39 protein-coding genes and 1 pseudogene (1 of these 40 running past the window's edge) are annotated in these 41,140 nt (G+C 34.0%); 8 read left to right on the forward strand and 32 right to left on the reverse strand.

Annotation, left to right across the window (positions count from 1 at the left end; all coding sequences use genetic code 11):
• From C7Y47_RS10220 to C7Y47_RS10270, 11 genes are all read right to left on the reverse strand, one after another.
• Positions 1-857 carry the 5' portion of an ROK family protein gene (locus tag C7Y47_RS10220; RefSeq protein WP_142508688.1) on the reverse strand. It extends 19 nt beyond the left edge of the window, so the window shows 857 of its 876 coding nt (coding positions 1-857); its start codon is at positions 855-857; its stop codon lies off the left edge, out of view.
• Positions 858-986: 129 nt separating this feature from the next.
• Entirely contained in the window at positions 987-2,000 is a 1,014-nt protein-coding gene (locus C7Y47_RS10225; RefSeq protein ID WP_255505118.1) for an SIS domain-containing protein, read from the reverse strand.
• A gap of 11 nt (positions 2,001-2,011) precedes the next feature.
• Entirely contained in the window at positions 2,012-2,950 is a 939-nt protein-coding gene (pfkB, locus tag C7Y47_RS10230; RefSeq protein ID WP_142508689.1) for a 1-phosphofructokinase, read from the reverse strand.
• On the reverse strand, positions 2,947-3,789 hold the full coding sequence (locus C7Y47_RS10235; protein WP_142508690.1) for a class II fructose-bisphosphate aldolase: 843 nt from the start codon (positions 3,787-3,789) through the stop codon (positions 2,947-2,949). The genes pfkB and C7Y47_RS10235 overlap by 4 nt, the downstream gene beginning before the upstream one ends.
• A 556-nt stretch (positions 3,790-4,345) precedes the next feature.
• Complete coding sequence (locus C7Y47_RS10240; protein WP_142508691.1) at positions 4,346-5,077, reverse strand: GntR family transcriptional regulator; 732 nt, start codon at positions 5,075-5,077, stop codon at positions 4,346-4,348.
• A 69-nt stretch (positions 5,078-5,146) separates the two neighbouring features.
• Positions 5,147-6,325: an N-acetylglucosamine-6-phosphate deacetylase gene (nagA, locus tag C7Y47_RS10245; RefSeq protein ID WP_142508692.1), complete on the reverse strand. Its 1,179-nt coding sequence runs from the start codon at positions 6,323-6,325 to the stop codon at positions 5,147-5,149.
• The gene (locus C7Y47_RS10250) at positions 6,322-6,987 is read right to left on the reverse strand and encodes a YesL family protein (protein WP_142508693.1); all 666 of its coding nucleotides are present in this window, start codon (positions 6,985-6,987) and stop codon (positions 6,322-6,324) included. The genes nagA and C7Y47_RS10250 overlap by 4 nt, the downstream gene beginning before the upstream one ends.
• Positions 6,988-7,209: 222 nt before the next feature.
• Positions 7,210-8,823, reverse strand: a complete 1,614-nt coding sequence (locus tag C7Y47_RS10255) for an extracellular solute-binding protein (protein WP_142508733.1) — start codon at positions 8,821-8,823, stop codon at positions 7,210-7,212.
• A 24-nt stretch (positions 8,824-8,847) separates the two neighbouring features.
• A complete protein-coding gene (locus tag C7Y47_RS10260; protein ID WP_255505119.1) occupies positions 8,848-9,726 on the reverse strand; it encodes a carbohydrate ABC transporter permease in 879 nt (292 codons plus the stop codon).
• A gap of 13 nt (positions 9,727-9,739) precedes the next feature.
• Positions 9,740-10,732 carry an ABC transporter permease gene (locus tag C7Y47_RS10265; protein ID WP_142508695.1) on the reverse strand — a complete coding sequence of 331 codons (993 nt, stop codon included), beginning with the start codon at positions 10,730-10,732 and terminating at the stop codon, positions 9,740-9,742.
• Positions 10,733-10,750: 18 nt separating this feature from the next.
• On the reverse strand, positions 10,751-11,902 hold the full coding sequence (locus tag C7Y47_RS10270) for a Gfo/Idh/MocA family protein (RefSeq protein ID WP_142508696.1): 1,152 nt from the start codon (positions 11,900-11,902) through the stop codon (positions 10,751-10,753).
• Between the two features lie 541 nt (positions 11,903-12,443).
• On the opposite strand from C7Y47_RS10270, the gene C7Y47_RS10275 reads away from it, so the two are divergent.
• Positions 12,444-13,220, forward strand: coding sequence for an ABC transporter ATP-binding protein (locus C7Y47_RS10275; protein WP_142508697.1), 777 nt, complete (start codon positions 12,444-12,446; stop codon positions 13,218-13,220).
• 2 nt (positions 13,221-13,222) lie between these two features.
• A complete protein-coding gene (locus C7Y47_RS10280; protein ID WP_142508698.1) occupies positions 13,223-14,857 on the forward strand; it encodes a hypothetical protein in 1,635 nt (544 codons plus the stop codon).
• A gap of 23 nt (positions 14,858-14,880) precedes the next feature.
• On the opposite strand, the gene C7Y47_RS10285 is transcribed toward C7Y47_RS10280, so the two are convergent.
• The 12 genes from C7Y47_RS10285 to C7Y47_RS10340 all read right to left on the reverse strand — a co-directional run bounded on the left by C7Y47_RS10285 (position 14,881) and on the right by C7Y47_RS10340 (position 22,916).
• A complete protein-coding gene (locus tag C7Y47_RS10285; RefSeq protein ID WP_142508699.1) occupies positions 14,881-15,495 on the reverse strand; it encodes an ABC-2 transporter permease in 615 nt (204 codons plus the stop codon).
• 88 nt (positions 15,496-15,583) lie between these two features.
• Entirely contained in the window at positions 15,584-15,961 is a 378-nt protein-coding gene (locus C7Y47_RS10290) for a GntR family transcriptional regulator (RefSeq protein ID WP_132361203.1), read from the reverse strand.
• Between the two features lie 343 nt (positions 15,962-16,304).
• Complete coding sequence (locus C7Y47_RS10295; protein ID WP_142508700.1) at positions 16,305-16,919, reverse strand: ABC-2 transporter permease; 615 nt, start codon at positions 16,917-16,919, stop codon at positions 16,305-16,307.
• A 4-nt stretch (positions 16,920-16,923) separates the two neighbouring features.
• On the reverse strand, positions 16,924-17,781 hold the full coding sequence (locus C7Y47_RS10300) for an ABC transporter ATP-binding protein (RefSeq protein ID WP_142508701.1): 858 nt from the start codon (positions 17,779-17,781) through the stop codon (positions 16,924-16,926).
• A 240-nt stretch (positions 17,782-18,021) separates the two neighbouring features.
• The gene (locus C7Y47_RS10305) at positions 18,022-18,327 is read right to left on the reverse strand and encodes a monooxygenase (protein WP_142508702.1); all 306 of its coding nucleotides are present in this window, start codon (positions 18,325-18,327) and stop codon (positions 18,022-18,024) included.
• A 198-nt stretch (positions 18,328-18,525) separates the two neighbouring features.
• Positions 18,526-19,029, reverse strand: a complete 504-nt coding sequence (locus tag C7Y47_RS10310; protein ID WP_142508703.1) for a GNAT family N-acetyltransferase — start codon at positions 19,027-19,029, stop codon at positions 18,526-18,528.
• Between the two features lie 156 nt (positions 19,030-19,185).
• Entirely contained in the window at positions 19,186-19,386 is a 201-nt protein-coding gene (locus C7Y47_RS10315) for a helix-turn-helix domain-containing protein (protein WP_142508704.1), read from the reverse strand.
• 78 nt (positions 19,387-19,464) lie between these two features.
• Positions 19,465-19,929 carry a helix-turn-helix transcriptional regulator gene (locus C7Y47_RS10320; RefSeq protein ID WP_142508705.1) on the reverse strand — a complete coding sequence of 155 codons (465 nt, stop codon included), beginning with the start codon at positions 19,927-19,929 and terminating at the stop codon, positions 19,465-19,467.
• 307 nt (positions 19,930-20,236) lie between these two features.
• On the reverse strand, positions 20,237-20,812 hold the full coding sequence (locus C7Y47_RS10325) for a GNAT family N-acetyltransferase (protein WP_142508706.1): 576 nt from the start codon (positions 20,810-20,812) through the stop codon (positions 20,237-20,239).
• A gap of 155 nt (positions 20,813-20,967) precedes the next feature.
• Positions 20,968-21,249 (reverse strand): CD3324 family protein, encoded by a 282-nt coding sequence (locus tag C7Y47_RS10330; RefSeq protein WP_142508707.1) that lies wholly within the window; start codon positions 21,247-21,249, stop codon positions 20,968-20,970.
• A 189-nt stretch (positions 21,250-21,438) separates the two neighbouring features.
• On the reverse strand, positions 21,439-22,455 hold the full coding sequence (locus C7Y47_RS10335) for a DUF4179 domain-containing protein (RefSeq protein WP_142508708.1): 1,017 nt from the start codon (positions 22,453-22,455) through the stop codon (positions 21,439-21,441).
• A complete protein-coding gene (locus C7Y47_RS10340; RefSeq protein ID WP_142508709.1) occupies positions 22,452-22,916 on the reverse strand; it encodes an RNA polymerase sigma factor in 465 nt (154 codons plus the stop codon). Before C7Y47_RS10340 ends, C7Y47_RS10335 begins: the two co-directional genes overlap by 4 nt.
• Positions 22,917-23,326: 410 nt before the next feature.
• Between C7Y47_RS10340 and C7Y47_RS10345 the strand changes: the two genes are divergently transcribed.
• The gene (locus tag C7Y47_RS10345; protein WP_142508710.1) at positions 23,327-24,991 is read left to right on the forward strand and encodes a methyl-accepting chemotaxis protein; all 1,665 of its coding nucleotides are present in this window, start codon (positions 23,327-23,329) and stop codon (positions 24,989-24,991) included.
• Positions 24,992-25,039: 48 nt separating this feature from the next.
• Here C7Y47_RS10345 and C7Y47_RS10350 read toward each other — a convergent pair whose 3' ends face one another.
• A complete protein-coding gene (locus tag C7Y47_RS10350) occupies positions 25,040-26,812 on the reverse strand; it encodes an oleate hydratase (protein WP_142508711.1) in 1,773 nt (590 codons plus the stop codon).
• A gap of 655 nt (positions 26,813-27,467) precedes the next feature.
• On the opposite strand from C7Y47_RS10350, the gene C7Y47_RS10355 reads away from it, so the two are divergent.
• The 5 genes and pseudogenes from C7Y47_RS10355 (at position 27,468) to C7Y47_RS10375 (ending at position 32,896) form a co-directional block, all read left to right on the forward strand.
• Positions 27,468-28,523: a FecCD family ABC transporter permease gene (locus tag C7Y47_RS10355; RefSeq protein ID WP_142508712.1), complete on the forward strand. Its 1,056-nt coding sequence runs from the start codon at positions 27,468-27,470 to the stop codon at positions 28,521-28,523.
• Positions 28,520-29,536: a FecCD family ABC transporter permease gene (locus tag C7Y47_RS10360; protein WP_142508713.1), complete on the forward strand. Its 1,017-nt coding sequence runs from the start codon at positions 28,520-28,522 to the stop codon at positions 29,534-29,536. Before C7Y47_RS10355 ends, C7Y47_RS10360 begins: the two co-directional genes overlap by 4 nt.
• Positions 29,537-29,551: 15 nt before the next feature.
• Positions 29,552-30,364 carry an ABC transporter ATP-binding protein gene (locus C7Y47_RS10365; RefSeq protein WP_142508714.1) on the forward strand — a complete coding sequence of 271 codons (813 nt, stop codon included), beginning with the start codon at positions 29,552-29,554 and terminating at the stop codon, positions 30,362-30,364.
• Positions 30,365-30,506: 142 nt separating this feature from the next.
• Positions 30,507-31,448 (forward strand): ABC transporter substrate-binding protein, encoded by a 942-nt coding sequence (locus tag C7Y47_RS10370; protein ID WP_142508715.1) that lies wholly within the window; start codon positions 30,507-30,509, stop codon positions 31,446-31,448.
• Between the two features lie 203 nt (positions 31,449-31,651).
• Positions 31,652-32,896: pseudogene (locus C7Y47_RS10375) on the forward strand (IS3 family transposase).
• A 200-nt stretch (positions 32,897-33,096) separates the two neighbouring features.
• Here C7Y47_RS10375 and C7Y47_RS10380 read toward each other — a convergent pair.
• The 8 genes from C7Y47_RS10380 to C7Y47_RS24910 form a co-directional block, all read right to left on the reverse strand.
• Positions 33,097-33,981, reverse strand: a complete 885-nt coding sequence (locus tag C7Y47_RS10380) for a GNAT family N-acetyltransferase (RefSeq protein ID WP_142508716.1) — start codon at positions 33,979-33,981, stop codon at positions 33,097-33,099.
• Positions 33,982-33,997: 16 nt separating this feature from the next.
• Complete coding sequence (locus C7Y47_RS10385) at positions 33,998-34,771, reverse strand: ABC transporter permease (protein WP_142508717.1); 774 nt, start codon at positions 34,769-34,771, stop codon at positions 33,998-34,000.
• Positions 34,758-35,708 carry an ABC transporter ATP-binding protein gene (locus C7Y47_RS10390; RefSeq protein ID WP_142508718.1) on the reverse strand — a complete coding sequence of 317 codons (951 nt, stop codon included), beginning with the start codon at positions 35,706-35,708 and terminating at the stop codon, positions 34,758-34,760. Before C7Y47_RS10390 ends, C7Y47_RS10385 begins: the two co-directional genes overlap by 14 nt.
• Before the next feature lie 42 nt (positions 35,709-35,750).
• Positions 35,751-37,196, reverse strand: a complete 1,446-nt coding sequence (locus C7Y47_RS10395) for a hypothetical protein (RefSeq protein WP_142508719.1) — start codon at positions 37,194-37,196, stop codon at positions 35,751-35,753.
• A gap of 2 nt (positions 37,197-37,198) precedes the next feature.
• Positions 37,199-38,341, reverse strand: a complete 1,143-nt coding sequence (locus C7Y47_RS10400) for a hypothetical protein (RefSeq protein WP_142508720.1) — start codon at positions 38,339-38,341, stop codon at positions 37,199-37,201.
• A complete protein-coding gene (locus C7Y47_RS10405) occupies positions 38,338-39,525 on the reverse strand; it encodes an arginase family protein (RefSeq protein WP_142508721.1) in 1,188 nt (395 codons plus the stop codon). Before C7Y47_RS10405 ends, C7Y47_RS10400 begins: the two co-directional genes overlap by 4 nt.
• The gene (locus C7Y47_RS10410; RefSeq protein ID WP_142508722.1) at positions 39,512-40,729 is read right to left on the reverse strand and encodes a diaminopimelate decarboxylase family protein; all 1,218 of its coding nucleotides are present in this window, start codon (positions 40,727-40,729) and stop codon (positions 39,512-39,514) included. Before C7Y47_RS10410 ends, C7Y47_RS10405 begins: the two co-directional genes overlap by 14 nt.
• Positions 40,730-40,833: 104 nt before the next feature.
• Positions 40,834-40,971 carry a hypothetical protein gene (locus C7Y47_RS24910; RefSeq protein WP_185903452.1) on the reverse strand — a complete coding sequence of 46 codons (138 nt, stop codon included), beginning with the start codon at positions 40,969-40,971 and terminating at the stop codon, positions 40,834-40,836.
• Between the last annotated feature and the right edge of the window lie 169 nt (positions 40,972-41,140).

Below are 41,140 nucleotides of genomic sequence, written 5' to 3' on the forward strand. Positions count from 1 at the left end.
TAAAGACCCGCTTCACCTTTATGAATGCTGCTTTCAATGATTTGTTCTTTCCCTGCAAAAGGTGTCCCTACAAAACGCTGCTGAATCGCTTCTTTAATAGAATCAATGATTTTAGGATGATGATTAAAAAAGCCTCCTCCTAAAACGATACAATGTGGATCAAGCAGTAATATTATTTGCTGCAACTGTTTCTCTACCGATTGGACTAATGGCTCCAAAATCTTATCGACGATAGAATTCCCATTATAGTAAAGTTCCATCATATCCTTCAATACTATCTCAGAATCACCGAGTAGCTTTCTCCCTAATGTTTCAATTGCCGGGCCAGCAACACTCTCTTCTAGTGTAGTTCCGTCATTATCGACAATACTAAAGCCAATTTCACCAGCTAGTCCGGTTCCCCTTAAAAATTCACTATTAACAACCGTACAGCAAGAAATACCGGTGCTTAATGTAACATAAACCATTGTTTCTTTGGAGAACTTTCTAGCTCGGTATTCTCCCCATGTTGCTATATACACATCGTTGTCCATTTTAATATGAGCATGTGGAAACACTTCAGTTAAACGCATACAAATCGGAAAGTTCTCCCAAGGTATATTATTTTGATACACCGCGATACCTTGTTCAATATCAACGATACCAGGCACACCAATAGATACCTTAGAAATTTCTTTAAACGTAATTTCCTTTTCTGCACATAGCTTTGCAAAGCTATCAATCAAACAAGCAAATAAAGTTTCTCGATTTGTGTTATCACTAGCCACTTCTTTTGTGCTCAATAATTGCTGATTTATATCGAACAAAGCCGCGGCTAATTTTGTTCCACCTACGTCTGCTGCTAAAATGTAACTCATTTTTTCACCGCCAATTTTCTTATCCCGCATTAACTACCAGTAGTGTCCTTATTGATTCGGGACAACAGGATGTTCATTTCACAGTAACGTTTACCTCTTTATTATTCACTGAGTGAAGTGATTCATTTTTTAAAGGCTTACGACTTGCGTCAAATTACGTGGTTTATCTGGATCATAGCCTTTGTATATTGCACGTTGATATGCTAACAATTGGAAATATGGAACTACTTCAACAAGGCGATTCAAGTCATCTATTTCTTCTGAAAGTCTAATGATTAAATCTGCTTCCAAGTCTGCTAAAGCTATACCAATTACACCAACAAAACCACCAAGCTTTTGAATATCCTTTATTAATGCTTGATCGAAGTCCTTCGTTTCTTTTTGTGTAAATAAAATAATGACAGTCTCTTTATCTACAATAGAAATTGGACCGTGGCGGAATTCTAAATTCGAATAGCTTTCACATTCTGTTTGTGTCATTTCCTTTAGCTTTAATGTCGCTTCTTTAGCTAATCCGTTATAAGCACCTGACCCTAAAAAGATAAAACGTTTTTTCGTTAAATCCTCTGTCACTTGCTTTAACTGCTCGCCATTGCCTAATGCTATTTTAACAAGTGCAGGAATTTTTTCTAATTGGTTCATCCATTCAACACGTTGACTAATTTTTGCCGCATATAGTTGAAGAGCATATAACATATTAGAAAATGATTGCGTCATGACAACACTTTTCTCTGAAATATCGTTTAAGGCAATCACTTCATCTGCTACTTCAGCCATTGGTGTATCACCATTACACGTAACTGCCATTGTACGTATATTCTCTGCTCCGTTCAAATGCTCCAATGCCATAATAATTTCAGAAGTTGTTCCTGAGCGTGAAATACCGATAATATTATACTTTTTATTTGATAGAATGTGAGTATCCGTGTGTAAAAATAGCTCAGATGCTGGGACTGCTACTGCTACTTCTCCTGTTGCCGATTGGTAATAACGTGCAGCTGCGATTGCTAAATAATATGATGTCCCACATCCTGTGAAAAGAGCTATGTCTACAGCCTCTTCATTGAACGTAAGCGACTGAACAATCTCTTTTGTTTTACCTAATTGTTGAGCTTGTTTCATAATCTCATTATACGTGTGCATAAATAAAACCCCTATCTCTCTTTAATTTTAGTTATTTGTAGCTCTTTTATGAGACTTTGAACAGTCTCCTTTTGTACTTTCGCAATTTCTTTTTCACCTGCATTTGCAGAGCCACATGCAACGGCCCATTTATATGCCTCCGTACAGTCCACACCTTCTGAAAGCTTATAGACAAGGCCTCCTAAAAACGCATCACCGCTACCAACTGTATTTATAACATTAATTTTCGGTGCATTTACTTGGTAAACCCCTAAACGATTAACAAATAAAGCCCCTTTTTCGCCCAACGAAAAACATACATGCTCAATTCCTAAATCCTGTATTTTTTCACCAGCTTGAATGAAGTCGTCTTGCGCTTTAACCTGTTTCCCGATTAATTGAATAATTTCATCCTCATTAGGTTTAATGATAAAAGGTATTGCTTCAACGCCTTGCTTCAAAGCTTCTCCGCTCGTATCGAGAGCAACCCGAACACCTTTTTGTTTTAATAATCGAATAATCATTCCATAAGCAGCCATTGGTATACCTTTAGGTAGACTTCCTGAAAGCACGAAATATTCAGAACACTCCGCTTGAGCTTTAATCCATTTCAGCATTTCTTGCCATTCATGCTCGTAAATCATTGGTCCGTCTTCTAAAAGCTCGGTCATTTCCTTCGTTTGCTTATTTGAAACGGTTAGACAAATTCGACTTTCGCCCTCTATTTGAATAAACCCTGTTTGCATGTTTTCTTCCTTTAATAGTGCCTTTATTTTTTCCCCATTTAGTCCGCCAACGAAACCACCAATGACCACTTCACCACCGAGCGTTTGAATGACACGGGCGACATTAATGCCTTTTCCTCCACCTTGCTGCAGCTTCTGCAATACTCGATTTGTCTTACCAAGCATTAAAGCATTCATTTCATATACTTGATCAATGGCTGCATTTAAAGTTATCGTCGTAATCATTTTTGTAGCATCACAATCTTTTGCTCTACTAACTCAATTAATGCCTCTCGTGCAGGAAGAAAATACTTTCTTGGATCATTTTCTGTCGGATTTTCTATAAAGAAGGCTCTTAATTGCTCGGCAAATAAATCTTTTAGCTCTGTTGAAAAATTCACTTTCGCAATACCGTATTTTAAAGATTTACGTACGCTTTCTTCTGGTACACCTGATGCACCGTGCATAACTAATGGCACATTTGTAGCACGATGAATTTCCTGCAGTAGTTCGAATTGTAGCTGTGGTTCTTGTTTATACTTACCGTGTGCTGTGCCAAAAGCTGGCGCGAACGATTGGATACCTGTTTCTTTCACAAAGCGTTCAGCTAGTTTAGGATCAGTGAAAAAGGCCATTTTCTCGTCAACTGTTACATCATCTTCTACACCACCAATTGTTCCAAGCTCTGCTTCGACAGGCACATGAATTGCACTTGCAGCATCTACAACTCTTTTCACAAGATTAATATTTTCCTCAAAGGGTAACGTAGAACCATCAATCATCACCGACGTATAGCCCGCTCGTAAACATTCCATTACAACTTTATAGGACTCACCGTGATCCAAATGTAGGGCTACTGGTACTTTTGCTTGCTCAGCAGCTGTTTTAGCAAGCGCCATCATATAATGCATTTCTACATATTTATAAGTGCTTGAAGTGGTTTGTAAAATAACAGGTGCACCTACCTTCTCTGCTCCTGCAATAACTGCTTTAATAATTTCCAAATTATGCGCTCCGAACGCACCAATTGCATAATTATTTCTATAAGCGTCTTCTAACATTTCATTCGTCGTCACTAATGGCATAATCGAGTTCCTCCCTCAATGGGTTGTTGGTATAATTTATAGTATAAAAATTCTGATAACTGATGAAACATTATTAAAAGGCAATTATGTCAATGAGTTTAAGATGTCTATACAGTAGGAACTCACCGACAAAACAAATGGATGGATGGATTTCCGTTCTGACTGAGCACTTTCCAGAGGTGTCCGATTAGCAGTTTGGGCCAAAAGGGTGTTGGTTACGAAGCCGCTATCACAGGACACGATACTTTTTAGCCTTTGCTCCTTTATAAGTTTGTTGCAGGATCATCTCTGTGAATGCAAAGGAGTCGTTCAGTCTTGCACACCAATCAAACTTAGCATGATACTCATTTTTTAACGATAAACGGAACTCTTCACGGCTTGCGCGAAAGCAAAGTGTCAGAACCAACATAAGCAGCAAAAGCACTCGACCCTCAGCAAGTAGTCACCAGAAGCAGAAATCGCCCACACATTTAAAATGCCAACATGTACAAAGATTACTTTACCTTGGCCATTTTATTCTTTAACATTATGAAACTCATAGATCGTAACTATGAGTTTAGTTTAATTCTGTATAAAACCGGCAGCGATCGCCTCTTACTATTGAAATGCAAAATTCGACTGGCTTTCCTGAAGTTTCGAATGCAGTACGTTCTAGTAATAAAGCGGGTTTTCCTGCCTCCGTTTTCAACAAATGTGCCTCATCTTTACTAATAAGAACAGGCTCGAAAGCTTCTTTTGCCCTTACAACGATAATGTCAAAACGTTGTGCTAATAAGCTATACAAGGAAGAGGAACTAACCTCATGTAATATTTCACTATCCTTGATGATACTTTTTGGTAAAAATGATGATTCTAAAACAATCGGTTCATTATCTGCAAAACGTAAGCGCTTCATTTCAATGACTCGTTCATCTTCACCTAATTCAAGACTGTGTCTAACTTTTGTTGAAGGGAATACTTCCTGAATCTCAAGCACTTCATCTCTTGGATTTAAACCTTTTTCTTGAAGCACACGACTAAAACTATAAAAACCACCAAGCGATTGTTCAAACCTTGGCTTTGCAACAAAGGTTCCTTTCCCTTGAATACGGTATAGTTTTCCTTCTTGTACTAATTCTTCAATTGCTTTCTTTGCAGTATTTCGACTGACACGAAACATCTCCATCAATTGATTTTCAGAATCAATTTTATCCTCCGGCTTCCACTCTCCCGATTGAATCTTAGCAGATAATCTTTGTTTCAATTGATGATATAGCGGGATTACACTAGCTTGATCTAACGGTTTCATCTCTACTCATCCTTCTCCTAGGTTTTGTTATCAATATATCATCTAATCAAAAGGATGCCTATCGATATATCAATTCTTTTCAAAGGCTAGATTCCCTAAGCAAAAGGTTTTCTCTATTTCCCCCTCAGCATTAAGCCAAATAACATCTGCATCTTTCCCTACAGCAAGAGAGCCTTTACGATTGGAAACTCCTAAATGAATTGCTTGATTTAGAGAAACAAGACGAACTTGTTCGATTAGTGAAAGTGTCAGCCACTCTTCTATGTTTTTTCTTGCTGTATTCATAGTCAAAACACTTCCTGCTAAGGAGCCTGTTTTACGTTGAATACAGCGATTATCAAACACTTCTACTTCTTCGCCACCTAATGTATAAATACCGTCTGGCATGCCCTTTGCACGCATACCATCAGTAATGACAAGCATGCGATTCAAACCTTTCATTTTACGAACCATCAACAGCAAATCTTTATGAAAATGTATATTGTCTGGAATCAGTTCAACATAGACATCATCTTCTAATAGCACTGCCCCTACAACACCTGGATCGCGATGATGAATGCCTCTCATTCCATTAAATAGATGGGTTGCATGTGTAATACCAGCTCTTATGGCACCGATAGTCATATCATAAGTAGCATCGGAGTGACCAATAGATGCAATCACATCTTTACTTTTCAATGCCCGAAGTAATTCAAAATTCACATCTTCCTCTGGTGCAAATGTGACCAAGCGAATTAATTGATTTGACTTGTCATATAAATCATTAAATTGCCTAGCATTTGGTTTTAAGATTGATTCCTCTGGCTGCGCTCCCTTTTTTAAGCGATTAATAAATGGACCTTCCAGGTGAATTCCTAGCATTTCAGCTACCGCAGTAGGCTGTTCTTTGTTATAAAATGCAAGTGCTTCGATAGCAGCTTCAATTTCTGACATAGGACTTGTCGTCGTTGTTGCTAAAAAAGCGGTTACACCTTCGCTTGCTAAATATTTTGCGATTTGTGCATAATGAGCAGGGACGCCATCCATAAAGTCATGCCCTAAAGCACCATGTACATGTATATCAATCATCCCAGGGATAATATAGCCTTGTTGCTGACAATCAATAATATTGTCGGCAGAAGTCAACGGAGGGCAATTGTTCATTTCATCAATTGCTGCAATTTTCCCATCAACCATTTGTAAAAAACCATTCGTTAAAATGCCTTCTTCCATCACAATATTGGCATGAATGATCCATGTTTTGTTCATGAAGTCACCCCTTCATTGGGATAATGTTCTGCTTTTATTTGTGCTTCAGCTTCCGTTTTCTTTTTGAAAATATGCGATGACATCCAAGATAAAAATAAAGCTGTTAAACTAACGCCGAAAAACGGCAATAATCCTGGAATCCAACTAAAAATGCGATATAATATGGCCATCCCTACAATAGAGCCAATCATTTGAAGTGGATATGCTACGCTAAATAATATCGAAACAGCAAAGTAACGGATAGGTGGTAGCTCATAATGAGCGTATATTTGGAAAATATTCAATACCATAATGCAAAATAGACTACTAATCGTCACAAATAAGGTAAGCAATAGTAAACCTGTCACCCCATGAAACGATGAAATTATTTGGAAATTAATTGTTAAAAAGTAACCGATACTTAAAATGATAATGCCTATTTTATTCGATGAAATAAACTCTATTTTATATGTCTTCCAATATGTTTTGACAAGTAGTTTTAAATCGTCCTCCCCTTGCAATCTTTTACGTAATGTTGTAAACATAGCAACAGTTGCGGGAGTAATCCCGAATAAAACAAGTCCAAGTAAGGTTAAGCCAATCCACATTAACTGTAACACTGCCAACAATGTTATTAATTCAACTGTCCAGTATAATTTCCCTTTCCATCCTTCAAATTTCATTTACTTTGCCTCCCTACACTAGAAATCCATGCACGACTAAAGTCGCCGCTATGTCTCATTCTTATCTCATATTAACTGGCAGTAAGGCATCCGCATAAAAAAGAATGAGTACGTTGAAGCACAACTGCCAGTAAATGTTCGATTAGTTCGAGACAATAGGTTGTTGGTCACACAAGCGTTGTCATAGGAAGTAGCGTTTTAGCCCGTGTTCTTTGGTACACTTTATTTTTTTGTACGGTCATATGCTGCTTGGGCGACTTTCATATATTTCTCTAAGCCCATCTTCTCAATTGTTTTCTTATAGTCATCCCATTTGTCGAAGCTTGCCTTACCTGTAATAAAGCTTGCTGTCACCTCATCCACATATGTTTGAATGTCTGTTAAAATAGCTGACACTTGTTCATTTTCCTCTAATGTGAAGTTTAAGCCTGGAATAATGTCTTCATCTTTCAATGCATATGGCATTACTTGCTGAGCATTGTTAATTGAATTTTCTTTCGCTTCTGCCCCTTGGAAATACTTTTGTGTAACGATTCCAGGGTAGTAACCGCCTGGCCATGTTAAGTAGTCGCTTATTGCTTGGTCTAAGTTTTTACCATCAGGGTTATTGGTAATGTTATCTACATACTTTACATTACCAGCCGCATCTTCCTCGTAAGTTACACCTTTAAAGCCCATGAAGAACATTTTTGCTCCCTCATCACCATATAAATGGTCAATCCATCGTACCATTGCTTCAGGATTTTTTGCTTTATCGGTTACAACAAACATTCCTAAATTACCAAGACCGTTAGACATAGCCGTATATTGACGATCTCCATTAGGGCCTTCTAATACATGCGCACCTACATAACCATCTAATTTGAACAGTTCTTTCGGATCTACTTCACTTAGCATACCGAAAGTTCCTTTACCCGCTTCAGCAGCGAATTTTTGGGGCTCCGTTGTAAATACATCTTTATTGATTAAATCTTCACTATACAATTTATTTAAAAATTCAAGCAATTGTTTGTATTCTTCTGTTGTTGGAACGAAGCGGAATTCTTCAGTTCCTTCTTTAAAGTCTAAATTCGGATTCATCGTTCCTTGTTTGTTCAAGCCGAATGAACCCCTTAAATAATCAATAAATTGCTTAATTCCATAACCAGATCCCCAGCCTTGCTCGTCCTGTTGACCGTTACCGTTTGGATCGTTTTCTTTAAATGCTTTAAGCACTTTATATAAATCTTCTGTCGTTTCAGGTGATTTTAAGCCTAGTTTATCTAGCCATTGCTGGTTGATCCATGGTGCTCCTACACGAAGTGACTCAAACTTTGGATCATAGATTGTTGGGAAACCATAGATATTTCCATCTGCCATCGTAATCCCTTGCTTTACAGTCGGGTATTCTTCTAAAAGCTTTTTGAAATTCGGCGCATATTTATCAATATAATCATTTAATGGTATGAATACGCCTTGCTGACCATACTTCAGTAAATCAGTTCTTGAGAAAGCCGATGCAAAGAAGATTTCTGGATAGTTCCCTGCTGCTAAAAGTAAGTTCTTTTTATCTGCTAATACTTCGGTTTGAACGGTTGTCCAATTAATATGGATATTAGACATTTTTTCGTATTCTTTCCATAGCATTAAGCTATTCCAATCTTGTGAGGCAAAAAACTTAGCTGCAAAACCATCTACTTCAATTTTATCTTTAGCAATAGGCATCCCCGTAGCATTCACATTATCAGGGTTGCCGCTTGTACTTGCTTTATTTTCTTTATTATCTGAACAAGCTCCTAAAATACTAGCTGCTAACATCATAGTTGCCATCAAACTATATACACGTTTCTTTTTCATCGCCATTTAAATCGCTCCTTTTCTTTAACCTTTTAATGAACCAATCATGACACCTTTTACAAAATATCTTTGTAAGAACGGATAAAGCATTAGCATTGGTAGGTTGGCAATGATTAAAACAGCATATTTCAACCCTTCAACGCTAAGTTTTTGAGCTAGAAAGCTTTCTGAAGTTGCTTGAATCATATCATCGGCTTGTCCTTGAATTAAGATTTGTCTAAGTATAAGTTGGAGTGGAAACTTGCTTTGGTCTTGTAAATAAATTAAAGCTTGAAAATACGAGTTCCAATGTCCTACTGCATAGAATAAAACCATTACGGCCATAACAGGGAATGATAGCGGTAGGACAATACTCCATAAAATTCGAAAGTTTCCCGCTCCATCAATCGTAGCGGATTCCTCTAATTCATGAGGAATCGATTGGAAGAATGTTCGCATAATAATAATGTTCCATACAGCAACAGCATTCGGAATAATCATGACCCAAAATGTATTAATCATGCCTAAGTCACGAATTAATAAGTATGTTGGTATTAACCCTCCGCTGAAAAACATCGTGAATACCATAAATGCCATAATGAAACCTTTACCTTTCAAATCTCTACGTGAAAGAGGATAGGCAGCACAAATTGTCATCACAATATTCAATACCGTTCCGAAAAATGTGTACTTCAATGTATTGATAAATCCATTAATTATATCTGGATTTTGAAATACCTTTTTATATGCTTCAACAGTAAATTCCTTTGGCCATAACCACATATCACCCGAGATAACATACTGCGGATTACTTAATGAAGCACTTAATACAAAAAGCAATGGGTAAAGAACGATAATCGCAACAATTGCTAAAAAAATATAATTAAAGATTGTAAACGCTCGATCGCCTTTCGATTCTTTCAATTTCACCACTCCCTTACCATAGGCTTGTATCACTTACTTTTTTCGCTATTTGGTTTACCATAATGAGCAGGATAAAGTTAATGATAGAGTTGAATAAACCTACAGCCGCTGAAAAGCTATACTGCGCTTCTAAAATCCCACTTCGATAAACAAAGGTTGAAATGACGTCCGAAGTCGACATATTTAAATCATTTTGCAATAAAAATACTTTCTCAAATCCAATCGCCATAACTGATCCTACGTTCAAGATAAATAGGATAACAATTGTTGGCATAATCGCTGGGATGTTAATATGAATAATTCTCTGGAATTTTGAAGCCCCATCCATCATTGCTGCTTCATGCTGCGCTGGATCTACCGCCGATAAAGCTGCAATATAAATAATGGAACTCCACCCCATTGTTTGCCATACGTCTGATAGTACATAGATTGACTTAAACCATGCTGGCTCTGAAATGAAATCAATCGGCATACCACCAAACAACATGATAACTTGGTTAATCATCCCGTCTGACTTTAAGAAAAGTAATAACATACCGACAACGACTACTGTTGATAAAAAATGCGGTGCATAAATAATGGTCTGTACAAACTTTTTAAAGCGAAGACTTTTCACTTCATTTAACAGTAACGCAATAATAATCGGTACAGGGAAAGATACTAGTAGCGTAAATACACCAATACCAATTGTATTTTTAATTAATCTCCCAAAATAATAACTGTCAAAGAAGCGTTCAAAATGCTTAAAACCAACCCATGGACTACCGATAATCCCCTTTGTAGCGATAAAATCCTTAAAGGCAATTTGCAAACCGTACAACGGGTAATAATGGAAAATCAAAAAATAAAGGATCACAGGGACTAATAATAAATAAAGCTCCCAATTTTTTCTGATAGACTTCTTCCACTCTATCCAGTGATTCCTCTTTACTTTTGATTGCTTTTTGAACAAACGCTTTGTTTTAAATGGCTTTTCTTCAACGGTTGTTTCATCCAAAAGCGTCATACATACACCCCCTATTTATCAATGCTGTAGAATAGTAGATTCCTGTGAAATTTCAACAACTCCTCCCCCATTACGGAGCGATTCCGTTGCTGCACAGCCAACTGCTACGCTCATACGACCAGCAAATGGAGTTGTTAAAGGCTCTTTATTGTAAAGTATTAACTCTACGAAATCTTGCGCAATTTTAGGATCTGCTCCCCCATGGCTTCCTTCCTCGGGTTTCATTTCATAAACAACATCACTAAGCTCTTCCCAGGAATTAGATTTACGTGTCTTCAAATAAATTTTATTGTTCACATCATCATTTTCGATACGCCCTTTCGTACCGATAAATGTATAATTTCGTGAATAATCTGGGGTGAAGTGACATTGTAAATAGGAAGCTTTTATACCACCTTCTAATTCCATAATGAGCATGTTATTATCCTCAACATCTATTTCTTCTCGGAACGCACATTCCGTGAATGTATGTGGGACATATTCTGGACATGTTGTTTTCTGGTCACATGTTGGACATGTTAACGTATTTGGTTTATCTCCACCGTAATAATCTAAGCTACCAAATGCAGATACTTTCGTCGCATGTTTTCCAGAAATCCAATGAATCACATCTAAATCATGTGAGCCTTTTTGCAACAACAGGGATGTTGTATTTTTGGAATTACCGTGCCAATCATGATAATAGAAGTAACCGCCAAAGCCAACAAAGTGGCGGACCCATATGGCTTTTAATTCTCCAATAGCGCCCGAATCGATTAAGCCTTTCATTGTTTGATACATACTCATATATCGCATATTAAAACCGACCATTAGATGCTTCCCTGATTTTTTCCATATATCTAAAATTCGATCGCAGCCCTCCACTGTAATCGCTAAAGGTTTTTCAGCATATACGTGCTTTCCTGCTTCTAAACAAGTAATAATATGCTCTTCATGTAAATAATCCGGTGATAAGACGGCAATAGCATCAATATCGTCTCTTGTTAATAATTCCTTATAATCCTTCGTTAAAAATAAAGGTGTTTCAAATTTATCTTGAAATTTATCTAAACGTTCTTGAGAAATATCAGCTAAAGCAACAATTTCTGATTCCCCATCAGGCTTATGCCAGTATTGAGCTAAACCTCCTCTTAATCCCGCTCCGATTACGCCAATGCGTACTTTCTTCATTGATGTTCCCCCTCTAAAAATTCTGCATTTATTTGTATTAAGTAAACGTTTACATTTGATACTGATTTTACCAATCATCCACAACAACACAACTACATGACAACACGTTGTAGGTACAAGTTAGATCAAAATAGTATAGCGAATATTCCAAAAATTACGATGAAATAAATATATAATTCTAACCATAAATATGTCAATACCCCAAATTTTAGTCATAATCTCTTCTAGAAAAGTTGACTCATTCGAAAATGCAGAAAATTCAATACATTCATAAAAGCTCAACCTCTTAGTAAAAAAAGATATTATTCCTTCGCAATAAACTAAAATTCCCACCTTATAATGGTAATCCATAGATTATATAATATAGGAGCAGGAATATTACACCATTTATTATAGGTTACATAATAATAATGGATATTTTCTCTAAATCAATTACACTAAACATACGTTAAAGTGAAGCTTTAATATTGGAGGAGGTTTTCTTCATCCTCCATCGTGGCTCACCGCCCGTTAATGTAGGATTACAGAAAGGAGTTACAACATGGAAGAAATATTGACGATTACGAATTTGACGAAGAGTTATGGTAGTAAGGAAATATTAAAAGGGATCGACTTGCACGTCTCGCGAGGGGAAATAATTGGTTATATTGGCCCGAACGGTGCAGGTAAAAGTACCACTGTCAAAATCATTTTGGGGATCGAAGGTGATTACGGTGGAGAAATTAAGCTTTTCGGAGAGAATATCGGAAAAGACAGCATTGAATATAGACGGCGAATTGGCTATGTACCAGAAATAGCAGATGTGTACGATAATTTAACTGGTTACGAGTATTTAACCTTCATCGGCCAGCTTTATGGCCTTGAATTAGAAATCGCTGCGGATAAATCAAAATCCTTAATGGAATTGTTTGGTGTTGGTGAAGCGTATCATTCAAGGATATCTTCTTATTCAAAAGGGATGCGGCAAAAGCTATTAATTATCGCTAGCCTTATACATAATCCCGATTTGTTATTTTTAGATGAACCGATCAATGGATTAGATGCGAATAGTGTGATGATCTTTAAAGAAATTTTGCTTCAACTGGCTGCCCAAGGAAAAACTATATTTTATTCCTCTCATATTATGGATGTTGTCGAAAAAATCAGTAGTCGCATCATCCTGCTGAATGATGGGAAAATCGCTGCCGATGGGACATTTGCCCAACTTCAGGCAGACAATACCGAAGGAACTCTGGAAAAGATTTTCAACCAATTGACAGGCTTCCATGATCATCAGGAAATTGGTGAAAAATTCGTTTCTATTGTGCAAGAGGTATGATCATGAAAGATTTCAAAACTTTACAAGTGCTTGATAAGATACAATTTGTTTTTGTGAAAATGGGCGTCGATTACGAAATGATGAGAAAAATCCTCCATATTAAACTAACAATGGATGAACGTAAAGTACCGACAATATTTAACCAAGCATCAAATAAAAAAAACAAAGAGCAAAAGAATGGCTACATCAAATCTTTATGGATTTATGTTTTAATGGGACTTATGCTAGTTCCTTTTATGGGGTTTGGTCAAAACTATCTTTTCCAAATGAGTATTGCTTATGCAATGATTATTTTTATTATCATGACAACATTGATTTCTGATTTTTCTTCGGTACTTTTGGATGTACGGGACAGAAGTATCCTATCAACTAAGCCTATCTCTGCTAAAACGATCAATGCGGCCAAGTTTATGCATATTTTCATTTACTTGACGTATTTAACTATTGCATTCACTGCCATTCCCCTTATGGTGGGCCTATATAATCAAGGGATTGTATTCTTTATTTTAACTGTGCTCTTACTCGTTTTAATGAATATTTTTATTGTTGTATTAACTGCTATTTTATATATTGCTATTTTAAGATTCTTTGATGGAGAAAAGCTGAAAGATATCATCAATTATGTACAAATCGGCTTATCATTAATGTTGATGATTGGCTATCAAGTTCTTATTAGATCCTTTGAATTCGTTAATTATGATATGGCGCTAGCATTTCATTGGTGGAGTATTTTTCTAATCCCTATGTGGTTTGCCGCTCCTTATGAACTACTACTAAACGGTGACAACTCTTTATTTACAGTGGTGTTCAGTATGTTTGCTGTCGTCATGCCAATCATCTCGATATGGCTTTATCTAAAACTGATTCCAACTTTTGAACGGAATCTGCAAAAACTATTAAACACAAGCAAATCGAAAAAAGATAAGAACAATCGACTTAAGACTCTTTTGTTAACAATCATTTGTAGAACGAATGAAGAAAGAGCTTTCTACCGCTTTGCTTCCCTTATGATGAAACAGGAGCGAGAGTTTAAACTGAAAGTATATCCATCTTTAGGATTTTCTTTTGCCATTCCGTTTATTTTTATGTTTTCCTTTTCAAGGCACGAAGGTGTTGATTATGCCGTTAGCATGGGCTATTTAAATATTTATTTCAGCATGCTAATTATTCCTTCAGCTGTACTCATGCTTGGACATTCAGGAAAATATAAAGCAGCTTGGATCTATAAAGTCTTTCCAATCAAAGACTATACAAACTTGAAAAAAGGAAGCTTAAAAGCATTTTTGATGAAGTTGTACATTCCATTATATATTTTTCTAAGCATCATTTTCTGCTTCATTTTTGGTACGAGAATTATCTTAGATTTACTAATTGTTTTAGTAACAAGCTGCATGTACACCGCCATTTGTTACATCGGCATGGGAAGCAACATTCCTTTCACAAAGCCCTATAATGAAGTTGGCGATGCCCAAAGCTGGAAAACGCTTATATTGCTTATCCCATTAGGTGCTTTGGCGGGACTGCATTACTTCCTGACTTCTCATACTACTTATGGGGCAATCATTTACTTAATCGTGCTTGTCATCACGAATTTCGTTCTATGGAAGCTTGCCTTTAAGCTTACGAAAACGGCTTGAGCCTGAGCTCAAGCCGTTTTATTTTAAAAAGCTTTTCTCTCATATATACGAATAGATAGTAGCCATGACCCAATAAATAAAATAATAACCGTAATGCTAGCTACAACATACATTTGCGTTTCTTGTAAAGTCAAGAATTTTCGTGCTAATTCTCTTAATATATCATTTATAGGAACTAGTAAACTAATGGATAACATATAAATACCAAATAAAACACTTAAAGCAATCAATAAATATTGCGTTTTAAATTTATAGGAGAATGGAAACATGAGTGATATAACGACCATCACTAGACCAATAATAAGCAACATCTCTTTCCATATGAAAAGATTCCCTTTTCCATTTATGAGGAAATCCCCCACATAAATCATGAAAACAAATATTGTTGTAAATATCAGTGAACCTATATATTTTGAACTGACAATTTCCTTTCTCGTATATGGTAGAGAATTAAGCAAAATATTAGCATTGTCTTTTTCATCGTAAGCGAAAGCATTTAGTATAAATATTACACTATAAAGAAATCCCAAAAATAGTAGGGAGGGTACACCTGCCCATAAGTAGAGTATTATAGTAGCAATGTAAAATAAAATTAATTTCTTTTGTATTAAAACATCCTTAAGTATAAGGTTAATCATCCAATTACCATCCTTTTTCTTATATTACATACTATCTTTAAACTTAGGCTTAAATATATTCACCACACGAATTTAACAGCTGTCTCCATCACTCATCCTCTGAATACAATAGTGTGAGCATTTCTTTAAGCTCTGCTAAGCCAATATTCATTTCTTTAGCATTTTGGATGGCAATCAATAGATTTTCTTCGATTACCTTTACTTTTCTTTCTCTTATCATTTCCGTATTTTGCTCTGAAATGAACGAACCTTTCCCCACAATAGAATAAATAAATCCGTTTTTCTCTAGCTCTTCATAAGCGCGTTTTGTCGTAATAACGCTAATTTCTAAATCCTTTGCAAGCTGTCGCATAGACGGCAATGACTGCCCCTCTTGTAATTCACCTGATAAAATCAGCTTTTTGATTTGACTATAAATTTGCTCATAAATCGGTTCTTTTGAGCTGTTTGAAATAATAATTTGCATGCAAATACCTCTTCTTTATTTTTATGTGTCAGCACCGAAGACGTTGGTTATTCTGTTAGCATGAGCAATTTTTATTTCAGCATGCTAATGACTCGTCAGTTGTACTTATGTTTGGACATTCAGGGAAATATAAAGCCATTTAATGTCTTTCCCATAAAGATTACATTGTCTATAGTTTAGAGTATAATTTTCTGCCTCACGAAAATTACCTTAGATTTATTAAATATGTTAACATACTGTCATTTGTTATAGCGGTATCGGAAACCACGGTCGGCGATAGACATTATGTTTAAGCGTACTTAAACAGCTTGAGCCTACATTAACTGGCTCAAGCTGTTTTATTTCAAAAGACTTTTTTCGCATATATTCGAATAGATAGTAGCCACGATCCTACATATAAAATAATGATTGTAAAGATAGCTACAAAATACATTTGTGTTTCTTGTAAAGTCAGAAACTTTTGTATCAGTTCCCTTAATGTATCATTAAAACTAGGGAATAAATATTTAATGGTTACCAAATATATACCAAATAAAGTACCTGAAGCAATCATTAATGCTTGCGTTTTAAATTTATAACAAATTGGCAGTATGAATGATATAGCGACCATAACAAGACCGATAATTATCACTATATCTTTCAATAAAAACAATGTCTCTTTTCCGTTTAAGAGGAAATTACCTAAATACGTAATGAGTATAATTAGTGATGTATATATCAATGAACCTATATATCTCGAACTAACAATTTGCTTTCTCGTATATGGTAGCGAATTAAGTAAAATATTAGCATTATCTTTTTCATCGTAAGAAAAGGACATGGTAATAATCGCTAAACTATATAAGAATCCTATTTTCACTAGGGACACATTTATTAATAAATAAAGAATAATAGTAGCAATGTATAATACAATCATTTTCTTTTGTATTAAAATATCTTTAAATATAAGGTTAGACATGCAATCACCATCCTTTTTTCGTATAGTACATAATATCTTCAAGCGTTGGTTTTTCCACAATAACAGAATCCCCAAATATTTTTGCCACACGATTTTTATCCGCTGTTAATGCCTCAAAGCCTATGTTCGATTTTCGAATTGCCACAAACTCTCGTTCCGTTTCTTGATCCAATAAATTCAATGTCCCTTTGACAATAGCATATTCCTCTTCAATCTTATAAAACTCCTTCGTGAATATATGTTCACCGTTATGAACAAAGGTAATATAATCCGCAATTCGGTCTAAATCTGTTGTTATATGTGTCGAGAAGAAAATCGTTTTATCTTCATCTTGCATTAACTCATGTAGAATATTTAGTAGCTCCCTACGAAATATCGGATCGAGCCCAGCAGTTGGTTCATCCATAATAATTAATTCTGCATGATGAGCTAGCGCTATAGCTAACGAAGCTTTCATCTTCATTCCCTTTGAAAAGGTCTTCATATATTTGTTCAATGGTAGTTCAAACTGATCAACATAACGTTGAAAGGCGTCATCATCCCAGTTTTTATAGGCTGGTTTAATAATCCTTTTCATATCTTTTAACGTTACATTTTCATAAAAGACGTTTTCATCATAGACAAAACCAATACGTTCCTTTATGTCTTTTTCATGCTTCTTATAATCCATCCCAAACACTGAAACAGTACCACTATCTTGCTTTAGCAAGTTCATAATCAATTTGATTGTTGTAGACTTTCCTGCACCATTGCCCCCGATAAATCCAGTTACAAAGCCCTTTTTTACGTTAATAGAGAAATCTTTTATCTGAAATCCCTTAAAAGATTTATGAACATGCTGTAATTCAATGACATTTTCCATTCTTCACCCTCCGTATGCAATAATGTAAGCATTTCCTTGAGCTCTTAAAGGCAAATTCCTACATATTGTATATATACTCTATGTACAATATATACACAATAAACATATTTTGCAAGTAAAATTATGATTGAAAATAAAAAACGAAAACATGAGATTGTTAAATCACAAGCTCATGTTTGCTGTTTTTAATTATTTAGTTGATAATACTGCGAACTATGGCTCCCAATTAGCTTTAGCTAACTATTTAATTGGCGCATTATTAATTGTTGATAATACTTCATTTACCTCGAAGATCTTCCCACGAATATCGGTAATGCCAAAACTTATTAATCGTTCTGAATGCATAGTTAAATATTTCTCTGCTGCTGTTTTGGTTTCAAATAAATATATCCCACCAGCTTCTTTAGTCGCAGCATTCTCAGTCCAAACCTTCCAAATCATACCCGACTCTTCATTAATACTTTTTGCTAAATCAGTAAATCCCTCGGACATTTCTTCACCGAATGGCCCGTCCATTGTAAAATCAACTTGTAATAAATATTTCATGATTAAACTCCCCCTTTTATTTTTCCTATAACAATTAGTAATTTTTATGGTTCTTCATCATGATGTGTGGTGTGATTTCCGTTCCGAGGGCGCTTTTTAGCTGCCGCTTCGCCTCGTAATGATCCACAAAAGTATCGAATTGAAAAAAGTATCATGATTCGTTTAAACACTATCTTTTTAACTATCCCTCTGAAGGATTTAGCGTTCCAACATATAATCGATAAACTGCAGCTTTTTGCCATTCATTTCGAACTTATTATCACTTATACACACTTGTTTAAAACCATTCTTTTCAAGAACCCTTTGAGATGCAATATTATTTGTTGTTGTTTTTGCTTTAATCTTTTTGACGCGGATTTCTGTTTCTAATAGTAGTTTTAAGGCTCTAGCCGCTATTCCTTTGCCCCCATATTCTTGTCCCACTCTATAACCGACTTCTGCTATATCATTCGTTGTATCTATATCTACTAAATTAATTCTTCCAACAATACTGCCTGAGTTATCTTTTATTAAGTAGAATTTCGATTTATTTTCTTGTTGTTCTGTTAAAAGCTCCCTATGTCTTATTTTAAATGTCTCAAAATTATAATAGTCTTCTCCACGACCAGGTACCATTTGTTCAAAAAATAGTCTATTATTCTTTTCAAACTCAAACAATTCTTCTGCATCGCGTTCTTGTAAGCAAATAATTGAAATTTCCAAGCTAATTCATCCCCCTCATCCTTTATGCCTCAAATCCAAATTTGTAAGAAAAAAGCAAAAAACAAACTCTTTACGCTATCATACATAAGAGTTTGTTTTTAATCTATTGGAATCTTGAAATGAAGAAATGTATAACCATTCGAATAAAGAGAAAAATCAACCATCTAAATCTTTTAATCGTCTCCGAATAGTAGCTTCAGAAACGCGAAATATTCGTGCAATTTCCCGATTACTTTTTCCAGCATCCTTTAACTGCAGCAACTTCGATTCGTTTATAGCTACTTTTGGCCGTCCATTTGAATTTCCCCCACGCCATTCCTTATTTTTCTTTTTACTTCTCAAAAATTTCCCGAGCATTTCCTCACCTTCTCATGCGTCATAACTCTATATTATCAGTTTTATAGCCTCTTTATAAAAAAGAAAGTAGACCGATATCTACTCTCTTGATTGTTTAGGAAAAATATAAAAATAAAAAACGAAACCAATGATAATTGCGGGCGGTAAAGCAATTGCTATATTTTGCACAAATTCACTTGCAAGCAATTTGAAAATCTCAATAATATCCTTAGATAAAATGTTTTGATACTGTTCTGCACCTGCCAAACCTCTAATTATTAAGGTTACAGTAAAAATAATGATATAACTAATTAAGCTATATTTAATACTTAATTTTACTTTTTCTTTATCGTCGTTCTTTTCCTCTATTAATAATGTTTCCACGCTGATATCAAGAATCTCCGATATTTTCAGCATATTTCTCTTACTTGGATAACCATTTCCAAGTTCCCATTTGGATATAGACTTATCACTTACTTCCAAAATTTCAGCTAGTTCTTGTTGGGTGATTCCTTTTTCTTCTCGATATCTTTTTAGTTTTAAACTTAAAATATTTTTCTCCATTTTATTTCCCTCCCATTACCTTAATTTATGGTTATTATCACATATTGGTATTTCTATTTATAGGAATTTTAGAAAATAGAGAAAAATAGACCACTATATAAAAGTGCGACAAAACTTATTAAATAGGTTTTTGTCGCATTTTTATAAGTCCATATAATAATCCGTTTCATGGATATATTCTATATATATCACAAAGCTTAATCACCATCACTTTAGATCTTTGAGATTATTTTGATCCAATAGAAAGATACAGTCGGCTCTTTCTAGGCACTTTTTTATTGGAAGCCCTCTGCGATTACTATATAGCTTATATATGCTTCTTCGAAAACTCGGTATGCAACAAACTATAGATCAACATGTCTTTACATTCTCCTGTAATGCTATGGCATTCAAACTGTCTTAAGCAGCCTTCTTCCTTAAAGTTGAATTTCGACAATAACTTCTTTGAAGCTATATTTTCTTCTGTCACAATTGCCTGTATTCTTACTAGACCTAACTGATTAAATCCTATTGATAATACTTCTTTAATAGCTTCCGACATAATGCCACGATGCCAATACTCTTCAGATAATTCATAGCCAATTTCAGCTCGTTTACCTGCAAATTCACTTAAGAAAATGGTGCCAATAATTTCATCTGTTTCTTTGTTAGCAATCGCAAAACGAATAATCCAACCTTCGTCATAGCCTTTGTTCCAAAAATGAATTACCTCATAACTTCTTTCTAAAGTTTCTGGCCCATTCCAATCAAGATAACGATATACATTTTCATTTGAATAATAATTGAATAGTGCAGGAGCATCCTCCAACTTCAACTTTCTTACTATAATCCTTTCAGTTTGAACTGTTGGAAAAGGGGTTCCTAATAATTCAGAAAAGTTCATTTTCTTCTCTCCTTTTTTGAATGAATATCAAAATAAACTAAAGATGAAAATTCAAAAGAAGCTGATTAAATTATACCCTGCCTAGATTGCCTGAAAAAACCTCATATATATTTCATAAAAGAAAATAAGCCAATGCGGTCAAAAACCACACTGACTCATTCTATTCTTCTTCTTTTCTCTTTTAATACAATTCTTTGAATACTCTTTAAGGACAAATAATATTTTTCACCTAAAGTAGCCGTGTCCGCTCCCGATAGATAATCGTTATAAATATTAAAGTCTCTTTTATCCAATTCTTTTCTTGTCGCAGTATTGGACCCCCAGTCCTTTTTATGTTCTGCTCTCCGTGGTATATAAATATATTCACCATCAACATATTCTTGGATTAACTCTAACAACTCAGCTGGTAGAATATGCTTTGCTTTTTTATAGCTCATTTTTGCACTCCTAAACATAATATTTTTTAGGAAGAGCAAAGGCTATTTCATTTATTTTATATTGCAATAGCCTTTGCTATGCAAAAAAAGTATACCTTCTCATCAAACAATCCCCCCTTGTATTCCTGTAATTTTACCCATACTATACCATATAACCCAAAAAAGTTTTATAGATTCCTGTACGCTCTATTATTCTTTACTTATTAATTTTAATTTTTCATAGCCCTTTATATGTAAGCTTAGTTGTTTTTCCTTATTCCAAATACTATATGGGTATACTAAATTAACAACGGTTTTCCCATCTTTCAATTCTGTAGTAACGCCCCTTGCATAAAAGGACTTTCCTTTTTCATTTATTAATGCCCATTCAAAAAATTGATTTTCATCCTTGGAAAGATCTGCGTCGACCATTAAAGATACATGCATAGAGCCATTCGTAAGGGTTGCTGATTGTAATTGAATGCCCTCAACAGGTTTTTCCGCTACAAATGATTGCGTTACAACCTTTGTTGGTGTCAATGTAAATGGCCATTCCCCATCAATAGAGACAATCCCTTTCTTCTCTGTATAGAAATGAATTGTTTCAATTACTAATTGAGCGTTATCTAAGGAAGGCCATGCCATCTTTTTGGATTCTAATAAAAGTTCTACTATTATAGATTGATCGTTCTCTTTTAGCGTATTCATATATGGGCTCGCAGCAATGACTGTTGGCGCGAGAGGCTTTGTGTCTGACACGAGGGAGTCAATTTCTTTCCCAGCCGAATCATACATACGATATTCAATGTTCACGTTATAAATATCTTTTATATCCATATCTTTCGGTAAAATTTCCATTCCCAACCCTACTCGATAGGCATCAGCAAATGTATTTTTAAGTGTAACCGTAACATCTTGTGAACTTTGCGATATACCAATATATTGTACCTCCCCGTTTTGACTAGCAAGTTCAATCCCAGCGTCCTCGAACCCTAGAAACGCTTTTAGTTTGGCCATTGCTGTATCATTAGACAAAATCATACCCGAAGCGAGCACTGCACATGCAGCCGCAGCTGAAATAGGCTTCAACCAACGTTTTTTTGTCTTTTTCTTGGATTGAGAGCGAATCTCTGTATATGAACGATCAAAAGCTTTTTGCACAATATCCGGTATTTCTTGTTCTCTATTCATTTCCTCATGTAAACGGTCGTCTAATGATTTTTTCATAGTAATTGAACCCCCTCAACATAATAATTATTTTTCAAATATTGCTTTGCTCTAGAAATCCTCGACTTAATCGTCCCTTCTGATTCTTGAAGAAATTCGCTAATTTCCTTTGTCGTGAGTCCATTCACATAATAAAGCGTTAAAGCAATGCGATAGCTTTCATCTAGACTTTCTAATGCCTCATCAAGTTCAAGTGAAATTTGATCTTGGTGTCGTAGTTCATGCAATGTCGTCACATTTAGTGGTACAGTACGCTGACCCTGCTTCATAAAGCGATAGCAGTTATTTAAAAGAATGCGACAAAGCCATGTATGAAAATATTTTGCTTCTTTTAGAGAATCTATTTTTTCAAACGCAGTCAGTATTGTGTCCTGTAAAAGATCTGCAATGTCCTCATCTTTCAAACCAAGTCGTTTTGCTGTCTGATAAAGCGTTATTTCGTATTGATGGATTAATTGTATAAACGCTTCTCCATCTCCCTTCTTTGCTTTTTTTTACAAGAATCTCGGATTTCATATAATCACCTCTTTTTCTCTTTACATACCGTTAGAGCATTATGATTGATAGTTAGTTGCATCGATTTATTATTTTATTACACTAAAAAGCCGACGAAATAAAGGTCGGTTGCCGCCTGCTATTAATTTAAAACGATTAACACTGTTTACTCTCCCGAAATAGGTATTTCCGATCTGTTCAAGGTTTTATAAAGTTGTCGAAAAATTGAAGGACTATTAGCCCCTGTTTTGTCACAAACTAAGTAACAAGTCTCTCAATATATTATTGACATTCCTGCTTCATTCCATAATACTATACTTAAAATTTGAGTTTTTTTAGGCATAAAGTTCCGACAAAACTCAAAGGAGGAAACTATTTGAAAAACAGAAGCATTAAGCGACGATTATTGTTTTTTACATTAAGTTTGCTGTTATTGTCATCCGTAGTTAATTCCGTATTAGGTGTATGGATTGTTGGCAAAAATAGTAAAGAAGTTTTAATTGAAAAAGCTAATGAACAGGTCTATGAAATCGCCAAGCAAGCTGAAACTATATTAAATTCTGAGAACGATCCCATCCCATCTTTACAAGATTTTGTGGAGTCAAAAGCACAACAAGAGAATGTGACTTATGCTATTGTCATTGATAACAATGTAAAAGCTGTGGCGCATAGTGATAAAGGGAAATTAGGAAAAACATATGAGGATGCATACACAATCGATGGTGCTAAACACGGAAAAAAGCAATTTACGAGATGGTATGCTGAAGTTCAAGGTATTTGGACATACGACATCATGGAGCCTATATATAAAGATGGTGAACTTTATGGCGTAATTGACATTGGGGTGCCTGAAAGCGGCATTCAATCTATTACAAACTCTGTACTAGGCTATCAGATTGTTACAGGCATAGTGAGTTTTATCATTATAGGTACTTTAATGTGGTGGATTATTGGTCGCATTGTTGCTGCCATTAAGAATCTCGAAAAGGTTATTCATCAAACTGCAAGCTTAGACTTTACTGAAAATCCTGAGTTAGATAAGCTATTAAGTCATCAAGATGAAATTGGCCTTATGGCAAAAGGGATCTCTAGCATGCGCTCTGCATTAAAGAATGTTACCGTCAACATACATAACACTAGTTCCGAGTTATCAGATTCCTCTAACATTCTCATTCAAATCGCAGAAGATACGGTACGTACGACTGACGAAATTAGCTCAGCCATTAATGAAATGGCAAAAGCTACAGAAGAGCAGGCTCATGATACAGAAAAAAGTGCAGAACAATTAAATCAACTATCTGGAAATATTGATCGTGTTATTGAGCATACAGAGAAGATCGCTTCTATGACAGAAGATATAGGTCATTTAAGTAATCAAGGTGTAGAAACTGTCAACCAACTCTCTGTTTGGTCAGAGAAAAATCGCGAATCTTCACAACAGGTAAGTAACATCGTTCAAGAAGTAGATAAAACTTCATCTGATATATCAAGTATCGTTAATACAATTACAGATATCGCAACTCAAACAAATTTATTAGCTCTGAATGCATCCATTGAGTCCGCTCGCGTCGGTGAAGCCGGTAAAGGTTTCGCGGTTGTCGCTGATGAAATTCGAAAATTATCGGAACAGACATCTAATGCTACTGAGGATATTAAGAATAAAATCTCTGCCATTCAGGATATTTCTAAAAGTGCTGTGCAGGAAATTAGTACAAGTCTTAGTATTGTCGAACAAAATGCAAAAGCTACAAAGGATACTAGCGAAATCTTTCATACAATAAAGGTAGCTCTAGATCAAACGAGTGAAGTGGCACAAGGGGTGAAACATTTATCTCATGAGATGGATGAACGCAAGGAGCAAATCATTAGTGCCGTACAAAACATATCTGCTTCTGCAGTAGAAACCTCTGCTGGAACAGAACAAGTTTCCGCTTCCGCAAATGAACAACTTAAAAGCATTGAGACTGTCTCTGAAAAAGCTAAAGACCTAAATGCTATTTCCGATGCTTTAAGAGACGAAATGAAAAAATTCACTATTTAATATAAAAAAGCTGATTCAATTATGAATCAGCTTTTTTAGCACATATCTCTATATCAATTTACTTTCTTTCAGTAAATCATAGATGATTGTGTCTTTCGTTTTATGAATACCAAATTTACCTATTTGTTTTAACATAAATGGAGCATCTACATCTGTTAATTTTTTACCATCAAGTAAACGAGCAGTTGAAGATAATAAAGTACGAATGTCAAAAGTAGATGCAAATACTTCTGGAACGCCTCGATCAATATCTAATAATTGATAAACTGCTTCCATCGCTGTTCTCACTGAATACTCAGTTGTAAATACAGTGTCTCTTTCTGTTTCACTAAAGTTTCCAATGAAGGCTAGGTTAGCAGATCCATTAGGGACAACTAAAGGACGATCTCCCATTGCTCTAGGCATGAAGTAAGATGTTATATAAGGCATGTAACATGGAATTGTATTACAAGAATTTTGTGCTATATCCGGTATTTCGTCTACAGGCACACCCATATGGTATAACCACTCTTGTGCGATCTCAATTCCTGAACATTCCGTGATACTCTTTTTAATAAAATCACCTGGTTTATTAGATAGTAAACCATAAATCCAAACTACTAATTGGTCTTTTGGTTGACTTTTAAAATGCGGTTGTCGGTTCAGCGTATAACTTAGCATCCAATTAGAATCTGTAGCCGTTACAATACCACCTGTAACTACCTTGCCTGCATACGGATCTCTTTTACTAATTTTTTCAATATACGGAGCAACTCGATCATCCAAAGTAGTTAGTGTCGCTGAAACAAACCAACTTTCTTCTGGAAGGTTATCGCAGAATTTTTCTGGTTTACCAAAATCAGAATCTTGGGAAGCGATGTTTTTCCAAAGTGACCAACTTCCTCCTAAATCAGTACTTATAGGGGCTGGTGTATTATTGTCACCATAAGTTGTACTCTCCGTGATACTACCATTTGTTACAAACACTAATTCATTTTCTGTTAGCTCAATATTCTTTTTCACACCATTTTGTTTTAACACTAAAGTATGGGCTACTTTTTTATCGCCAACTTTATCAACTAAAACATTCTCTACAACCGTATTGAATTGGAAATCAACATTATGACCTTCCAAATATTTAATCATAGGAAGTACTAAAGATTCGTACTGATTATATTTTGTAAATTTCAAAGCAGATAAATCAGGTAGACCCCCAACATGATGAATGAAACGCATAATATAACGACGCATTTCCATTGCAGAATGCCATTTTTCAAAAGCAAACATCGTAGACCAATATAGCCAGAAATTCGATTCAAAGAACTCTTCAGAGAAAACATCTGTAATTTTTACATCCTCTAATTTCTCCTCAGGAGTAAAGAATAATTTAATCATTTCTTCAGATGCTTTATCAGATAATGTAAACTTGCCATCATCCTCAAGTCTTTGTCCTCTATTATCCATCAATCTACATTTTGAATAGTTAGGATCCTCTTTATTTAACCAATAAAATTCATCTAAAACAGAAGCGTTTTCTATTTCTAATGATGGGATTGAACGGAATAGATCCCATAGACATTCAAAATGATCTTCCATTTCTCGACCACCGCGAATAATAAAGCCTCTTGTCGGATTTAAAATACCATCAAGGCTACCACCTGAGATATCTAGTTCTTCGAGAATATGAATATTCTCTCCCTTCATTTGACCATCACGAATTAAAAAACATGCGGCTGAAAGTGAAGCTAACCCCGAACCAACAAGATACGCTGATTTCTCATCAACACCCTCTGGTTTTTTAGGACGTGCAAAAGCCTCATAATTACCATTACTGTAATACATAATACCGCCTCCATAAACTATTATCGTGATATAGCATACCATTATTTTGCACGATAATGGTAAAATGAGAGAGAAATTAACAAATAATTCAATTTTAAAGTTAAACTTTAAATATACTATACCCTATTATTTGACATAACAATTCATTGCATTTTTATAAATTATTCATCAATATCTTTATATCAAAGGGATTATGCAATACTTGAAAATTAGATTGCCCTTGTAGCGATAACCTATAAAGCACTTAGATTATTGTATGATTTCCTTCTATAAGATTAACTATAAAGCTGTAAAAGTATACAAACTTTTAAAGGTAGCCTCGCATAATTATTATAGTAAGAAAATAAAAAAGTTGATGATTCAACGGCCACATTTTCTATTCGAATTTATTATTATTTAAATAATTTAACTATCTACACTTCCCTCTTGAGATTCGCTTAATGTAAGCTCTTATAGCAAATTCAAATATGTAAAAATAAACAAAATTAATATATATTCAAAAATAATGTTTGACAATCTTTTAGGGTGCTATGTAGAATAGGACAAGTGATTATGAGAATCATTATCAATTAAGACAAAACATTATTTTTTTTATTGATGATTGAGAATGAATCTCATTTCAACGAATATATGTTGTTAGTTAGGATGGTAACGGATGGAAGCAAGCGCGAGGAACATAGAACAACAAGAAACGAATATGAAAAAGATTAAGAGCAGACCGCTTATTGCTTCTATTATTTTAATAGTAGGTACGATTTTATTAGCTTTAAGTATGGGCATGTCCATTTCATTTGGGGCTGCAGATATTAGCTTAAAAACTGTTTGGCAAGCTGTTTTTCAATTCGATGATTCACTTACACATCATAATGTCATTTGGGAGCTTCGTATTCCTAGAGCAATTGGAGGAGTAGTCGCTGGTACGTTTCTAGCAGTATCCGGAGCAATTATGCAAGGTATGACACGAAACCCTCTTGCCTCACCTTCTTTAATGGGTATTACAGATGGTGCGGTATTTGGAATTGCAATTACGTATGCATTTTTCCCTAATTCCCCATACATAATGTTTGTTCTTGCTTCTTTCATAGGTGCCGCGTTTGGCGCAAGTATTGTATATGGTGTAGGTGCTTCCTCACCCGGAGGGCTCACACCTGTGAAGTTAGCGTTAGCTGGTGCAGCGATTAGTGCACTGCTTGGGGCCATATCTTCTAGTATTGCACTTTATTTCAATCTTGCCCAAGAGATAAGCATGTGGAATGCAGGAGGCGTTTCAGGTGTGAAATGGGTAAGTATTGATATGTTGCTACCGATTGGGCTTGTTTGTCTTGTTATAGCAATTATAATGTCGAGATACATCACCATCTTAAGTTTCGGCGAAGAAATTGCGATTGGGCTTGGACAAAATACAACCTTAATTAAATTTATTGGAACTGTACTTGTGCTTGTTTTAACGGGTTCAGCAGTATCTATGGCAGGTTCTGTTGGATTTGTTGGACTTGTTATCCCACATATGACGCGTTTTCTTGTTGGATCTGATTATAGATGGGTCATTCCATGTTCAGCAGTATTAGGTGGTTTGTTAATAGAATGTGCAGATATGTTATCTCGTGTTATCAATCCTCCATTTGAAACGCCAATTGGTGCAATTACAGCTTTAATCGGTGTTCCATTCTTCCTTTACTTAGCTCGTAATGAAGGGAGGGGGAAAATATGAGGCAAAGTATCTTAACTAAAAAGAATATTTCAGTTTTAGCCATTTTAGCTTGCCTAATTGTGTCGGTATTCTTAATTAGCTTAAATACAGGAACGTTTAAAATACCACCAATAGATGTATTAAAATCGTTAATTGGGTTAGGGGCCGAAGATCAATCTGTCATTTTATTCGAGTTTCGTATGCCTCGAATGATTATCGCGATTTTAGTTGGCTCAGCGCTAGCGATATCAGGGGCTATCATGCAAGGTTTATCTAGAAATCCACTTGCTGACCCTGGAATTATTGGTATAAATGCTGGTGCTGGATTAACAGTTGTTGTTTTCGTCTATTTTTTCTTCGGGAAAGTTGAAACCGGTACGCTACTATCAGTATTCATTCTTCCGTTATTTGCGTTAGTTGGTGCTTTATTAGCAGCGGTTATTATTTATACACTTGCTTGGAAGAACGGCGTTTCATCCACTCGTTTAATTCTTGTAGGTATTGCAGTCGCAGCAGGATTTAGTGCTGTTAGTTTAATCTTCTCCATGAAAATGACTTCAAATGATTTTCGCTTTGCAACCATTTGGTTAGCAGGAAGTTTATGGGGAACAGATTGGAAGTTTGTATTAAGTGCACTTCCATGGATGCTCATATTTCTACCAATTGCATTTTGCAAGGCACATATATTGAATGTAATGAATTTAGGAGATGCAGCAGCGGTTGGCCTTGGTGTAAATGTAGAGAAGGAAAGACGTAAACTATTATTTATCGCCGTTTGTTTGGCCGGCGCATCGGTAGCTGTTGCTGGTGGTATTGGATTTATCGGATTAATGGCACCTCACCTCGCAAGGCGCCTTGTTGGAGGAAAACATCAAATTATGTTACCTACAGCAGCATTAATTGGTACTTTTTTATTACTATTTGCAGATTTAATTTCAAGAAGTGTACTAACAACTTCAGAAATACCAGTCGGTCTTGTTATTTCTATTATTGGTGCACCCTATTTTATATATTTACTTATGAAGACAAAGTAAAAGGAGTCTTTTTTGATGGTAACTTTAGCAGTTGATTCGGTATCCGTTGGCTACAATGAAGGATTAATAATAGATGGATTATCAGTGGCGATTCCCGAAGGAAAGATAACAACGATTATTGGACCTAATGGATGTGGGAAATCTACATTGTTAAAAACAGCTTCTCGTATTTTAAAGTCAAAACAAGGGACTGTTTATCTTGATGGAAAGGCAATTGACAAACAGTCAACAAAAGAAATTGCAAAGAAAATGGCGATTTTACCCCAGACAGCAGAAGTTCCGATGGGTCTTACTGTGTTTGAGCTTGTTTCATATGGTCGCTTTCCACACCAAAATGGATTTGGGACACTGAATGAAGAAGATTATCGCTACATCCATTGGGCACTTGAAGTGACAGGGATGACAGAGTTTGCAAACCGTTCAGCAGAAGCTTTATCAGGTGGCCAACGTCAACGAGTATGGATTGCAATGGCACTTGCTCAAGGAACGGACTTACTTGTATTAGATGAGCCGACAACTTACTTAGATATGGCTCACCAGTTAGAAATTTTAAAGCTTTTAAAAAAATTAAATCAAGAAGAAGGCCGTACAATCGTTATGGTCATTCATGATTTAAACCATGCTTCTCGTTTTTCTGATCATATGATTGCTTTAAAGGCTGGTAAACTGATTCACCAGGGAACTCCAGATGAAGTGATGACAAGTAAGACACTTCGAAATGTATTTGAAATTGAAGCACTAATCGTTTCATGCCCTGTAAACAGGAAGCCAATTTGTTTAACTTACGATTTAACAACGATTAATAATCTAGAGCAAATAAAAGCATAAAGGAAGGAACACTCCTCCTTTCTTCAAATAGATAGAGAAGGAGCATTCTAATGGGCGTTGAGCTTCTCATTTTAGCCTAAGAAGTTGAACACCCATTAGAATGAAATGGGTCACAAACAATTTATCCGGGAGGAACAAAATTATGAAGAAATTTAAACTAACGTTACTAACAATGGTATTAGTTGTTACATCTATACTATTTGCAGCTTGCTCTTCTGATAAAAAAGAAGAAGAAAAAACAGACGCTAAAACAGAAGAGCGTACAGTAGAGCATGCTAAGGGGGACATTAAAATCCCTGCTAATCCAAAAAAAATTGCTGACATTAGTGGTTCAACAGAAGAATTATTAATCTTTGGAATGAAACCAATCATTACTGCAAATACGTCTCAAGAAGAAATTGATCCACATATTGCAGATCAATTAAAAGATGTAAAACCAGTCGGCTCCGCTTGGGGTGACAACATTAACATCGAAGCAGTAGCTGCTGCAAAACCAGATTTAATTCTTATAAATGATCGTCAAGAAAAAATCTATGATCAACTATCTAAAATTGCACCGACTGTTATGTTAAAAACTCCATTAGATCAATGGCGTCCAAAGTTCGAGGAGTTAGGTAAAATCTTCGATAAAGAAAAAGAAACAGACGAATGGTTCAAACAGTATGACGAAAAAGCTAGCAAGTTACACGATAAAATCGTTGCTAAAACTGGTGATGCGAAGTTCATGAAAATGGCTGCATATCCAAATGCATTCCGTATATACGGTGACTATGGCTACGGTAGCGTACTCTTTAAAGATTTAAAATTACCAGCAGTTTCAGGTACACCATTGGATGAAGCATTAGTACAAGTACAAAAAGAAGCTTTAATTGACTACAATCCAGATTACCTATTCGTATTTACAACAGGCGACGGTTCTCAGCGCTTAAAAGAATTCCAAGAAGAGACAATTTGGAAAAACATGAATGCTGTGAAGAACAACCACGTATTTATTATTAAAAATGATGCGGTCAATAAAGGTTACTTCCCTCTTGGTAAAGAAATGATTTTAGATGAAATTGCTGAATTTGTTCTAGGGAAATAATAAATTTTTCCTTGAAGTAATTGCTGCTGGTGCTGCACTTTCGCGCCAAAAAAATGTGTTTGGATTTTGAATCGTTCCCGCAATTCATTCCTTTCAAAATCTGCAACATTAAAATGTACCCTATAAGATAGACACTAAAAAAAGTCTCTCTTACAGGGTACTTTTATTTATAATGAACATAACAACTAAATGGAGCAGAACTTATGTCAAAGAAACTATTTACTGATCAAGAACAAAAATTACTCAAGAAACATCCTTATGTAAAGGCTGTTAGTGAAAAAGGAATCACTTACACAGATGAATTTAGAGCAATTGCCATTGCAGAATATGAAAAAGGAAAATGTTCGCGTGAAATCTTTGATGATGCAGGATTTGATATCGACCTGGTAGGGATTCATCGAGCAAAATCAGCTTTGAAACGTTGGCGAGCAGCTTAAGAAAAAGGTATCTCAGGGTTTGAAGATACACGCAAATATCATTATGGACGGCCACTAGAACGCGAATTAAGTCTATAAGAAAGGACATGCTTGATTAGAAGCACAAATCGCCCTTCTTCGTGCACAAATGAACCCCTAAAAAAGATAGAATTAGGAGAAAGAGTGTTGAGAAAGAATTAACAGCGGAACAAAAATTTCAACTGATTCACACTGTTATCCAAAAATATAAATTACAGCGAATGGTACGTTATCTTTGCCAGATATTTGGTGTTTCTCGTTCAGGCTACTATCGCTACTTTATACAAGAGGCAAAATTGAAAAGACAAACACGCCATCAAGCAGATGAGAGAGTCAAAGAAGTCATTTTAAAAGCGACGTCCTAAAGGAGCCCGTCAAATTAAAATGACGCTAGAACAACAGTATCAAATCACCTATAACTTAAAACGTATTGGTCGTATTATGAAGAAGTTTCAAATCGTTTGCCCAATTCGAAAAGCCAATCCATATCGACGAATGGCTAAAGCAACAAAGGAACATCGGACATTACCGAACTTGCTAAACCGCCAATTTAAGCAAGGAATCGCTGGAAAAGTATTTTTAACAGACATCACCTATTTGAGTTTCGGAAAAGGTAAACGCGCATACTTTTATACAATTAAAGATGGAGAAACCAATGAAACTTTGACATATGAAGTATCTGATAAAATAACGCTAAATATCGCCCTGAATACACTAAGGAATTTGAAGAAGAATGGTATCAAACTAGCAGAAGATGCATTCATCCACTGGGACTAAATCAATCCATGTCACGTCGAGGCAATTGTTGGGATAACGCACTACAAGAATATTCTTTGAGCATTTTAAAGATGAAACAGATTTAAAATCATGTGAAACACTAGAAGATGTAATACGAGAAATCAAAAGTTATATGACCTATTACAATCATTATCTGGGTCAGTGGAACTTAAAAAGATGACGCCTGCGAGACATCATCTTCTTCAAGTTTCTTAGAGCCATTTTTCAAATGTCCTTTACAAAGGGTACACTTTACATCCATCAGAGGCTTTTTCTTCATTCACATTCAGTAGATGTTAGGTCACCCATTGAAAAAGTGACTCATTCGATTTCATCTCAAATTCTTAACGATGAGAGTGTCTTCTGCTGAATAAAGATAAAAGTGGATTCTATTTCCCTCATGGTCTCCCGCTGGATTATTTCATTTTATAATGAAATAATTTTTTTTCTACGACAAATCCTGCTGCTAAATATAAATTAATGGCCCTTAAATTGTTTTCTTGAACACAAAGAGTTAACTCCTTAATGTTTTTATAAGCAAATAACTTAGACATTGCGAACCTTAATAAGTTGGTACCAATCCCTCTTTTTCTATTATCATTAGTTACAGCAATGTATTCAATTGTTCCTTCTCCGAATTCTGGATTTGCTTCAAAATATACATATCCCTTTAAATGATTATCTTCAATCAAAATATACAGTTTATTATACTCATTTAAGCGTTGAGTCATTTCATTTGAATTATAATAAGTTTTAGGAAACGTTTGTTGGTGCAACATACTAAATACATCTTGAAATTCACTACTATATTCCACAAAATCATTACTTTGTTCTAAGAGAATTATATTATTTTTATATGCCTTCAAAACTAAGTGGGTTCCATGTTTATTTAACTGTAACTTTTCTATTAAATATATAGCTAATGTATTTTCACTACTAATGAAAAATTCAAACTCTTCAATATATGAAGAGGTTTTACCGAACAAATAATCCCATAAATTATCTATCATAATTTCCTTTTTATTAATAAACTCATCTCTAATAAAAGGTCCCCAAACTTCAGCAGTGCATTTCTCTGAATCGACGTCAAATCCTAGAGCAGCTATAATAGTTTCATTTTCATAGATAACTGCAAAACAATCCTCTATTTTTAAGTCTGAAAAATCATTTTTCAAGGTATTATAAATCTCTAAAGATTTATCGCCGCAATAACCGGTACATTGTTCAATTTTGTTGTTGTAGATAACTAAAAATTCCGATAATTCCTCATTGCTTCTTGGAGGTTCGGGGTTGAATTGCATAAAATCCACCTCTTAATTAATAATGTCCTAACAATGCTTTTTGTTTAGCAACTTTTTCTGCTTTATTAAATACATAAATCCCAATAGTAAAATAAATAGTAGAATTAATTATTAAAAATAAAAAATTCCCCACATTTAAGGAAGAAATAGACAGATCATTGATTGTAATCTCACGAATTAATTGTAAACCATACATAAAAGGAGCAAACTTTAAAAAAGGAACAGTAGTTAGGGGTATAAATGTCATTCCCATTATTACAAATTGGAATATTTGTATTATATGACCAGATTCTTTGAGAATAATTGTAATAGATGATACCATATATCCTACTCCTAGTACTCCTAATAAGGTAATCAATAGAATTGGGGTAATAGACAATAAATCTAAATTTAATCTCTGTTTTGCAGTTAGCATAGCTAAAAGTAATAATATGGAGATGGAAACCATACTTATTATCACTACACTCACCATTCTCGTCATAAAAATAAACCATAATTTATAGGGTGTAATTGTCAATTGTTCTAATGTCCCTCTCCCTGCCTCACCAGAAATTTCTAATCCAATCCCTTGTGTTAAAGATAGAACTAAATACCAAAAAATATAATTCATAATAACCATTTGGATATTATAATCGTGACTTTCTGGATCACCTATTAGAGATATACCTAAAAAGAAACCAAGAAAAACAATATAAAAAATAATCAATTCACTTATAGTATTAGGTAAATATCTTTTCATATGTATCCATTCTCTTTTAAAGTTAACTTTAAATACATTAAACACTTCCATATATGATCTCATCTCCAATAAGATTAAGGAAAACTTGTTCAAAATTTATGTCTCTTTGTTCAAATTTCTCAATAGTTACATTAAGTTCTTTTAGAATTTCTAATAGTAAATAAATCTCATTATTTTCTTTTATATTAATTACTATTTCCGACTTATCTTCCAAATCTAAAGTTCCGAACATATTAGAAGAGGATAAGATTTTTTCTTTTTGATATTCTTCTAATTTTTTAGTTAATGTTATAATAAAGGACTTAGTATTAAATAAGCTGTTTAATTTATCAATAGTATTATCGGTAATTAAATTTCCTTTACTAATAATAACTACCCTTGAACACAATTGTTCAATTAATCCCATATCATGAGAACTTATTAATATAGTCCTTTTTTCATTTTCTACAATTTGTTTTAAAAATTGAATCATATCTTTATTCGATTTAACATCTAAGCCTAAAGTAGGCTCATCTAAAATAAGAATTTCTGAATCAGATAAAATTGCTATAATAATAGCAATTTTTTGTTGCATCCCACGAGATAAATTTTTTACTAATTCAAACTTTTTTTCGAATAAATCGAATTTCCTTAAAATGGAATCGATATATTCCCCCTTATTTTTAATTGAGCAACCTCTAATTCCTAAAAAGTATTCAATATTTTCAATTACAGTTAAACGCCAATATAAATTTCTATTTCCTTCTAAGACCGTGCTAATATACTTAATACTTTTTTTTGAAAATAACTCATTTTTAACATACACACGTCCTTCATCTGGATTAATTAGACCACATAATATTTTTATTAATGTTGTTTTACCAGCACCGTTCGAACCTAATAAACCTACAATCTCACCCTTTTGAATTGTAAACGAAATACCATTCAATACATTTACATTATTAGATTTTGAAATATACCTTTTTTGAATATTTTCAACAGTAATCATTTATACACCTCACTTTATTAGAAGAACTAATATTTATTAAGATTAAAATTTTATTGGGTTAACAAATGGATAAGCATTTCTTAACTCTAAAAAATTTCTATAATTAGCAACCTCTTGCATTAATTCTATTGTTTTTATTTGATCTACGCCCCTTCTTAACCCCATTGCAATTTTAAAAAGACCTTTGCTTTCTATAGTATTTGGAATAATCACTTCATATCTGCTGTCTCTAAAACCAAAACTGGAACCATGATAAAAATTAATTTTTCTCTTTTTAACCTCATAGGCTAAAACCCCTAAAAGAAATCCATGATTATCCAAATTATCCTCTTTTAAATGAAAAACTACGAATGGTGATTTTGCCCATTCAAAATTAGAAATTAGTGAGGGGTGCACAACTTTTTTGAATAGCCCATCTGCTTGAATTTTTTCCGCTAATAACTTATTATTCTCATAAATAAGATTGCAATAACGTGTATATAATTCTTTGTTAAACACAAATCGATTATCTAACAACGCTAATTCTTGATATGTTAATCCTGCTCCCAAAATGGTTCTCACTTGCCTAATATAATTTGTAAAGACCTTAGCATTTGGTATGTCTAGATTATTTTTTAACGTATAAACGCTGATAACTCCCCCATTTGATAGTTCTAAGCCTTGCTGATCTAATTTAAGAATAGAATGAACTTGTATAACTATTATATAAGGATAATTTTCTAAACTTTTTAGAATTTTTTCTATTTGATGATAATTTCCACTTAACGTAGTATCTACAATCAATACCCTTAATCTATTAGGTGTAGAATTACATAAGGTTTCTAAAAATTTATTAAGATTAAATACTTCTAAATCCCAGTTATATCGGACTAACTCTATAAAAAATACGTCTGTACTCTCTACCCAGTTAAAAAATTCATTTTGTTTTCTATAACTTGTAATTTCAATTGCTTCACTTCTATATAAATCTGTTAAGACCCTTGTTTCAAAGTATTCACTCCATGTACTAACAACTAACTTTTTACTTTCCGATGGTTTATACATAGCAAAATAACTTTGTAAAACTGTTGAAATTGCTGCCATACCACTTGAACATAAGACATTACTTAATTCCCAATTAGCATGGACATCTCTATAAAGACTAATTTTTTCTTCAAGGAAATCTGGCTGTATATTTCTTTCATAACTAAAACTAATTTTGTTGGATTGGGGCAGTTTTTTTATTGTATTTAAAGGTGGCGACTTCAAATGTTTGTTAGTAATGTTTTGAACATAGCTCATCCAAATTTCCCTTATCTCCATTGTTAAAGTATTAATTTCATTAAAAAATAATTCAGGGCTATTATTACTTTTAATTGTATGGATAATCTTTTCTACTTTTTCTATCCAATTATAATAATCTTCAGTATTTATCTGATTTGCAAATAAATTTTTAAGTTCCAATAATTCCTCAATATTATCTAATAATAAATCTTGATTAATTATCATAATTAATTACCTGCCTTAATAAAAGTTGAATCTTTTAAAATCCACTCATCTGGTAGATGATATCCATGCATATTTCTAGCCATACTATTAACATATGCACCTACAGGATTCATTAATAAGCCATCGTTAATCTTCAGAGGCTTATGTCTTACTGAGGAAATAAAAACATCTTTCTCGTAGCAAGTATTCCCAAATATAACGTGTTCTTCTTCTGTAGTATTCATGGAATCTGAATAGCTATGTACTAAATAAGGATATGCCCAATAAGTTAAATTCCAAGCTGAACAATCTACAGTAATTATTCTTTTATTAATAGATAAATCTGAAGATTGAACCTTTGAGTATAAATATCCACTCATCGCTAAAATTAACATTCCTGGTTCAACTACTATTTTTACTTCTCTGTTTAACTGTCTATTTATTTGTAATACATATTCTTTAACTATTTCCCAACTTTTTTTTACTTCTATTTCATCTGAGTATAGATAAGTTAATCCCCCTCCAATATTGATTACTTCTAAATCTTGAAATTTATATGATAAAGAATAAATATACTCCATAGCTTCTTTAATTATAGAAGAGTTTTGTAATTCTCCAAGATGGAAGTGTAATTGCTTAATTTTTAGCTTTTTATTATTTATAAATTGAATAAATTCATCGGAATCTATATTTATACCAAACCTACTTTGCTCACCATAAGTTATGTCTGGATGTATATTTTTTAATGGTACTTTTACTCGTACTCCGACTTCATTTAAATTATATTCTTCAACATACTTTTTTAATTGTGAGAAACTGTTGAAATCAGGTAATATATTTCTTTCAAGTAACTTTTCTAAAAATTTTTCGTTATATGCAGGTGAAGTAGAATAAACAGGGTTCATCCCTATTTCCTCCACTATTTCAAATTCATGAATAGATGCCACATCAGCACCTAACCCAAGATCAGAAAGTAATTTTAGTACTATTTTATTTCTATTTGCTTTTATAGCAAAACATAGTTCTACATTTGGAATTATTTTAATATCATTTCTTATTTTTGATACTGTACTAACAATCGAATTATAGTCATATATAATGGCTGGGGAACCAATAGATGGCTCATTATCCAATAGGAAATCAGATATATTTGGATAAATACTCATTTTTTCTCCATTACCATAGTAATTATTTTTAAAATCAAGTTTGAAGTCATTACACCTTCTACTTCGCTTTTTCCAGGTAATAATTCAACAATATCTAGTCCTATAACTTTAACTTTTTTTACTATTTCTTCGATTATTAATAACAACTCTTTATAGTCGAATCCACCAGGAAGAGGTGTTCCAGTTGCTCCCATAATTAATGGATCAATAACATCAACATCAAAAGTTATATAGTATAAAATTTCAGTATCTAAATTTTTTATAAATATTTCCATATCATCCAATATACTCCTGTCAGGATACATCCTCACTTTTTTATGTTCATACTTTTGAGAGGACAATTGTCTTACACCAATTTGAATTACTTCGACAACATTTTCAATTTCTAGTACCTTATCCATGAAATTCCCATGGTGTAATTTTTCTCTCCAATTTTCCATGTTAACAAGACCAAAGTCTGAATGTGCATCAAATTGTATTACTTTAATTTTTTTATCTTTTGATATTCCCTCTATACATGGATAAGCAATTGAATGATCTCCCCCAATCGTAACTGGAAAAATATTTTTAGAACTAAGTTTATAAATTGTTTCTTTTAAAGCATCAAATTGAGAACCATTTTTCGAAAATACAATTGCTTTAATATCTCCACAATCAGCTAAATGTATGTCTTTAAGTTTTTGAGTTCCATCAATTGGATCGAAATAACCTTCTAAGTTTCTTGAATTATAATTATAAACTGCTCTACTTACTTTTCTTATATAGTTAGGAGCAAATCTAGTACCGGGTCGATAAGTAACATTCAAATCATATGGCATACCAATAAATGCTACATCACACCAATCTCCACTTAAACACTCTTTAATTGAAACTAATGGAGCATTAAAAATACCATTATTATTTTCAAACAAGTCCCTTTGAGGGTAATAAAATTCAATAATGCCTTCATTTATTAGATAATCTATAATCTCAATTGCTTTACCTTCATTAAGATTATAATTGTCTTGTATTTTTTTTAAGGCTCGTTCTTTATTAACCGGTATATTGAATATTGAAATTATATTTAACATTTGTTCATTTAATATTACTTCCCAACCAGACTTATAATCCCAAATTTTATCTTTACTATCCTCTTGTAAAAACACTACAGATTCTTTAACTTTATAAAATTTAGTTCCCTTCATTTTTTACCTCTTCAATTTTAATTAGTTTCCCATCTTTCAATAAGTATTCTATTGGTAAAGGTATTTTGTTAAATTGTCTAGAATTAGTAATGGTATACGCTCCAAATGCACACATCATTAATTTTTCACCTACTTTTATATCTATAGGCAAATGAAATTTCATCGTATTTCCATTTGTGTCTCTTCCAAAAATATCCCCCTCATATAAGGTATTACCTGTAAGTTTATATTCAACTAAATCTGAGTCTGAATTTAAACTATCAATTGGTATTACTTGTGGCTTATGCCAAGGTGCTAAATTCCATGCTGATGAATCCAAAGTAAGTAAATTTACATTAAAAAAGTCATGATATTCTTTTGCCATTATTTTCGTAATTAGATATCCGCATCCAGACAATAAAGCACCGCCCGGTTCAAATCTAAATTCCATTTCTCGACCGGTTTTTCTGCGCCAATTATTAACAATATCTCTTAGTTTATAAAATACTTCTTTTGTTTTATTCCGATTTATATATAAATGGAAAAAGCCTCCTCCAAAATCGATGGTATGAATATTTTCATATTGTTCTGCTATAGCTAAAAGGTAGTTAGCTTTATATAATAATGAATCAGGGGTCATTTGCCCTGTGTGTACATGCAATCTAGTTATATTTAGATTGTATTTTTTTAATATCGGTTTTAATTCAGGATTACTAATATTTAATCCAAATCGGCTATCCTTACCATATGTGGAGTTGGATTCCAGTTCTTTAGGTAAAGGAATTCGTATGCGTAACCCTATGTCTGTATTTGGATGTCGATAGCCATACAATTCTATTTGTGAAATTGAATCTAAATCAATAATTACATTTTCTTCATAAAAAAAATCCATATCATTTTCAGAAAAAGCTGGACCAGTTGTTGTAATTTCTTTGAATCCTGCATTTTTTGCTAGTTTATATTCCCCTATACTCGCTACATCACACCCAAGCCCGCTTTCAGCATAGATTTCCAATATCTTTGGAGTGTGTGTAGCTTTCACCGCTAAATTTAGTTTAGTATTTGGGACAACGCTAATATCTTCCTTGATTCTTTCAATTACATCACCCATTCCATTAAAATCATATATGAGTGCTGGAGTTGATATAGTTTTTATTATTTCAAATAATTCCTTAGGTGGCTGAGAATATAATGGTTCAAGGATTTTTCCAATACTTTTATTCATATATTATGTTCCCCTTTCATATCAATAAATACCTACTCAGAGATTCCGTTGAATAATGAAAATTAAGTTTTTACTAAACTTACTAAGTATTAATAATAAGTTCCTTAAAATTGCTGAAGATCGCCTCTTGGTCGAGAGCCGCCTAAAATTGTTAAATCTAATTTAATAACTGCTGCTGTAGTTTTTTCTATAGTAAATTGATTTTCAGTATTCTCCACAGTAGATTGACTTTCAGTACTCATAAGACCTTACCTCCTTCTAATGTTTATTATTTTTGTATTTCAATAGAAACTTCTTACTTAAACATACAAAGTATTAATAAAAAGTTCCTTAGAATTGCTGAAGATCGCCTCTTGGTCGAGAGCCGCCTAAAATTGTTAAATCTAATTTAATAACTGCTGCTGTAGTTTT

This window comes from Lysinibacillus sphaericus (assembly GCF_006864135.1).
Taxonomy (GTDB): Bacteria; Bacillota; Bacilli; order Bacillales_A; family Planococcaceae; genus Lysinibacillus.

Coding starts and splice junctions, on each gene's coding strand:
- C7Y47_RS10330 (WP_142508707.1), bottom strand. CDS start 21,249: ATGAGCTATAAAAAAGCAAAGCATATTCTACCAGCTGAGTTGTTAGAG.
- C7Y47_RS10350 (WP_142508711.1), bottom strand. CDS start 26,812: ATGTATTACAGTAATGGTAATTATGAGGCTTTTGCACGTCCTAAAAAA.
- C7Y47_RS10380 (WP_142508716.1), bottom strand. CDS start 33,981: ATGCAATTCAACCCCGAACCTCCAAGAAGCAATGAGGAATTATCGGAA.
- C7Y47_RS24910 (WP_185903452.1), bottom strand. CDS start 40,971: ATGAGTACTGAAAGTCAATCTACTGTGGAGAATACTGAAAATCAATTT.
- pfkB (WP_142508689.1), bottom strand. CDS start 2,950: ATGATTACGACGATAACTTTAAATGCAGCCATTGATCAAGTATATGAA.
- C7Y47_RS10300 (WP_142508701.1), bottom strand. CDS start 17,781: ATGGAAAATGTCATTGAATTACAGCATGTTCATAAATCTTTTAAGGGA.
- C7Y47_RS10280 (WP_142508698.1), top strand. CDS start 13,223: ATGAAAGATTTCAAAACTTTACAAGTGCTTGATAAGATACAATTTGTT.
- C7Y47_RS10360 (WP_142508713.1), top strand. CDS start 28,520: ATGAGGCAAAGTATCTTAACTAAAAAGAATATTTCAGTTTTAGCCATT.
- C7Y47_RS10395 (WP_142508719.1), bottom strand. CDS start 37,196: ATGATAATTAATCAAGATTTATTATTAGATAATATTGAGGAATTATTG.
- C7Y47_RS10315 (WP_142508704.1), bottom strand. CDS start 19,386: ATGCTCGGGAAATTTTTGAGAAGTAAAAAGAAAAATAAGGAATGGCGT.
- C7Y47_RS10270 (WP_142508696.1), bottom strand. CDS start 11,902: ATGAAGAAAGTACGCATTGGCGTAATCGGAGCGGGATTAAGAGGAGGT.
- C7Y47_RS10355 (WP_142508712.1), top strand. CDS start 27,468: ATGGAAGCAAGCGCGAGGAACATAGAACAACAAGAAACGAATATGAAA.
- C7Y47_RS10225 (WP_255505118.1), bottom strand. CDS start 2,000: ATGCACACGTATAATGAGATTATGAAACAAGCTCAACAATTAGGTAAA.
- C7Y47_RS10405 (WP_142508721.1), bottom strand. CDS start 39,525: ATGAAGGGAACTAAATTTTATAAAGTTAAAGAATCTGTAGTGTTTTTA.
- C7Y47_RS10235 (WP_142508690.1), bottom strand. CDS start 3,789: ATGCCATTAGTGACGACGAATGAAATGTTAGAAGACGCTTATAGAAAT.
- C7Y47_RS10275 (WP_142508697.1), top strand. CDS start 12,444: ATGGAAGAAATATTGACGATTACGAATTTGACGAAGAGTTATGGTAGT.
- C7Y47_RS10365 (WP_142508714.1), top strand. CDS start 29,552: ATGGTAACTTTAGCAGTTGATTCGGTATCCGTTGGCTACAATGAAGGA.
- C7Y47_RS10305 (WP_142508702.1), bottom strand. CDS start 18,327: ATGAAATATTTATTACAAGTTGATTTTACAATGGACGGGCCATTCGGT.
- C7Y47_RS10370 (WP_142508715.1), top strand. CDS start 30,507: ATGAAGAAATTTAAACTAACGTTACTAACAATGGTATTAGTTGTTACA.
- C7Y47_RS10250 (WP_142508693.1), bottom strand. CDS start 6,987: ATGAAATTTGAAGGATGGAAAGGGAAATTATACTGGACAGTTGAATTA.
- C7Y47_RS10295 (WP_142508700.1), bottom strand. CDS start 16,919: ATGTCTAACCTTATATTTAAAGATATTTTAATACAAAAGAAAATGATT.
- C7Y47_RS10335 (WP_142508708.1), bottom strand. CDS start 22,455: ATGAAAAAATCATTAGACGACCGTTTACATGAGGAAATGAATAGAGAA.
- C7Y47_RS10265 (WP_142508695.1), bottom strand. CDS start 10,732: ATGACGCTTTTGGATGAAACAACCGTTGAAGAAAAGCCATTTAAAACA.
- C7Y47_RS10240 (WP_142508691.1), bottom strand. CDS start 5,077: ATGAAACCGTTAGATCAAGCTAGTGTAATCCCGCTATATCATCAATTG.
- C7Y47_RS10320 (WP_142508705.1), bottom strand. CDS start 19,929: ATGGAGAAAAATATTTTAAGTTTAAAACTAAAAAGATATCGAGAAGAA.
- C7Y47_RS10285 (WP_142508699.1), bottom strand. CDS start 15,495: ATGATTAACCTTATACTTAAGGATGTTTTAATACAAAAGAAATTAATT.
- C7Y47_RS10385 (WP_142508717.1), bottom strand. CDS start 34,771: ATGGAAGTGTTTAATGTATTTAAAGTTAACTTTAAAAGAGAATGGATA.
- C7Y47_RS10400 (WP_142508720.1), bottom strand. CDS start 38,341: ATGAGTATTTATCCAAATATATCTGATTTCCTATTGGATAATGAGCCA.
- C7Y47_RS10290 (WP_132361203.1), bottom strand. CDS start 15,961: ATGCAAATTATTATTTCAAACAGCTCAAAAGAACCGATTTATGAGCAA.
- nagA (WP_142508692.1), bottom strand. CDS start 6,325: ATGAACAAAACATGGATCATTCATGCCAATATTGTGATGGAAGAAGGC.
- C7Y47_RS10410 (WP_142508722.1), bottom strand. CDS start 40,729: ATGAATAAAAGTATTGGAAAAATCCTTGAACCATTATATTCTCAGCCA.
- C7Y47_RS10390 (WP_142508718.1), bottom strand. CDS start 35,708: ATGATTACTGTTGAAAATATTCAAAAAAGGTATATTTCAAAATCTAAT.
- C7Y47_RS10255 (WP_142508733.1), bottom strand. CDS start 8,823: ATGAAAAAGAAACGTGTATATAGTTTGATGGCAACTATGATGTTAGCA.
- C7Y47_RS10325 (WP_142508706.1), bottom strand. CDS start 20,812: ATGAACTTTTCTGAATTATTAGGAACCCCTTTTCCAACAGTTCAAACT.